This is a genomic window from Pseudomonas kitaguniensis (genome assembly GCF_049199985.1).
GTDB classification, from domain to species: Bacteria; Pseudomonadota; Gammaproteobacteria; order Pseudomonadales; family Pseudomonadaceae; genus Aquipseudomonas; species Aquipseudomonas kitaguniensis.
In genome coordinates, this window is record NZ_JBLZPT010000021.1 from 1 (window position 1) to 56,831 (window position 56,831).

A 56,831-nucleotide genomic window follows, 5' to 3' on the forward strand; every position below is an offset into this window, starting at 1 on the left:
CGATTATGGTGTGTCAGATACGTATTTTTCGACTGACACACTGCAATCGCGAGCAAGCCCGCTCCCACAAAAAGCGCGCATCTGATCCAACTACCCTGAAGCCACCTCAACGCCAGCTCCAGGACACCCAGATGTAGACCCCGCGCCCATCAGCAGGCGCTTCAAGTCACGTCTGCCAGCGAGCGCATCACATCGTCGGCCTCCGTGCCCTGCGCGAACCTGAACCCGGCCATCTCGTCGCAGGCCAAAACGGCGGCGAGGCTGTCGCATAACTGCGCCTGCGTCGGCTTGTTACTCAGTAATTTGTGCGCAGGCAGCAGCACCTCGGCAGGCGCACCTTGGGCACTCGCTACGTCGAGTAAGGCAAAGAGGATGAAGCGCAGACGAACCTCGCGGTCAGTCGGCCAATGCGTTTTTTGCTTACCCAAGGCAGGCACTCATCTTCAAGAAACGTCCGAGGCTATTGCCGACCGACGGGTGTTTCAAGCGACGACCTGCAAGATAGGCCACTTCCTACGTGAGATCAGGAAACGCCGCACTGCTTGAGCTGTGCAGCGTCATTGCACCGGCAAAAAGTTCATCAACAACAAGCTCTGCGCGTAGTTAAGACCGATACGTCGGTAGCGCTCGTCGAGCATCTGCGTGAGCAGGTCCAGGCGCGCGACGATCTTGCCGAACTCGACGGCAAAACTGAGGTTGCTGCCCTCCTCCGACAGCTCATTGGAAAACAACAGCAACACGCCGTTGGCATCCTGGCGCTGGCTGAGCAGCCAGGTGGCTTTCTCGATATTGCGCGCAGCGTTGCTGACAAATTGCGGGTTGATTGAGTCGGTCACATAAAACCGGGTACGCCCGCCGTGCGCGGTGACCAGCATGCTGCCGATGGCATAGATAAACGCGCCGACCCGATCGCCGCGAAAATCGGCGCTCAGCGAATAACTCAATGCCGCCAAGTCGCGCCGGTCTCCAAGCGCCGGCAGCGGTTGGCGGTTCTCGATGGCCTGGCGGATCTGCCGCGCTGCCGTCACCGCATCCGGGTAACCCGCCTGGCGCCATTGGTTGGGGTTGCGCAGGTAGAGCTTGTTCATCAGCAGATACAGGCTTTGCAGGTTGTCCCGCATGCTCAAGGTGGCCATGCGATCAACGCTGGTCTGGAAAAACTCGTCGGGCTTGCCTTGGCTGAATTGCGTGGCGATGTCGCGGCCTTGTTGTTGGCTGCAACCGCTGGCACAGAGTAGCCACAGCGCCGCAAGCACCAGCGGCCATCGGTTGATAACAGTTATTAACGTTCGATCCATCGGCACCGGGTCTGGCTGCTGTGCGCGCCCGAAACAGGCGCGGTCGTGACAGGGATAGATCAAGAGAATCAAAAAAAGTGCGGCGCGCAGGCGTGGATCAGCAAAGGCCTACGCGCTGGCAACCTGCGCAGTAGTGCATTCCTGTTGAATGCTTGCCTGATCCTCCGAATTATCGGTGCCCGCATAGATAGGCGCTGCCACGTAGTCTAGAGTTCTTTGATACGTGGCCAGTTGCAATCGCCCAGGCCCGCCAATGGCTATCAACGCCAACGTGCACCACCCCCATTCTAAAAAAAAGCCACACCAACCGATGATCAGCAGGTGAGTCATGGAGCTACGAATCAACCAACAGGCCTATCAGGTCGACGCCGACGCCGACACCCCGTTGTTATGGGTGATCCGCGATAACCTGGGGCTGACCGGCACCAAGTATGGCTGCGGCCTGGCCCAGTGTGGCGCCTGCTCGGTGCTGGTGGACGGTAACGTGGTGCGCTCCTGCGTGACGCCGGTGGCCGGCGTGGTGGGTCGCGAGATCATCACCATTGAAGCGGTCGAGGCCGATGAGGTGGGCAAGCGCGTGGTCGCGGCCTGGGTCGAGCACCAAGTGGCGCAATGCGGTTATTGCCAGTCCGGGCAAGTGATGGCGGCCACCGCGCTGCTTAAGCACACCCCGGCGCCGAGTGATGCGCAGATCGAAGCGGCGATGGTCAACCTGTGCCGCTGCGGCACCTATAACGCCATTCGCACGGCCGTGCATGACTTGGCGAAAGGAAGCGCCTGATGAATATTCGCAACGACTCCACCGACGCGTTGCCCTTCAGCGAGCCGGTGAATGTGTCCCGTCGACGCTTTTTGGCGAGTACCGCCGTGGGCGCGCTGGTGATCGGTTTCGGCTTGCCACTTGGCTCGGCGAGGGTGCAGGCGGCCACGGCTGGCGCCGCAGAACGCGGCACTCAGGTGCCGGCGTTTCTTGAGATTCGCCCGGACGGCAGCGTGCGCCTGCTCAGCCCGTTCATGGAAGGCGGCCAAGGCACGCACACGGCGATGGCGCAGATTGTCGGTGAAGAACTCGACGCCGACCCCGCCACCTTTGTGGTCGAGGCCGCGCCACCCGGCGAAGCTTACGTGGTGATGGAAAATGGTATGCGCATCACCGGCGGCAGCATGTCGGTACGCATGAGCTACCCGACCATGCGCCGCCTGGGCGCGCTGGCGCGGGCGATGCTGCTGCAGGCCGGCGCCGAGCAATTGGGCGTGCCGGTGGCGCAGTTGAGCACAACGCCGGGCCGCGTGGTGCACGCCGCTTCGGGCCGTTCGCTGGGCTACGGCGAATTGGCCGGTCGCGCCCTCGACATGCCCGTGCCGGACCCTTCGACCATCACGCTGCGTGACCCGAGCCAGTTCCGCTGGATCGGCAAGCCGGTCAAGCGTCTGGATGCTTACGATAAATCCACCGGCAAGGCGCAATACAGCATCGACCTGATCGTCGACGGCATGCTCCACGCCGCCGTCCAGCATGCGCCACGCCTGGGCATGACGGTCGGCAGTTTGCGCAACCAGGCGCAGGTTGAGGGCATGAAAGGCGTGCATTCGGTGCACGTATTACCGGGTGCCGTGGCGGTGGTTGCCGAGCGTTGGTGGCACGCCAAACGTGCGGTCGAAGCGATTCAGGTTGAATGGCTGGAAGCGGCTGGCGACTCAAGCGTGCGCGCCATGCCGGCAGATTTTTCCAGCGACCGGCACCGCGATTTTCTTGCCGCCCAGCAAGGCCCGGTGCGTGAGGACGAGCACGCAGGCGATGTGGAAGCCGCGTTGGCAGGCGCCAAAACCAAGGTCGAAGCCACCTACCACAACCAGTACCTCAACCATGCCCAACTGGAGCCGCCTTCTGCGCTGGCACGCTTCAACCCGGACGGCTCGCTGGAGATGTGGCTGCCCAACCAGGCGCCCGACATGTTCCGTGCCGACATCGCCAAACGCGCCGGGCTGAGCATCGAACAAGTCACTTTGCATTCGCCGTTGCTCGGCGGCTTTTTCGGCCGGCATTTTCTGTATGACTCGGCCAGCCCGTACCCGCAGGCCATCGCGTTGGCCAAGGCCGTGGGCCGCCCGATCAAGCTGATCTGGAGCCGTGAAGAAGAGTTCCTGCGCGACACGCTGCGCCCGGTCGCCGTGGTCAAGTTCCGCGCCGCGCTGGACGCACAAGGCCTGCCGGTCGCAATCGAAGCGGTCAGCGCCACCGAAGGCCCCACCGAAGGCATCGCCGGCAAACAGGGTGAAAAAATCGACCCTACGGCCCTTGAAGGGTTGACGGGCAAGGCTTACGCCATCGCCAACAAACGCATCGCACAGATCTACGTCAAAGGCCCGGCCATGCTCGGCTACTGGCGTTCGGTGGGCAACTCGCTGAACGACTTTTTCTACGAAGCGTTCCTTGATGAACTGGCCGACAAAGGCGGCCACGACCCGTACGAACTGCGCCTGCACCTGCTGCGCGATAACCCGCGCCTGACCACCTTGCTGAACGCCGTGGGCGAGCTGTCTGGTGGTTGGAAACGTGGCCCTTATACCGCCGAAGACGGCAGCCGACGCGCACGCGGTGTGGCGATGGCTTCGCCGTTTGGTTCGCACGCGGCAGTGATCGCCGAAGTCTCGATCGAGAGTGGGCAAGTCAAGGTGCATCACATATGGGAGGCCATCGACCCGGGCAGCATCGTCAACCCGGCGATTGTTGAAGCGCAGGTGAATGGCGCGGTGGCCTTGGGGTTATCGCAAACGTTGCTGGAGGAGGCGGTGTACGTGGACGGCAAACCACGCGCGCGCAACTACGACCTTTACCCGATCCTGCCGCTGTCGCGTATGGCGCAGGTGCACGTAAAGATTATCGAGAGTGGCGAAAAAATGGGCGGTGTCGGCGAGCCTCCGTTGCCCGCAGTGGCGCCAGCCGTGGCCAACGCGGTGGCGCAACTGACCGGCCAACGCATCCGCAGCTTGCCATTAAGCCGATACACCTTCAGCTAACCGACAGGGATTGCCCATGAACAACCGCCGATTCGCAAGAACCGCAGGCTGGCTGGCGCTGCCCTGCGTGGTCGCCGCAGGCCTGCTGGCCTGGTACGTCACCCGCGAGCCTGCCTCGCCATTCGAACAACAACCCGCCGCCAGTTTCGACCCGGCGCTGATAAGCCGCGGTGAGTACGTCGCCCGCCTCAGCGACTGCGTGGCCTGCCACAGCTTGCCAGGCAAAGCGCCGTTCGCCGGCGGCCTGGAAATGGCCACGCCGCTGGGCGCGATTCACGCCACCAACATCACGCCCGACCGCACCCACGGCATCGGCGCCTACAGCCTTGGCGACTTCGACCGCGCCGTGCGCCACGGCGTCGCACCGGGTGGGCGCAGGCTCTACCCGGCCATGCCCTACCCGTCATATGCCAAGCTCAGCGACGACGACATGCGCGCGCTTTACGCCTTCTTCATGAAGGGCGTGGAACCGGCTGAGCAAGCGAATATCCCCAGCGGTATTCCGTGGCCACTTAATCTGCGCTGGCCTATCGCATTGTGGAATGGCGTGTTCGCGCCCACCGCAGCTTACGTCGCCAAACCTGAGCAGGATGCACTGTGGAACCGTGGCGCGTATATCGTCCAGGGCCCCGGCCATTGCGGCAGTTGCCATACCCCGCGCGGCCTGGCCTTTAACGAAAAGGCGCTGGACGAGTCGGGTAAGCCGTACCTTGCCGGCGGTTTGCTCGACGGCTGGTACGCACCGAGCCTGCGCCAAGACCCCAACACTGGGTTGGGGCGCTGGAGCGAGGCGCAGATCGTGCAATTTCTCAAGACCGGGCGCAACCAGCATGCGGTGGTCTACGGCTCGATGACTGAGGCGTTCAACAACTCCACGCAGTTCATGGCCGACGACGACTTGGCCGCCATCGCCCGTTACCTGAAGTCACTGCCTGGCGACCCGCAGCGTGACGGCGCACCGTGGCAGTACCAGGCGGTGGCCGCAGACGCGCGCCCGGATGTGCCGGGTGCCCACACCTACGCCACCCGCTGCGCGTCGTGCCATGGCCTGGACGGCAAGGGCCAGCCTGAGTGGATGCCGCCACTGGCCGGTGCCACTTCGGCACTCGCCAAGGAAAGCGCTTCGGCAATCAACATCACCCTCAACGGCTCACAACGGGTGGTGGCGGCCGGCGTGCCGGATGCCTATCGCATGCCGGCGTTTCGTGAGCAGTTGTCCGATCAGGAGATTGCGCAGGTGCTGACTTACATGCGCAGCACGTGGGGCAACCATGGCGGCGCGGTGGATGCAAAAGCAGTGGGCAAGCTGCGTGAGGGGACTGACCCGGCCAGCAGCAGCCCGATTATTTTGCAAATGCGCTGAGGGGGCGTCGCGGAGCAAAAGCGCTTCTGTGGGAGCGGGCTTGCTCGCGATTGCGGTGTGTCAGATAAGTATTTTTCAACTGATACTGCGCAATCGCGAGCAAGCCCGCTCCCACCTGCGGCGTACGCGTGTTCCGGCGACGCGTTTCGGATCATTCAGTGCATCTAACTGAAACTTGGGCATTGTGTTTGAGCCGTTGCATAAAATATTAAAGACACAACTGCGCACGGCAACTACCGTCTTATTTTCGTCATAAAAAAGTTTTAACAAGCACTAAAAATAGTTAGGGCTTTTCCAGACTGAAAAGCTTAACAGGTCACTAAACCTAACTACAATTAGGTTTATAAAAACGCAATTAATCGCTAAAAAATATGCAGATAAAAGCAACATAAATTCAAAATTACGCGATTATCTGCCATAAAAATCTAACAAAACGCCTAAAACCCTTAGTTTCCCTTCACCAAAAAATCATATCAAGCACGCAAAACCACAGTGCCAGCATTTAATATCCCCGCGTTAAAGAATATTTTATTCCTGCCTGAACTTTTAACTGTCTTCCAGAGACTCATTGCTCGACCGATCGATAGTCTGCGCACTGTTGATCCTTTTTCCGTGCCCACCCCTTAGTCGAGATGCATCGATGAACAGACCCTTATTGTCTTTTTTAAGCGTCGCACTGCTGTGCGCGCCTGGTTGCTATGCCCTGGCGGCCGATTCAACAACGAGTGCCACCGCCGAACAACAGGTTCGGCAACAGGTGGAGGCCCAACGCGATCAACTGAGCGGCGCCGCCAACATTGGCCACGCCAAGCAAACGGGCGCGTCTGCTGTCATTGATGCACCGGTCGACACCGACGACGCACCTGCTCAGGGGCAACGACCATGAGCTTGCCATCCTTCAAGCACGCCGTAGGGCTTAGCCTGCTGGCCTTCGGCATTGCCCAGGCCAACCTTGCACTCGCTGCCGTCACCCCGGCCACGGGGAATGCCGTTGAAGCGCGGGTGAGTTCCATCCTCGACAACATGAACCCGTCGGAAAAGATCAATTTCACGCGGGTTAACGACGGCCACATGATTGCGCCGCTGCTCAAGTGGGGCATCAAGGGCACGGTGGCGTATGACTCGTCGATGGGCGTGCACGTCAACAACGCGACGTTTGGTGCGCAGTACCCTTCGCAGTCCGCGCTGGCCGCCACCTGGAGCATCAACCGGGCCAAAGAATTCGGCCTGGCCATCGCCTATGAGACGCGAATCTCGGGCGGGCAACAGATGCTCTCGCCTGGGGTTAACCTGTACCGTACGCCGTACAACGGCCGTTCGGCCGAGTACGTGAGTGGCGAAGACCCGTTCCTCGGCGCGGTGCTCGCACCGGCGATTGTCAACGGCATTCAGGCGCAGGGGATTCAGGCGAGCGGCAAGCATTACCTGGCCAACGAACAGGAAGCCAACCGCCAGGCGGTTAACGTTATCGTCGACGAACGCACCTTGCGCGAGCTGTACCTGCCGGGCTTTGAGTCGATGGTGAAAAACGCCAACGTGGCGTCGATCATGTGCGGTTTCAACAAGATCAATGGCGACTACGCCTGTGAAAACCACCACCTGATTACCGATGTGCTCAAGGGTGAATGGAACTACCAGGGCAATGTGATCAGCGACTTCAACGCGATTCACAACGCTTTCAAAGGCGCGTGGGCCGGCACCGATATCGACATGCCGTCGGGCCTGCAATTTACCGAAGCCAACCTGCTGCCCTACGTGTGGAGCGGGCAACTGACGCAGAACGTGATTGACGACAAGGTCAAACGCAACCTGCGCGCCATCGTCAGCTATGACTTCCAGGAACACCTCAACACTGCCAAAACGCTCGACCATCCGGAATATGGCCAGCGCGCGTCGTTGAATGCGGCCCGTGAAGGCATCGTGCTGCTGCGCAACGAAAACACCAGCGGCGGCAAGCCGCTGTTGCCGCTGGCGCGCACAGCCAAGATCGCGGTGATTGGTAACTGGGCACACGACGCACCGGCCTCGCCGTTCGGCACCGCCAACTCGCCGCCCAACAGCTACGTGACTGAGCTGAGCGGCTTGCAGCAATTGGCCGCGAACAGCGCCAATGTTACGTACCTGCCGGAGCTGAGCCTCAACCCACAAAGTTCGGCGTGGTTGCAGCCAGCCACCGGCAATAACGAGGTCAGCAACGCCGGGGTGAAAGCCGAGTACTACACCAACACAGATTTTTCCGGCTCGCCTGCGGTAACGCGCGTTGAACCTGGCGTGAACCTGGATTGGACCACCGGCACCAACATCACCCAAGCGGGCACGACGGCTGTTGCAGGCTTCAGCCCGAACCCAGGCGCGTTTTCTGCGCGGTTTACCGCCGTCGTGAAACCGACGCTCTCCGGCCCGCAAGTGTTCAAGGTGCGCGCAGACGGCCCGTACAAACTGTGGGTCAACGATGAACTGGTGCTGCAAAGCGACGGCGTGCCGTACTCCGCAGACGTGGTCAACGCCCTCACCACCTCTGGCAAGACGGCCTCACTCAAGGCTGGCAAGTCGTACAGCGTAAAACTTGAATACCAACGCGTGCAGGGCAACTTTATTCCGGCACTCGGCGGCGTAACCGGCGTGCAAATGAGCTGGGCCGGTCTGCGCCCTGCGCCGGACCTGTCGAAATACGATGCGGTGGTGGTGGCTGTCGGCACCAACTACGAGAATGAAGGCGAAGGTTCCGACCATGGCTACGCGCTGCCCGATCAACAAGCAGAGCTGATCCGGCAAGTCGCCAAGGCCAACCCCAACACGGTCGTAGTGATGCACGGCGGTGGTGTGGCGGATATGCAGCCGTGGGCGAAAAAAGTCGGCGCGACCTTGCAAGCCTGGTTCCCGGGCCAACAAGGCGGGCAGGCGTTGGCCGAGATTCTGTATGGCAAGGTCAACCCGTCGGGCAAGCTGCCGGTGACCATCGACAAGCAGATTGAAGACAACCCGAGCTATGCCTCGTACCCGGACCCGGCCGCCTACCGTGGCGCCAACCCGCTGACCGAAATGACCTACAGCGAAGGCCTGTACATGGGTTATCGCGGCTATGACAAGAAGCACGCGCAGCCGCTTTACCCGTTCGGCTTTGGCCTCTCCTACACCACGTTCGGCTACAGCGACTTGAAGTTGTCGAACAACGTGATGGCGCCGGGTTCGACGGTTGATGTGAGTTTCACCCTGACCAACACTGGCGATAAAGCCGGCTTTGAGGTGGCGCAGCTTTACGTGCAACCGGTGAAACCTGCGGTCGACCGCCCACAAAAAGAACTCAAGGGCTTTACCAAGGTGTACTTGCAGCCTGGCGAGAGCAAGACGGTGAGCATCCCGATCGACTCGCGCTCGCTGGCCTACTACGTCGACAAAACCGACAGCTGGGACGTGGATGCCGGCACGTTCAAGATTCTGGTGGGGGCTGACTCGCAGAACCTGACGCTGAATCGCACCTTGACCACCTTGTTCCCCGAACACCTGACCACCCGCGACAGCAACCCGCTGCCGTTGCCACTGCGCAAAGCGGTGCAGGTCAGCGCTTCACAGACCTACTAAGGTCGCGCATACAGGCTCAGGGATGAGCTTGCATGTCCCTTCCCAACCGCCGCACATAGCCATCAAAGACGGCCATCACATCGACGTCTTCCGGGCACCTCAGCCACTGAATCTGCAAGCCGTCCATCATCGAAAAGATCTCTTGTGCGACTGCCTTGACGTCTACATCCTGGCGAATCTCACCGGCTTCGATCAACGCGGTCAAATGCCCACGCGCGTGTTGATGCGTCAGGTGAAAACGCTCCTTGTACCAGGACCACGCCGGGTGCGCGTGCGACAAGCTCTCGGTGTTTATCACCAGTGACGCCTGACACTCGGCAGCATCCTGAATGCTGAAGCGCATGCTTTGGCGCAAAAACTTCAGAAAACCCTCCAGCGTCAACTCGATGGTCAATTCGTGAAAGCGTGAAACAACCCGCTCATCCCTGCGCTCCAACAACGCCTTGAGCAGCGCTTCCTTGTTGGCAAAGTGGTGCAGCAAACCCACCGTGGTAATCCCGGCAAGTGCCGCCACGTCACGCATCGAAGAACTCGAATAACCATCGCGCGCAAAAATCAGCGTTGCGGCATCGAGCAACGCGGTTCTGCGCATTTCGCCCTTGGGCGCGCGGCGGCGCTTGGGCTGTAGGTCTTCGTCTGATTCGATCCCTGACTCGTCAACTGACATAAATATCCGATAACTGCTGCATTCAACTTTCCCCAGCGCGTGTCGGCTGGGCCCGTCTTGCAAAAAACCTGCGCGCTGCGAGCGATGCGGTAAACGTCGACATCACTGCGACCAGTGCATTGCCGGTCAACATGCCCGGCATCGCCCCGCTGCTGCCGAACAGGTGCGTGGCGCCATACACGAACGGCAGCGTGCCGACGGTTGCGCGCAGCCAGGCGAAGGCGGCCACCAGCCAGGCGCGCCGCATGGTCACGAACACCGCAATCGCCACGAAGTCCAGGCCGATGATCACCCACAGGCCGGCGCCAATCCGGCAGAACGCAAGGAACAGTTCACGCCCCTCGCCTTGCAGGCCGTAGAAGTCGGCAATCATAGCGCATGACGCCAGCAGCACCGCCCAGATCACCACGCCGTAAGCCACCACCAGGCGCCGCGTAAAGGTAATCGCGGCGCTGACCCGCTGGTCCAGCCGGGCACCGATATTCTGGCCAAGCACCGGCGCCAACGCACTCGGCAGGGCAAAAAAAGCGCAAAAGCAAAACTGCATCACCCGGTCCAGCACGGCCATCGCCGCCAGCGCCGATGTGCCGTACACCGACACGCTCGACACCAGGTACGCCAAGCCCACCGGCGTGGCCAGATTCGCCACCATCGCGGGCAGCGCCACACGAAAGATCCGTCGCCCATGCACGCGCAGGCGTTTCAGGCTGACCGGTGCTGCCATGCCGATATGCCGTCGCACCCAGCACAGCCCCAGCCCCGCCGACACCAGCGCCGAGAACGCGTACGCGATACCGGCGCCGTCCAGCCCCAGGCCCAACCCGAAAATAAGCAACGGGTCTGCGACTGCCAGCGTGCCTGCGCCGGACAGCACCAGCCACAGCGCACGCTGGCTGTGGCCAGCGGCCCTGAGCATTTGCGCAGCCATCTGCATGGCCGACTGCAACACGCTGAACGGCAAGGTCAGCCAGATAAAGCGGCGTGCCGCGTCGTACACCTCGGCCTGTGCGCCCAGCCAATGGGTGATCGGCGCCAGCAGCGCCAGTTGCACGGCGGCGCACAGCGCACACACCAGCACCACCCACAGCATCAGGCTGGCGGTGAGTTGAGACTGGGCTTTGCTCGCGCGGTGCCCAATACGCTCGGACAGCACCGAGGCGGCCGCGATAATCAGCCCGTTGGCCAGCGCGCCATTCATAAAAATCAACACCTTGGCGATGCCGACGGCGGCCAGCAACTGCGGTGCGTGCAGCATCGAAACGTAGACCAGGGTGAGGATGTCGACCAGGAACACCGCGAACAGGCTCAAGGCGCTGGTACTCGCCATCACCATCACGTGGCGTGAAACACTGCCTTCGGTAAACCGCGCGCGACTGCTTGCCATTAATGTCCCCATAGACAGCCGTATGTTGCTCGGATAAAGGTGGCAAGGCATATCGGGCGGCAATTCTAACCAAGCGCAGCGCGTTGGTCAGCGTTTGATGTTCACGCTGACGGATTCCAAAACAATCAGCCATTGTCAGCCGGTTTGTTTAGGCCTATCTTGTACAAAACCTATACAAGACAACAAACCATGTACAAGAAAGAGCAATGGCCGCTGACGCTTTACTTTGACGGTGAATGCCCTCTCTGCGCGCGCGAAGTGCAGTTGCTGCGCCGGCGCGCCCTGGACACACGCCTGGTGTTGGTCGACATCAGCCACGACGCATTTGACGCGACGGCATTCGGCTTCACGCTTGAGCAGATGCAGGACTCACTGCACGCAAGGTTCGCCAATGGGCGCTGGGTAACCGGCCTGGACGCGACCTTGTGGAGCTGGCGCGCAGCCGGTTTGGGGCGGTGGGCCGCGCCCCTCGCCTGGCGACCGATCAGGCCGTTGCTGACCCTCGGTTATCGCCTGTTCTGCCGCGTACGCCCGCATTTGAACTGGCTGCCTCACCCGGATGGCAGCCGCCGTTGTCGCGATGATGCCTGCGCAGTGCCGCAGCCAAAAAGCGCGCCGGGGCAGCCGACCAACGTGAACACCAAATCACCGTAGAACGCCCGGCGCCGATACCCAATCAAACCAAACGTAACCGGCGCTCGCCCACTGACAAGGGTGGGGCGTCACATCAAGTGCAGCATGGTTTCGAGGAACCCACGTGAACCCATCATTAGCCGAGCATTACCGTGAAATTCTAGTCGGCGTCGGCGAGAACCCCGAGCGCGAAGGGCTGCTGGACACGCCCAAACGTGCAGCCAAAGCCATGCAGTACCTGTGCAACGGCTACACGATGAACCTTGAAGAGGTGATCAATGGGGCGCTGTTCGAATCGTCAAACGATGAAATGGTCATCGTGCGCGACATCGAACTGTATTCGTTGTGCGAACACCACCTGCTGCCCTTCATCGGCAAAGCGCACGTGGCGTATATTCCCACCGGCAAAGTAGTGGGCTTGTCGAAGGTTGCGCGCATCGTCGACATGTTCGCGCGGCGCTTGCAGATACAGGAAAACCTGACCCGGCAAATTGCCGATGCCCTGCAGCACATCACCGGCGCCGCCGGCGTGGCGGTGGTGATTGAAGCCAAGCACATGTGCATGATGATGCGCGGCGTGCAGAAGCAAAACTCAGCGATGATCACCTCGGTGATGCTGGGCGCGTTCCGCGATTCAGCGACCACGCGACACGAATTTTTGCAGCTGATTGAGCGGCGCCCTTAACCGGGCGGCACCTGCTGTTTTGCATCACTGACGCGCCGGAGAAACCCAATGAGCGAGACCTTCATGATGAACTCCCTTGGCGAGGGTTACCGTGCGTTGGTGATCGGCGCAAGCGGTGCACTCGGTTCGGCGTTTTGCGAGCTGCTGAAACACGACCCACAGTGCGCGGGTGTGCGTGAACTGGGGCGGCAAACGGTGCCTGAATTGGACCTTGCGAACCCCGAAAGCATCGCCAAGGCGGCTGCAGCACTCGCCGACGAGGCGCCGTACGGGTTGATCGTGCACGCCGCAGGCTTGCTGCACCGTGGCGCAATCAAGCCTGAAAAAACCTACGCTTCGATTGACGAAGAAGCGCTGAAGGCAGTGTTTCAGGTCAACACGTTCGGCCCGGCGCAGGTATTGCGTCAGTTTCTGCCGCTGCTCGCCCCCGCAGGCGCCATGGCGATGCTCTCGGCCAAGGTGGGCAGTATCGGCGATAACCGCTTGGGCGGCTGGTACGCCTACCGCGCCTCGAAAGCGGCGCTGAACATGCTGATTAAAACCGCCGCCATCGAACTCCAACGCACACGCCCACAGAGCCGCTTGCTGAGCCTGCACCCTGGCACGGTTATTTCGGACCTGTCCAAGCCCTTCAGTGGTGCGGCCGCTGCCAGGCCCGCGAGTGTGGCGGCGCGTGAACTGCTGAATTTGATTGACCGCCTGGGGCCCGCCGACAGTGGCAATTTTTTTGCCTATGACGGCGAGCGCCTGCCCTGGTAAGCCACACCTGCCAGCGCGGCAGCGCCGCGGGAAGCCCTACGCGCCTCTGAAAAAGGCCACCTTCTGCGCTAACCGATCAGCCAACTGAGCCAGCTCATTGCTCGCGGTTGCCACCTCTTTGGAGCCGGTTGCCGACTTCACGGTTGAGCCGTGAATGCGCGTTATGTTGTGCGCAACGTCTTCAGCCACCGCTTTTTGCTGGATCGCTGCACTGGCGATTTGCGCGTTCATGTGGTTGATCGCGCCGACCTCCTGGCTGATTTTGGACAACGCACCTTGCGCCTTGCGTGTTTGCGCCACGGTGCTACTGGCCAGCTCGCAACTGTCGCGCATGGTTTGCGCAGCCGTTTCGGTGCCGCTTTGCAACGTGCTGATCATGTCGCGAATTTCCTGCGTCGACTGCTGCGTGCGGTTGGCCAGCGAGCGCACTTCATCGGCCACCACCGCAAACCCTCTGCCGTGCTCACCGGCACGCGCGGCTTCAATGGCGGCGTTCAACGCCAGCAGGTTGGTTTGCGACGCGATCGAGTTGATCACCTCGATCACCGACTCAATCCGCTCACTGTGCGCAGACACCTGCTCCACCGTGCTGGTGGTGTCGACCAGGGTGTTGGCGAGTTGTTCGATAGCCTGCGTGGTCTCTTCGACCAGACGGTTACCGATCTCAACTTCAGCGTCAGCCAGGCGCGTCGCGTCCGCTGCTTGCGAGGCATAGCCTGCGACCTCAGTCACCGTCGCGGCCATTTGCGTGATGGCCGCTGCCACCTGCTCGGCCTCGCGGGTTTGCAGGCTGATGTGGTCATTGTTGGTCGATGACACGCCGAGCATCTTCGACGACGACTGGCTGACCTCATGGGCCGCAGCGCGCACCTCGGTGATGGTATCCGCCAAGCGGCTGAGCGCGGTTTTCAACACGCCCATCACACTGTTCGGGTAAGCGGTCACAATCGTCTGGTGCAGATCGCCCGCCGCCAGGCGCTGGATAGCCTGTGCGACTTCGGTCGGCTCGGCGCCCAAAGTTGATTTGACGAAGCGAATGATCGACACCGCCAAAATAATGCTCAACAGCAGCGCGATGCCGGTCGCCAGCAGCATCAACCCGCGAAACTGGCTGGCGGTGGTTTGTACCTCACCGAGCTGCGCCTTGATCGACGCCTCTTCATAGTCGATCAGTGCGTTGACGCGCTTCAACCACTCGCTGTAGTCGCCGGACGTTTGTCGCAGCAACATCGCCTGCGCACCCGCAATATCACCGGCGCGACGCAGCGCAATTACCGCCTGCGTAGACGCCAGCGTCTGCTTTTCAATGTCTTTGATGGCACGCAGCATCTGCTGTTCTTCAGGCGTCACGCCGGCGTTGGTGAACAACTGGTCCAAAGGCACTGCCGAATCGGCGTAGGCCCGTTCCAGGCTGGTGACTTCATTCAGGTGCACGTCCAATTGCGCGTCAGTGTTAACCAGCACCGCATCACGAATGGCGATGGCGCGGTTGTGCACACTGCCGCGAAAGTTGATCGCGTAGCGTTGCACCTTCGCCGCATTGTCGCTGACGTGTTCCAGGGTGTTGTCGATAAACCCCACCCGTTGAATACCCACAGCAGTAATCAGGATGAGTAACGAGACGATAGCGGCAAAGCCAAGGCCGATACGCGAGGCCAGGGAGACTGATTTTTTCATGAGGTGCGCTCGCAGATGAACCATTAAGGGCTGGGCCGTGAGATGTCACTAAGCCATCAGCCGATGTGCAATCTACGTCAAGGCAGCGCGCGCGACTAATTAAGATAGATGGCCGAGGCCATAGCTCACCACTATGAGCTCAGCACTGTGAGCTCAGCACTGTGAGCTCAGCACTATGAGCTGCCCCTGCGAAATCAACCCGCGCTGCCCGAACTTGAAACGTGTGCTTAGCCGACGCCACGCTGGGCACCCAGATTGGGGCTGGCCATCTCCAACGCCTTGACAACATTGCGCAGATTGATCAACGTCATCCAACGGTTCTGATCACCTTTGCCGATGCTGACCAGGCTGCGCACGCGGTCATTCACCGAGCCGCTGCCGTTGATGCTGCGCTCCCAACCGGGCGGGTGCTCAGAGGCCGGGTGAGTAAAGGTTTCTATCGAGTCGGTACGGTTGACCACCAGCCCAAAGCTGTTGAATTCGCCTTTGACCAGCAACACCCGCTCCAGGGCAATGTCGGCAGGCGTGGTGCCTTCGACCAAACTGCTCAGGCACACCAACGGAATCTGCTCGCCACGCAAATTGAAGCTGCCTAACAGGTGGGTTTCAACTTGCGCAAAACGCACAAAATGCTCAGGCATATCCAGAATTTCCAAAACCTGATCAAGCGGCACCACGAACTGCTGGGCCGCCTGGAATACCAGGCAGGTCTGGTTCATCTGCCCTGTGCGCGATACCGCGGCGCCCTGCCCCGGTGGGCTGGTTTGGTAGATCTTGGCGAAACTGAGCGTCTCGGGCCGTTCCAGTAACGCGCGATGTTCAAGCAACAACGCCTGCTCGCCGTTCTCCACGCCGACCACACCGGCAAACAACGCTGGTTCGCGTAAGCCGTAAGTGGGCAACGGCAGGATTTCGCTGGCGCGCTTGCGCACAATCGCAATCATCCGGTCATAGATAAGGCCGATGCGATAACCTTCGCGCGAGGTCAATACCAGCAGTTGGTCCTGAGGGCCGGCCGCCGACAAGCGATCAATGCCGAGTACCCGGTTTAGGCTTAACGCAGGTACATCAACACCACGCCGATTGGCGACGCCCAGGCAGTAATCGCCGCCCAATTTGCTGGGCAGCATGTCTGGCTGGTCGACCAGTTCGGTGATGGCTTTGGCATCGACGGCGAAGCGTTTTGCATCGCACTCAAACACCAGCAAGTGGTGCAACTCATGCGACTGATCCTGCACGCGTGCCACGCGGTCATTATCGGCAGCCCGCGCGGTCAGCACCTGCGGCAAGCAGGCCAGCGCTGCCAGGTCGAGCAGGTAAATCATCCGCTCATCGTCGAGCAACGCGAGTTCCGGCAGCAGCGCCACCGACGTGCCCTCCCCGCCAAGCCGGCAGCGGTCGCGCGCCTCTATCTTCATCACATCGCTGACCCCGCTGACGGCAATGCCCAGGCGTTGGCCTTGATGATTGACGATGGCGACCATGTGGGTTGGCTCGCACTGCTCGGGCGCACAATCACCCAGCAGTGAGCGCAGTTCGATCAGTGGCAGCGCCTTGCCGCGCAGGCTGAACATCCCAAGCAACGCAGCGTTTTGCAGCGGATGCGGCTGCAACCGGGTGGGCCAATTGATGACCTGCTCCAGTGCCTGCGCGTCCACCGCAATTTCCAACCCGGCGAGCTTGAGTACTCCAAACGCCCGGGAGTCACTCATGGCCTGTCAACCTGGCCCGCCGTGTTCAGGCCTTTGCCCAACCCGGAGGCTAACTTGATACGGTTGAGTTCGCCGATCAGTTCAGACACCTGCTCAGCCAGATGCTGTTGCTCGTGAGTTGCCGCACCGATGGTGGCCATAGCCCCATTGGTGCGCTCGACGCCGGCCACAATGCGCTCGAACGCACTGCCGGCACTGCGCGAAATCTCGCTGCCGGAGTTGATACGGCGCACTGTTTCCTGAATCAACTTGTTGATTTGCGTGGTGGCTTGCGAAGACTTTTCAGCGAGTTTGCGCACCTCATCGGCGACCACCGAGAAGCCCAGCCCATGCTCACCCGCGCGCGCCGCCTCGATGGCTGCGTTGAACGCAAGCATGTTGGTCTGACCGGCGATCGTGCTGATCACCGCGATGATCTCTTGAATGTCTTCTGCGGACTTACCGATGGTATCCATCGCCGATGACGCCTCGTTGAGCGTCTGTGAACCGCGCTGGGCTTCATCCTGGGTGATGCGCGCCTGATCATTGGCATCACCGGTGGTTTTGACCACCTCGGTAATCGCCGCCATCAGGCGCGTGACCGATTCGTCCATGGCCCGCGTCTTGGCTTCGATGGCTTCCTCAAGCTCAACCTGAGCGGTAATGTCGGTGGCAAACTTGACCACCTTGTACGGTTGCCCCGCCGCATCGAATACCGGGTTGTAGGTCGCCTGAATCCAAATATTCTGACCGTACTTACTGATGCGCTTGAAGCGCCCGTTGAAGAATTTGCCACTGCTCAGCGCGCTCCAGAATTCACGGTAAGCGGTGGTCTTGACGTATTCAGGCTCGCAAAAAAGTGCGTGGTGCTGGTTTTTCAACTCTTCCAGGCGGTAACCCAACAGCCCCAGAAAGTTTTCGTTGGCCGAGAGAATGTTGCCGCTCAGGTCAAACTCGATCACGCCTTGCGCACGGTTGATGGCGTTGACCTTGCCTTCGTGCTCCATGGTGCGCAGTTTGGTGTCGGTGACATCGGTGGCGAACTTCACAATCTTGTACGTATTACCCTGGGCATCAAGAATCGGGTTGTAGGACGCTTGAATCCACACATCGCGGCCGTCCTTGCTCAGACGCTTGTACTCGTTGGAGTCGTATTCGCCCTTGGCGAGCTTCTCCCAAAACTCGCGGTAAGCGTGCGAGCTTGCGTGTTCGGGGTCACAAAACATCCGGTGATGTTGGCCGACGACCTCTTCAAGGGTGTACCCCATCGCCGCCAAAAACTTGTTATTGGCGCTCAGCACATAGCCGTCAGGCGTGAACTCGATCAACGCCTGCGAACGCTCGATCGCGGCGATCTTGCTTTCCCACTCAGCGTTGCGGTTACGCACTTCGGTCACATCACTGGCGAATTTGACGATTTTGAACGGTTTGCCGTTGTTGTCCATGACCGGGTTGTACGTCGCTTGCAACCACACCTGCCGCCCGTCCTTGGCTTGGCGCTGGTACTGCCCGGCGTCAAATTTGCCGGTGCCCAGCTTCTCCCAGAACATCAGGTATTCTTTGCTGGTCGCGTAGTCCGGCATGCAAAAAAGGCGGTGATGACGGCCGCGAATTTCGTCGAGCTCGTAACCCATGCACTCAAGAAAATTTTGATTGGCATACAGGACGTTGCCCTGCAAATCGAATTCGATGACCGCTTGGGAACGGTCGATGGCGCTCAGCAGGGAGTTCAGGTCAGCGCCGGATTGGACCAGGTCGGCAGCAGGGTTAAGTCGGTCGTTCATGGGTAGATCCGCAATGTAGATTAAGTGGGCGGGACTCCTTCCCTGAAAGTGATGGCGTCGTCCAAGGCAATGTCTTGCGCGAGCTCAACGTCCCCGGCTAACCGAAGCGCGCAATCAGCGTTTCAGCTTAAGCATCGGCGGGTGATGCTATGAACTTTAGGAAAACCTGTACAATTTTTTATTTCTGTACAGGAAAGGAACTTTTTGACAATGATGGATGGCGCTTTGCCGCTATGCGAAAGGCTCAATACGCTCGTAGCCTGACGTCAAACGCTGGGCGGGCAGGCACTGGCGATTTACGCGCCTCAGGCTATCCGGGGAATAGAAAAAATAACATCATAGTAGTGGCCCTGTCTGATACCGTGTAATGAGAACCACACCACTGCGAGAACTATCATGGGCGAAGGCGCTCCCATTCCGGCGAATGAAGCTGAACGACTAAAACAGGTCGAAAAATACTGTCACGTTGACGCCGACGATGATGAAGTCTTCGACAAAATCGTCCAGATGACCTCTGCTTACTTCAGCGCTCCCATCGCCTTGATCTCTATCGTTGATCGACACCAGCAATGGTTCCGCGCGCGTGTGGGCATTAAAGAAACTCAGACGCCCAGAGCCGTTTCGTTTTGCGCCTACTCGACGTTGGATAACACGCAACTGGAGGTATTGGACGCGACACGTGACCCGCGCTTTAAAAACAACCCGCTGGTTACCGGCCCGCCGTATATCCGTTATTACGCCGGCGCGCCACTGATTACCGAAGAAGGTTTTACGCTGGGCAGCCTGTGCATCATTGACACGCTTGCGCGCCCGGCCATGACTGAGAGTGACATGGCGATGCTCAACAGCTTCGCCGAACTGGTGATGATGCGCATCCGTGGTGTGCGCTCCCGAAATTTCGTGGATCAACCCACTGGGCTGTTTAATCGGCTGCGGCTTGAGGAAGACATACGTCAAACCCTACAGATTAATGACGTATGCCAGATCTATGCCGTTGACGTTATAACCCCCAAGCTGCTCAACGACATCGTGAAAGCGCTGGGTTACAGTTTCGCGGAAGAGCTGATTTTGGCGATAAAATCTCGCCTGCAAACGCTCTTACCCAGCCAGTGCGTGTTGTATAAAATCAGCTCAACGCGGTTTGGTTTTATTCTTAAGGATAACCAGACCGCCCGGCATATCTGCGAAAGTATTCTGAGCAACTTCAAACAGCCAGTCGCATGCCACGGCATCCCTATTCCGCTGCAAGTGGGTATTGGTGTCCTACCGGTTCTGACCTCGCAGGCGCCGCAGCAAGATTGGGTACGCCTGGTGGTCAGCGCGGCAGATGAAGCCCGCGATCGTCAGTTGGGCTGGTCGCTGTATGAGCCGCAGTTCGATGCCGCGCAACAACGCGCCTTGATGTTATTGAGTTCATTGCCGGAGGCGGTCAGTTCGGACAAACAGTTCAGCCTCGTGTATCAGCCAAAAATCAACCTGCCCTCAGGCAGTTGTCAGTCGGTAGAGGCGTTAATACGCTGGACTCACCCATTACTTGGCAATATCAGCCCTGCTGAATTCATACCGTTGGCTGAAAAAACCGCCTTGATACCTTCCGTTGGCTTGTGGGTGCTCAATGCAACAGTCCAACAAGCGATCGCCTGGAAAGCCCGCGGCCTGCGCCTGCGCATCGCCATGAACATTGCCGTCAGCGACCTGGAAAGTACCGAATTCGTCGACACGCTGCTTAATCAAATCGACACACACGGCCTGGACCCGGCAAGCTTTGAACTTGAGTTCACTGAACGCATGCTCATGACCAACCCTGACGAGATCATCCGACAACTCAAGCGTGTCCGCGAGGTTGGCGTAGAAGTGGCCGTGGATGACTTCGGCACCGGCTACAGCAACTGGGCCTATTTGAAAGAGCTCCCCGCCAACACTGTCAAACTTGACCAATCGCTGATCAGCGGTCTGGGCACTAACACCAATGACAAGCAACTGGTTAAAACCCTGATTGGGCTGGCGAAGGGGCTGGGCTACCAAGTGGTTGCCGAGGGCGTGGAAAGTCAGAAAATTCTTAATCTGCTAACGCAGTGGGGCTGTTCAGAGGCGCAGGGTTACTTGATAGCCAAACCGATGAGTGCAACGGCGTTGGAAGCGTGGATAGAACAGGGAAGCTTTGGCGGGCAGGTCAAGTAGGGCCGGCCCGGCGTAACGTCTATGTTGATGCGCGTACTCGCGCAGTTGTTAACGTTTGGCTGAAGCTAGGTAAACGAATCAATATTCAGCGTGTAGGGCGCGCCAGGCACGAAGGCTCCGGTAATGGCGGCTATCGCCCGCTCATTGTCTTCGGCCGACGGAGGGGCCATTGCCAGTTGTTCTTCGGTGCTGTTCTGCGGGTGCGCGTTCCAGCGAGGCAAGTCGTTCTCTATCAGTTCGCGGGTGCCGGCGAACACACCATACACGTGGGCTTCGGTGACTCGCTCACGTCGTAAGGAACACAGGCGCGTGCGTGTTGCCAGTATGTTGTCTGCTTCCTTCTGAAGCGCATCGATAATTCCGGCGCTACCACTTCTATAGCGTTCAGGCCTTGCAGCATGCCGCATCTCAAGGTCGAGAATTTGCCGCTTGGCATTCTTCAATGACTCATCCACTTGGTAGAACTCATCGTCAGTCACCAACGAACGATTGGACAGGTGCGCTTGCTGCCAGCGACGCAGGCTGGCCCAGCAGTTTGGAATGTAGCTATGCACCATTTTGTGGTCGGCATTATCAATCACTTGCCGCAGGAATGAACCGCGATCCGGCAAGCCGTCTATAGCCTTTAACGCGACAGCGCAGCCGTGGTCGTTGATGGTGCTGCAACCCGGCTTCCAGAGCAGCGAGGACTTGAGGCGGGCGCTAAAGTAGACCGGCATGAAGTGGCGCAGCGTACCGTGGTGAGTGAAGGGTTCACCGGTCATGTTAATCATGCCCAGTGCAAACCACGACAAGCCCAGCGTAGGGTTTACTACCGTCACGACGCCTTGTCCGGCGTACTGTCGCTGGGTGGACGTGTTCATCCAGGTCGATGGCACGCTGGGCACCGGATCGTTTTGATTGACGATGCGGTGGTGGGTCAGGGGCTTGGCTGCTTCTACGAAGGTGCTGTCACCGGCGCGTGGGGCGCCGTAGGTGTAGAGCACAATGTCCGCTGCATAGCGTTTATCACGTCGCAGCATTTCAGACACTATCAGCGCAATTGCACCGCCCAGACTGTGCCCGGTAATGACCATTTTTTGTCCGCTGTAAAACTTGTCCAGATAGCGCGCTACAAAACGAAAGGCCACTTGGGCTGCACCGTAAAATCCGTTATGCACCTTGCCCTCCCCTTGCTCAAAAGGCACCTGATTGGCGTCCATGTCGCGCAGGGCATCATCCACACTGGCAGTGCCGCGTATCGAAATCAAAATCAGCGCGTCGTGATGAGTGATGAAGGCTTGAGTGTCAGTACCCTCCTCATCTTTGCTGTCATCAAGACAGTGGATGTTTGCCGGGTTTTCCTGTTTTTCACCCAAGTTAGGGTTATTCACTTCCGAGTACAGTTCGGGGTCAAAGGGTACGACCTCCAGCCGCTTGGAGTACGGCACTTCCTCGTACAAAGGGTAATAGGTTTTCCCGCCAGCCTGCGCCGCATCCACCTGCCAAAGCTCTTCAAATTTCGCGAGTGCGTCAGCAAACCAATTACCGATACTCGGCTGCAACGGAAAACTTACGGTGTCGGTTTCTACCGGATGAGCGCCGGGGTGTTGCGCAAAGTCGCTATAACTCAGCGTCGACATCAGCGCCAGTTGGTAGAGGTTAAGCGCGCAAAAGTCATTGCTCGGCGAAAGCATGGGCCGTAGCGCGCGCAGTGGGCGCACCTCCAGCACGGTGTGCTGGTCCGGCATCAGGGCAACGCCCCTTGGCGGGCGTGAAGACAGCGTAAACCCTGGCCCTGACATGGCCAAATCGTACTGCGTGACACCAGTGCTACTGCCGCCCTGTTTGAACTTAAAGTTTCTTACCTCAGATTCCTGCCTGAACAACGAAAATACATGGGGATTGGGTGGAAAATGACGCGCCACTATGGGCGGAAGGTGCGCCCAGTGGTCAACCAGCTCACGCACTTCAACCTGGTAGAAGGTATTTGCGTTGCTCTGGGCCGGATTGGTTTGTGTGCGGGCGCCAGATTTATTGAGAAAACGGGTTTTCTCGGCGCGTACTTGGAGTTCAGTGATGGGTAGCGGGTAGTGGGGTCTTTCTCGCAAAAACGTGTAGGTCTTTTCGCTTCCCAAGTACGGCTGACTAAGTTTCAGCACCACAGGACCACTGTAGTGGTTCTCCACTTTGCCGAAGCCGTTGACATCCAGTTTGCCGTTGTAAACCACATCCTCGTAGTCGATGACCACATACGCCAAACCGGCATAGGGTTTGCCGTCCCCCAGTTCATCCACTAACTGGAAACTGGTCGAGTGCCCGCGTACCGGGCAGGCATGAATACGGCCGCTGAAGAACGCTTTGTCACTGTCTTCCAGGGTTGGGAGGCTCATGGGGTTACCTCTTTGTTTTCGGTACAGCCGGGATAAATAGTGCAACTGCGGCCATCCGGCATTTTGAAACTGCTGAAGTCTCTGTAATTGCCGTAGCAAAACGCATATTGATCTTCAAAGTTGTCGCCCATGCAGCGCTTCCAACCTCCGGGCACCTTGACCCACGTATCGCCGACAGCTGGTTTTTCTAAATCAGCCAGCTTGATCTTCAGCTTCACGGTTTTACCCGGTAGCTGATCGAGGGTGTACGCAGCAAACGGACGACCTTTGGTGACATTGCCTTGGGCGTCGGTACTTTTGCAGTAGAGAATTTTAGTTATGTAACGCTTGGGACCAATCGTGCGGAAAAACCACTGACACTGTCCGGAAAACTGGCTTTCGCCAGCAGCGTTGAAGGAGCCTTTGTCGCGAGGATCAAGATGATTCCTTACGGCGATAAACCCGGAGTCACCGCCGGATTCTCCGATGTCTTTCCCGTAGGCAGCGTTGATCTCAAGCTCTATGCTGCTAATAACCAACTCACAGCCCTTGCGGGTGCGGCGTATTTCAATCTGCGAATCAGGCTTGTATTCACGCCACCATTCGCGGTTGAACTGCTTTCTCAAGTTGTCACGCCTACCGAGGTTGCAGGACTGGCCGGGGACGGGCACGTAGCTCACGGAGGCGACATAGGCAAACCCCGGAGGCAAGTCAGCGGTGAACGTGAAGGTGTTGGACTTTTCGCTGACAGAGCAGCCCACGCTCAGGGCCAGGCAACTGCCCAGGACTAAATGGCGCATGACGGGTTTCATACGGGGGCATCTCCCTGCCGATACAGTGTTTTCCTGATAAACCCGGTCAACGTGCACTTGCGGGTTGGGGCACAAACAAGGCCGTCAAATAACGCTTTGTTATTGTCTTTAAGGGCTGCGAGGCTCATGGGGTTACCTCTTTGTTTTCGGTACAGCCGGGATAAATAGTGCAACTGCGGCCATCCGGCATTTTGAAACTGCTGAAGTCTCTGTAATTGCCGTAGCAAAACGCATATTGATCTTCAAAGTTGTCGCCCATGCAGCGCTTCCAACCTCCGGGCACCTTGACCCACGTATCGCCGACAGCTGGTTTTTCTAAATCAGCCAGCTTGATGTTCAGCTTCACGGTTTTACCCGGTAGCTGATCGAGGGTGTATGCGGCAAACGGCCGACCTTTGGTGACATTGCCTTGGGCGTCGGTACTTTTGCAGTAGAGAATTTTGGTTATGTAACGCTTGGGACCAATCGTGCGGAAAAACCACTGACACTGGCCGGAAAACTGGCTTTCGCCAGCAGCACTGAAGGTGCGCTTGTCGTCAGCGTTAAGGTGATCGCGTACGGCGATAAACCCGGAGTCACCGCCGAAATCACCTCGGTCCTTCCCGTAGGCCGCTTTGATCTCTAGCTCTATCCCGTTAATAACCAACTCACAGCCTTTGCGGGTGCGGCGTATTTCAATCTGCGCATCAGGCTTGTATTCAGTCCGCCATTCGCGGTTGAACTGCTGTTTCAAATTGTCACGTCTGCCTAAGTCGCAGGACTGGCCGGGGACGGGCACGTAGCTCACGGAGGCGACATAGGCAAACCCCGGAGGCAAGTCGGCGGTAAACGTGAAGGTGTTGGACTTTTCGCTGGCAGAGCAGCCCACGCTAAGGGCCAGGCAACTGCCAAGGGCTAAATGGCGAATGACGCGCTTCATAAAGGCCCATCCCCCTGCCAATACAGCGCTTCCTGATAAACCCGGTCAACATGCGCTTGCGGTGTTTCGTTTGGCCGGGGAAGCCAGGACTTGGGCGCGGTGTAGTCCGGCGCGAGTACGCTTTGCGTCAGCAAAAAGTGAAGGGTGTGAGGTTCCTGCCAGCCCCACGTATGCGCCAAGTCGAGCTGGCCGCGCAGCCAGCTATCGATGTCTTGCTGCCGGGCCAGGTCGAGCAGGCGGCCGATGTGTTTGCGGGCCAGGTAACGCCGCGCATTGTCGAACTGCAGGCTTTTGACGGTAGATTCCGGCGTTGGGGTATGGCACCAGGCGGGGTCTGCCGGCAGGGGATGAATACCGGGGTTTGGGTTATCGGTGACCGCCCACTGCCCGGCCTGCCAGTAACACACGCTGGTGATGAGGCCCAGGTAGTCCGGGCGCTGCTCGGGGTGTAAACAGGCCAGTGCGCGCCCCAATACTCGGTTGTCGTGAAAGCGATAAAGCGCCTGGTTCGGCCGCTCCCCCTTCACCAGGCGGTTTTGCCAATGCGTGGTCAACGCATCAAGGTCAGCGCTTGCCGCACTGGCAAGCCAGCCCCAGTGACGCTCAGGTGTATCGAGGAGTGCCCGAAGGGCCGGATGGCCTGTATTGCCCAAGTGAAAGAGGTAAGGTGCGACGTTCGCCAATGACTCGGCAGGTGTGCCAATGTACAGATTGCGGTACTGGTCGACGCCACGCTCGCAAGCCAACGCAGTGCGTTCTTCAAGCTGGCCGTGGGTGTCGAGTACCAGGTAGAGGTGGCGCCCCTGCTGGCGCTGCTCTTGCAACCATTGCTCAAGCACACTCATGCGGACTCTCCAATGTTGCACAGGCCAGCAACACAGGCCTCGCAGAGCGGGCAGTGGTCCGCCGCTTGCTGTTTAACGGCAGCCAGAATGGACGGCGGGTTAGCGATAAACGCTTGTGGTGCGCTGGCAAACGCCTGTGCGGCTTGAAGCGCAGGAACCCCTGCCACCGGCGCGCCGCCCTGAACAATAGGCACGCTGCTGAAAATGCCGCCTGCGGTGATGAGCAGGTGTTGCCCGCCGGCGCTGAGCGTCAGGCTCACGCCTGCGTTTATCACCACGTTGGCGGCGGTGAGATGCGCTTGTGTGCCGGCCTGAATCACCAGCGTACCGCCTGCCATTGTGCTGCTGTTGCCGGTAATGCTGAGCCGTTCATTACCACCGATAGCGGTGTTACGCAGACCTTGGGTGGTGTGCAGTTCATCGCCCTGGATCACGCTGGAACTGTTGCTGCCCACCTGTTCAAAGCGGTCATTACCGACCTTGATGTCGCTGTCATTGAGGATCACTTGTTCGATGTCGCGTTGAGCATGCAGGTAGATCAGTTCCTGCCCTGCCCGGTCTTCAATCGACAGTTCGTTGTAGCCACCACTGCGCGGCGAGCTATGGCTGCGCAGCACGCTTTTGGTCTTGTTCGCCGGTAACGGGTACGCCACCGGCATGACCTTGTTGGGCACGCAACCGGTAACCAGCGGATGGTCGGGGTCGCCTTCCAAAAAAGTCACCACCACTTCCATACCCACGCGCGGAATGGTTACGGCGCCGAAGCTGTCGCCCGCCCAACTCGACGACACCCGTAGCCAGCAACTGCTCTTGTCGCTGCCCAACTCGGCGCGGTCCCAATGGAACTCGACCTTGACCCTGCCGTACTCATCGCAAAAAATTTCTTCCCCGGCGGGTCCGGTGACACGGGCGGTCTGGCTGACCATCGGCGATTTGCGCGTGACCAAGGGTGGCCGGTACACCGCATCCCACGGAATCGCAGTGAAGGTATTGCGGTAACCCTGTGTGAAACCGTCTTCGGGTTCAACCTCAGTGGTGGCTGCCTCCTCAAGTGATTGAGGCTGCTTGCCTGTGTGGGTCACGCTGAGCAACAGCCACAACGCGTTGCACGATTGGCGCGGGTGTTCCGTCAGGTCAAAGAAGTGGCCACTGCGCAAGGTGGGTTGATCGCTCTGGCCCTCGGCCAACTGGTAGTCGGCACGGTGACGCTCCAGCGCCTGTTGGGCGAGCTGCTTGCCGAGTTTTTCATGCTCGATCAGCGCCGGGTAACGGTAGTCTTCAAGTGCAGGGCTAAACTCGACGGCAGCTCGGCTTTGCCGCAGCAGGCTTGGGCGCCTTAAATCATAGCCACGACGCGTGACCTGGCTGGTTCGGCTACTGAAACGCGTGGAGAACTGGCTGACGACCGGGTAATCCGCCACCAGGCCAGCGTCCTGCTGATACGGGGTCGCCCCCAGCAAGGGGAAGCAGGCCTGATTGTCGGTGAACAGCAACTGATGGCCATGTTGGCTGTGCTGGTGGTGCCACGAAATCCCTTCCTCACTGCACAACCTGCTGATGAAGTCGAAGTCACTTTCAGCGTATTGCGTGCAGTACTCTCGCTCTACAGCGCTGCGGACATGGAAGGTGTACACATCGGCCTGGATGCCGTGGCCGTTGAGCACCTGGGCGACAATCTGCGGCACCGTCAGGTGTTGGAAGATGCGGTGATTGTGGCTGAACTGCAAATAGTGCAGCGCGGGCACTAACGTCAGTTGATACCGGCTCAGGCGTTTACCGGCCTCACCTGCCAACACATCTTCAATATGCCCATGAATACCTTCGCCATTAAGGCCGAACTGCAAGAAGGCGGGCTGGCTGAGCAGGCGCCCAAGATCGAAGTCCGGCGCCTCGCTGACGAGCTCAATCTTAATCGCGTACAAGGTGCTGATCGCTTCAGTGCCGTGAAAGGCCAGCACCTTGAAATCGTTACTAACGGACGGGATTAACAACGCGAAGTGCGCAGCATTGGCTGACGCGAACATACGCTTATCCTTAACCTGAAAAGTGCAAGAAAAACGCGACGCCCAAGCCAGTCACCGGACACGCTCAATTTTCAAGGCAAGCTAACAAAGCGATAAAAAAAATGATGTAGGACGGGTCCCAAACTTAGCGCGACTCCCGAGTTTTTTAAAAAAGGCGACTGCGCCACGCGTGCTGCACGCAAAAAAAACGCCTCTCAGAGAGAGGCGTTCAAGGGGGTGCTTAAGGGCTGACGAAAACCTCAGGCAAGGTCAAAACGATCCAGGTTCATCACTTTGGTCCAGGCCGCCACGAAGTCTTTCACAAAGGTCTCCTGTGCATCGGCGCTGCCATACACTTCAGCCAGTGCCCTCAACTGAGCGTGCGAGCCGAATACCAAGTCAACGCGCGAGCCCGTCCACTTGACCTCACCGGTTTTGCGGTCACGTGCCTCGAAGGTATCGTTGGCGCCCGAGACAGCTTTCCACTCGACGCCCATGTCCAACAGGTTCTTGAAGAAGTCATTGCTGAGGGTTTGCGCTCGATGCGTGAACACACCCAGCTTGCTCTGCCCGACATTGGTATCCAGAACCCGCAGGCCGCCCAACAGCACAGTCATCTCGGGTGCGGTCAGGGTCAGCAATTGCGCCTTGTCGACCAGCAATGATTCAGCCGACACCCGGTAATGGCCCTTTTGGTAGTTACGGAAGCCATCGGCAATCGGCTCAAGGAAGCCGAACGACTCAACATCCGTCTGCTCCTGGGACGCATCTGCGCGGCCCGCGGTAAACGGCACGGTGACCTGCTGACCGGCATTTTTAGCGGCCAGCTCTACACCCGCGTTACCCGCCAGCACGATCAGGTCGGCCAGTGAAATCTTTTTACCGCCAGACTGCGCTGCGTTGAATTCGCGCTGTATGCCTTCCAGCGTCTGCAGAACACTTGCCAGTTGCTGCGGCTGGTTGACTGCCCAGTCTTTCTGCGGGGCCAGACGCAGACGGCCGCCGTTGGCACCGCCGCGCTTATCCGAACCACGGAAGGTCGACGCTGCGGCCCACGCGGTTGAGACCAACTGCGAGACCGTAAGGCCTGAGGCGAGCACTTTGCCCTTCAGTGCGGCCACATCGTGTTCGTCGACCAACGGATGGTCAACCGCCGGAATCGGGTCCTGCCACAGCAGTTCTTCAGCCGGCAGTTCCGGGCCGAGGTAACGCGCAAGCGGGCCCATGTCGCGGTGAGTCAGCTTGAACCAGGCACGGGCGAACGCGTCGGCCAGTTGCTCGGGGTTGGCCAGAAAACGTCGGGAGATCTGTTCATACGCCGGGTCAAAGCGCAGTGCCAGGTCCGATGTGAGCATGCTTGGCGCGTGCCGCTTGGCCGCGTCGTGGGCATCTGGAATCTTACCGGCACCGGCACCGTTTTTCGGTATCCATTGATGTGCGCCGGCCGGGCTTTTGGTCAGCTCCCATTCGAAGCCAAACAGGTTTTCGAGGTACTCGTTGCTCCATTTCGTCGGCGTCGATGTCCAGGTCACTTCCAGGCCGCTGGTGATGGTGTCCCCGCCTTTGCCGCTGCCGAAGGCGTTTTTCCAGCCAAGCCCCTGCTCTTCAAGACCGGCTGCTTCAGGCTCCGGACCAACGTTGTCAGCCGGCCCTGCACCGTGAGTCTTGCCGAAGGCGTGACCGCCGGCGATCAGTGCCACGGTCTCTTCGTCATTCATGGCCATGCGGCCGAAGGTTTCACGAATGTCTTTCGCCGAGGCCACTGGGTCTGGAACACCCTCAGGGCCTTCAGGGTTTACGTAGATCAAGCCCATCTGCACGGCAGCCAGCGGGTTCTCCAGCGTGCGCTCGCCGTTCGCGGTGCGGCTGTGTTCTTCGCCGTGGTTGTCAGGCTCGGCGACCAACGTGCCCTCACCCGGCTGCTGCATTTTCTTTTGCGCGCCGTAGCGTTCTTCACCGCCCAGCCACGTGGTCTCGGAACCCCAGTAAACGTCTTCTTCCGGTTCCCAGACATCCGGGCGGCCACCGGAAAAGCCAAAGGTCTTGAAGCCCATGGATTCCAGCGCAACGTTGCCGGTGAGTACGATCAAATCGGCCCAGGAGATCTTGCGACCATACTTTTGCTTGACCGGCCAGATCAAGCGGCGAGCCTTGTCCAGGCTGACGTTATCCGGCCAGCTATTGAGGGGCGCAAAGCGCTGCTGACCGGCACCCGCACCGCCACGACCGTCGGCGGTACGGTAAGTACCCGCGCTGTGCCACGCCATCCGAATGAACAGCGGGCCGTAGTGACCAAAATCCGCTGGCCACCAGTCTTGAGACTGGGTCATGACATCGCGCAGGTCCTGTTTGACGGCTTCAAAATCAAGGGTCTTGAATTCCTTGGCGTAGTCGAAGCCTTCGCCCATTGGGTCACTGAGCGAGGAATGCTGATGCAGGATTTTCAGGTTCAGTTGCTTGGGCCACCAATCGCGATTGGTAGTGCCGCCGCCGGCAGCATGGTTGAAGGGGCACTTCGATTCAGTTGACATGCTCGATACACCTTTTCGTCATATTCATCAGGCCATCCAATCCGCAACAGCACTCGCTACATTGATAGGTAACCTTAAAAACACCACGCTCGATGTCGGCGCACTGCCCCTCAATGTTCGCCACGCACAAGGCTGATCAATTAACTGTTATGCGCGCGCGCAGAGTGCTGAGAAAACCGGGTAAATTCTTATGTCCCAATCAACGTTGAACGCAGCGCTCTACGTTGACAGTTACCAAGAATAGCCTGCTTCGCAAAAATTCCTAATAGTAAAAATATGGTTGCCTGATAGGCAGATTCTGTCTGCGCGGCGGCTGAGCGCCAGGGATCAAAGGCGAGTGCACACAGGGTATTTGGGTGACGGGAGGCTTGCCAGATCAAATCAACAGCGGGCGGCCTGAAAGCCGACCCATCTGCCAAGCCGAACGCGGTGAAAGGTGGGAGCTGGGTTGCCTGCGATCGCATCACCTCGGTATGTCTGATGCACCGAGGTGCCTGCATCGCGAGCCAGCCCGCTCCCACAGGCGTGCGCGTTTGATCAAACTACAGCGCTTGTTCTACTTACGCAGCAGGCTTGAGTACAACCTTGGTCCAGCCGTCGTCACGTGCGTCGAAGTGCTTGTACGCATCAGGCCCCTCGGAGAGTTTAAGGCGGTGCGAAATGATCTGCGCAGGGTTGGCGCGCCCGTGATGGATAAGCTCAGCCAAGCGGCGGTTGTAGACTTTTACGTTCGCTTGCCCGGTTCGAATCTGCTGCCCCTTGAACCAGAACGCGCCGAAGTCGAAGGCCATTTTGCCTTCCTTCGCCAGCTCATTTTTTGCGCCTGGGTCTTGCGGTACGAACACGCCAACGACACCGATCCCGCCGGTGGCTTTGGTGGAAGCGACCAGGTTGTTCATGGTCAGGTGATTGGCTTCGTGGCCATGCCGATCACAGCATTGATAACCCACACATTCACAGCCGCGATCAGTGCCCTTGCCGTGCGTCAGATTCAATATCTGGTCCACCGCTTCTTTCTCAAGCGAGTTGATCGGCGTGGCGCCCATTTGAGCAGCCAACTTCAACCGGTCGGGATGATTGTCGACCACAAATACCTGCGAGGCACCTTTGATCATCGCCGCGTGGGCGGCCATCAAACCAACCGGGCCGGCGCCGTAAATGGCGATACTTTCACCCGGCAGCAGGCCCGCCAACTCGGTGGCGTGCCAACCCGTCGGGAAGATGTCCGACAGCATGACATAGTCGTCTTCACGCTCTTGCGCATCCTCGGGCAATACCAGGCAGTTGAAGTCGGCATAGGGCACGCGCAGCAGTTCTGCCTGCCCGCCCTGATACGACCCCATGTCGGCAAAGCCATACGCCGCACCGGCACTGCCCGGGTTTGCGGTCAGGCAAAAGCCGGTAAGGCCCTTCTCGCAGTTTTCGCAGAAGCCGCAACCGATGTTGAACGGCAGGCACACACGGTCACCGACTTTAACCCGGTCGACGCCTGCGCCGACTTCAATCACCTCCCCCAGGTTCTCGTGCCCGAACACGCGGCCGGTCTCGAACGAAGTACGCCCTTCATACATGTGCAGGTCAGAGCCGCAGATATTAGTCGCGGTGACTCGCACCAGAACGTCGGTAGGTTTTTCGATTTTGGCGTCGGGAACATTTTGCACACTGACGTCACGAGGGCCGTTGTAAACGATGGCTTTCATTAAGTTCTCCCAGAACCAGGACGAAAAGGACATTTTTGTCAGTACCTGTTTTATCTGTCCGGGAGAGCACGGCGTATGTTCAACAAATCCACTTCAAGCCTGACGAGCGGTTGGGATTTTACTCACCTGAAAAAGTTTGAATTATTCGCCCCTTTATCCCTAGCGATTTTAAATCGCCGGGAGATCAAGTGCGTTAAATCGAACTGTCTGAACTGACGCGGGGCTCGCTGTCAAGGTGGCCAGGGCCAGGCATAAGCGCCGCCAAATACTCGCCAAAACCGCCTCGGCATTTATAGTCGCGGCGCGCACTGGTGATCACCGGGTTGGTGGCGGTCCAGACAATGCGCGCACCAATTCTTTCCAGGTCAGCCACCAGGCGCACGTCCTCGTGTGCAACCAAATGCTGAAAGCCCCCGGCGTTACGGTAGGCCGCAGCGCTCAGGCCGAGGTTGGCGCCATGGATGTGGCGATGGTTCTCGGTAAACTGGTACAACGCCATATAGGTTGAGCGCACGGCGTCACCATGCTCGCTCCAACTGTCTACCTCGACGGTTCCACAGACCGCATCCGCGCCAAACTCGATCTGGCGCACCAGCCAATCCGGCGGCACCTGCGTGTCCGCATCGGTGAACGCCAGCCACTCGGCGCCCGCTTCGAGTAACTGCTCTGCGCCAACCGCCCTGGCCTTGCCGACATTGCGAAAACACACGTCGAGCATCGCCACGGTCTTTGCCGAGACCAGCGCCGCCGTCGTGTCGGTGCAGTCATCCAATACCACCAGTACTTCAACGTGCCGGCCTTGCAGGGCCGGATGTTGAACGGCCCGCAGTACCGAAGCGAGACACTCACTGATGTGTTTTTCTTCGTTATGGGCAGGTATCACGATTCCTATCATTGCCGTTCCTTCTACGTGGCGACGTGTCTTGAGCTATCGACATTGCGCTTATGTAGAAGGTTTAAAGTATCTGGAGACGCGCATCCGAACGGTTGGACAGACAGCCGTGTAATGCTCGATTGCGTTGTATTACACGCGCACAACACGGCTTTAAACGTTACTTACAGCCCAGCCGGCTGGGTAACTGCCCCTGTTTTGACTTCAGCGCAGCCTGCACCGCTTGCGGCAAGTTGCTCCAGAACGTGAGCCCCGAGCGCTCTTCGATTTGACTCACGGTCACCTGATAATTACAGAAGTTCGCGTTCTTCGCCGTCTCCTGCTCCATCACAAACGATGCATACAGACCTTGCTCCGGCGAGCTTCCGGCAACGATGATTTTCCAGTAACCACTGGGGATCGTGTGAACCTTGTTGGTACCCGGCAGCGTACCCACAAAATGCTCGTACAACGGCCCGGTGACGACATACACCTGGTCAATGCCTGCCGCCTTGCTGAGCGTGCGTTCCTGATCTTCAAGATGCGCCCAAGGCCCTTGGTTAAGGTCGGACTTTTGCGGGGTGATGTTCGACAGGTAGTTGAGGGTTTGCCAGTCCGCAACCCCCGCCATCGACGCGAGGTTGGCCTGATGGCCACGATCAACTTTGAGCGCGACGTTGGCGCCGTTGTAATCCACCGGGTCCAGCGTTTCACCGGCGGGTATGTCCGGGTCGGTCGCCCAGTCGCGCGAGCGACCGCTGGCCGGCGTGGTTTTGGTAATTTTGTACGCCACCCAGTTCGCAAACTTGGTGGAGCCGTTGTTGTTCAGCGTGTACGCCTGGCGGTTCAACGTCAGCGGGCTGCCGCCGGTAGGGCAGCCCACCGAACAGTTATCCAACTGCAACGCCGCGTGTGGCGTGGCCTGAGTCGCAACGGCGGCTTCGCGTGTTCTATCCGGTGTGGTACAGGCGGCAACCAGCGGGATCAACAGATACGCCAGATGTTTAAACTTCATACGTCCTTGCATGGTGTAGCTCCTTGGTGTGAATCAATGACAGCCATCAATGGCATGTCGGCTGCGGCGATTGCAGCGTGGGCCGACATAAACATTTAAACACGCAATTGTTACACGCGCTAAGTCGCGCGTAACGTTTGCGTGTCGATTGAACGGCGTCAGTAGCGAGCGATGACTGAGCTCAGTGGCGAGCCATGAACATTGGCTGACGCAAGACACATCCGCGCCACCCCGATCAGCAGACGGCGCCGACCCCAGCAGTGTTTGATTGCGCTCTCGCGCCTCCATCACTGGCATGATCGCCTTGATCGTCAATGTGCTGGAGGCGCCGCTGGAAACAAGAAACAACAGGAGCAGCGCACTACTTTTTTCATGCAATGGACAGCTTGTAGGGTTAGCCGATTAATTAGCCAGCGGTCGACGGGCGTCGGAAGACTATGAGCGGTAGAAATAGACACGCTCTATTACGCCCATAATTAAAGCATCCCAGCGGTGGGTCGATAATATGTTCAAGGATGAATACCCGCCCACCCCACGCTCTGGTACTTGATATGCTCCTACGAAAGCTCAACCTTGCGCCCCGTTCAGCTCTGTGCTTTGGCTTTTTCTGCCTGATAATCGTTGCAATGGGGTTACTTGCCTTGCGGCAAGCCGGGCTACTAAAAACAGCCGAAAAATACGTTGAAACTAACGTAGTGCCGAGCGTCAAGTTGTTGGGGCAACTGGACCGGGAATTCGTGAGTATCCGGGGCAACAACGCACGCGTGCGTAACCCGATAGAGCCTCAAGAGCGTAAAACCAAGGCACTCAGCGACATCCAGCAATCCCGGCAAATGATTGATCAATACCTGCAGTCATTGAAGGCGCTGATTGTCACTGCGCGCGGTCAAGAAGCATTTGAGCGTCTGCGTGAGGCTCAAAGCGAGTACACCAAGGCTCAGGAGCTGTACCTTGCCTCGGTGGCAGCGCAGCAATTGGAAACCGCAGTTTCCATTTCAAATGGCCAAATGAAAAATGCGGCCGATCAGGTTGAAGTTGCACTTAAAAACCTCATCGGCATAAACGAAGACAAGGCCAAAAAAGCCGGACAGGACGCTGACGATATTTATCAACAAACACTGATGATAGTTGGCGTTTTTATGCTGGTTTCGGTGACCGCCTCGTTAATATTGGCGTGGCTCTATACCCGCAGCCTGACAGTGCCCATTAACGAATCATTAGCGATCGCACAACGTATCGCCGCGAATGACTTGAGCAACGACGTTAAAGTTGAAGGCACCGACGAGGCGGCCCAACTGGTTAAAGCAATCGCAACGATGCAGTCAAACTTGCGTGATGCGCTGGCGCTGATTGGTGATTCATCGACCCAACTGGCCGCCACCTCCGAAGAAATGCATGCGGTGACTGAGGGGGCTTCGCGCACTATTCAGCGTCAAAACCATGAAATTGAAATGGCGGCCACCGCCGTCAATGAAATGAGTGCAGCCGTGGAAGAAGTCGCAGGCAATGCCGCGTCCACCTCCGACCTCACCTCGCTGTCCAGCACCGCTGCTATCGCGGGGCGTAATCAGGTGAACGAAACGGTTGCGGCGATCAACGTCATGGTCGCCAACGTTCAGTCAACCTCCGTGGAAGTGCAAGCCTTGGCGAGCATGGCGACCGACATCAGCAAGGTGCTGGATGTGATCCGCGGTATCGCCGAGCAGACCAATTTGCTCGCGTTGAACGCGGCGATTGAAGCGGCACGCGCAGGCGAAGCCGGCCGTGGTTTTGCGGTGGTCGCCGATGAGGTCAGAGCCCTCGCCCATCGCACGCAAAAATCCACGCAAGAAATTGAGCAAATGGTCGATTCGATTCAGGCCGGCACCGGCAATGCCGTGTCATCGATGAGTCAGACCAGTATCCAAGCCGCGCAAACGCTTGAAATGGCCAACGGCGCGGGTAAGGTCCTGTCCGAAATTACCGATTCCCTGAGCCAGATCAACGAACGAAATTTGATGATCGCAACCGCCGCAGAGGAACAGGCGCAGGTGGCGCGGGAGGTCGACCGCAACCTCGTGAGTATTCGCGACTTGTCCAGCGAGGCATCAGAAGGCTCGAACCAAACGGCGATAGCCACCGCTGAGCTGACGAAGCTGGCAACCGACCTTAGCCAATTGACCCAGCAGTTCAAACTCTAAGCCATCATTGCATGGGTGCTGCTAACGGCCACACCGGTTGGGGGGGGGTGAGCTGGCTGGCATTTTCGGCCACCAGCAAGCGCTCTTGCAGGCTCTGGCTGCCTGGCAAGTCTTCGGTGAACAGCGCGGGTGCCGACACCTTCCCGGCAGGGTTGTGCACCCCGCCGGCAGCCACACGGCCTAGCGTGTAATCAGGGTCTGGCTTGGCGAAGCACAAGTTCCGAAAGACGGGTCTTGACCCGGAAGCAGAATTCACGAATTTGAAATTGATAAGCCGGCAGCACCATATAGTTTATATCGGCACTTATTGAGTCTTTAATTTGCATGTATTTAGCAGTCTTGCTGGCAATGGCCTGGTACTGCGCTTCGTATTTGTCGTAAGACGCTCTGTTGTAAACCTTTAAAACATCCAGTTCTTTACGGCATTGCTCAGCGCTGTATTGGTTCGACTTTGTCTCTGATTCCGGCTCGGCGGTCTCAGGCGAGACAGCGGCTGGGCCTTCAGCACTGGCGTTGGCAGAGGCAGCCTCATAGCGCACAGGCGGCTTTGCGGGTGTTGGCTGTGCGGGTTGAGGGGGTGCTTGCTGAGCGACGGCAGGAGCGGGAGTGACTTTAGGCTTTTCTGGCGTTTTAGTAGCGCATCCAGAGACGGCAAGACCTACCAATACAACGATGCCACAAATTTTATTCATCGGTTTCACCAAAGCTAATTATGGTTGGCTGAGTCGGTACGTTCTGGGCAAAGGTAATAACTCGTTGATTGATCGAGTGTAAATTTTCTACCCGCCTCAAGGCGCTCAGCCTCTCTTCCCTGAGTGCGCAGATAAACGATAATAGTAAAAAAACAACGACATGACGAGTAAAAGCTCGTCAGCAACGCCACAAATTTAATCGGCCAATTATTGTGCGACCCCGCTGCGCACGCCCCCTGATCGGTGTAGTGCCAACTGCTCCGGTGTGGCCGGTCTTGACGGGATGCTGTTGCCGGCGCGGCAGGCCGGGCGCTGCGCATATTTGAGCGGGATGATCACAGGGTTATAGCCGTCGTAACCCAGCCGCTTCAACTGCGTCATGACCGCAAAATTGTCCACTTCGGCTTACCCAACACCCACAGCAAATGCCTTGACACTAACTGTAGTGATCACTATAAAATGCACGTAATATGTAGCGATCGCTAATTAAATGGCTTTCGGGTGATGTGCTGGGCGGGAAGCATTCCGACCGAATGAATGAGAAACGCTGCTCATCTCGCCCGCTGGCTTGCTGTCTGCAGCGCTCGCGTTCGCCTTGGGCAGATCGCTGCTGCGGCCCTGGGTCAAAGGATGTATGGCGAAAAGCCCGACATCAGAGGCGGTCGACCACGCTATCGAGTCTGGAGGTTTTCGGATGATTTTTCTCTTGCGCCTGGCGTCCATCGTGCCATTCGCTCCGATGAGCTACGGACTCGGAGCCTGCCGAATCGCACGTCGGGATTTCCCGCTGACGACCTGGATCGGCCTGCTTCCTGGAACATTTCTGTATGCGTACCTGGGCTCTCTGGCAGCTGATGCCGCACAGATAATCAGTGGCGAGGTAACGACCAATCGCTCGACTCAGTTGATGACTTGGGCGGGTCTGGTCGTTGCACTGATCGCCTTACTGACCGTCGCTCGATATGCACGCAAAGCAATCAACCAAGCCCTTCTTCAACCCTCTTCAAACCAGGAGTAACACCATGAGCAACCCAACTTACGTCGAAGACTACAACGCCATCGTCATGGTGCTGAACCACTACAACGAAGGTGGCAAGCAAGCCAAGAGCAGCCTCATGAAGCCTGCCTTCAGCGAGCAGGCCACCCTCTTTGGTGTAGATGGCGAAGGCAAGCTGACCGGAGGCCCGATCCAGGGTCTGTTCGACATCATCGACAGCGCCTTCCGCCCGTCACCGGAAGCCAAAGCTGCCATCGTCAATGTCGATATCGTCGGCACCGCTGCCAGCGCACGTATCGATACCAATGACATCTCCGGCTTCTGCTTCACCGACTTCTTCAACCTGCTGAAGGTTGATGGAAAGTGGACCGTCATCAGCAAGATCTACCACACCCACGTTGCGCCTTAACCCACCCGCTTGAACCGCGCCCCATTGGCGCCAAAACCCTGCAAAGGAGTTTGACCATGAGCAAAAACATCAAAGCAGTACCCACCCAGGACTACAACGCCGTTGTCGCCGTGGCCCAGCAATACGCAGACGGCCTGCGTGCAGGCAGCCCGCAATTGCTGGAGCAGGCCTTCCACAAGGAAGCGGTGATGTACGGCTTCACCAACGGCAAACTGTTGGGCGGCCCGATCAGCAACCTGTTCGACTTCGTCCGCACTCATGGCAAGGCACCGGATATCAGCACACGCCTGGACGTGCTGGCGATCACCCCAACCACCGCCGTGGTACGTGTGGACATGGAAAAGGACGCGATTGGCGCCGACTACAACGATTACCTGACACTGATCAAAATCGACGGCACCTGGAAGGTGATCGCCAAGGTTTATCACCAGTTCGAAGGCTGATCCGAGCGGCCTGAACGCAATGCTGTTTCTTAAGGTGATGAATCATGGCAAAAGTTGAATACAGCGCCGTTGTAGACGGCGGCGCCGAGCGCGTTTGGGATGTACTCAAGCGCTTCGGGGAAATCAGCCAGTGGCACCCGGCGATCCCACAGAGCGTCATCGAGGACGGTCAGCCGGACGGTCTGGTCGGCTGTATCCGTCGGCTGACGTTGCAGGACGGCGCCATTCTGCGCGAGCAGTTGTTATCGGTAGACGCGGTGAATCTGCAGTTCTCCTACCGCTTCGTTGAAGCACCACTGCCGGTCGACAACTATGTGTTGAGCGTGCGATTGACCCCGCTGACCGGCGAGCAAAAAACCGTGATTCTGTGGTCTGCGACCTTCGACACGCGTGAACCTGATCCCCAGGGGCAATGGACCTCGACCATCGAGTCGCTCATTGTCGGCGGGCATGAAAGCCTCCAGGTTTACCTGAACCAAACCGCCACCGCGTGAAGGTGCCCTGCCCCGCTCCAGCAATGGACGCGGGGTTTAATTTTTCTGGAGTTACGATGCACGACCACATTGCCGAAGTGCCGCTTGAAAAAGCCTATCGGCTGATCAACCACGGCCCCACCGTGCTGGTATCTGCTCAACACGAGGAGACTCGAAATGTGCTGGCCGCGGCATGGGCCTGTGCATTGGATTTCTCACCGCCCAAAGTCACTGTGGTGCTGGACAAGATCGCAAAAGCCGCGAACTGGTAAAGCGTAGCGGCCTGGCAAAACCCCGCGCTGACACACCAAGAGCGCAGCACACAAGGCGCTGCGCCGGTGCCTGCGCTGGGTGATTTCAACGCTTATGACTTACCAATCCTGGCGGGTCGGCGAAATGATCAGGTCGTTGACGGTGACGTTTTCAGGCTGATTCAGTGCATACACCACTGCGCGACCAATATCGTCCGGCGAGATAGCAATTTTATTCAGCTCTTGAGCCGCTTTACGGCCTGCCGGGTCGGTGACTTTATCGGCCCAACCGGTGTTGATCACACCCGGGCTGACCGTGTTGACACGGATGCCGTGCTGCACGCCCAGCTCTTTGCGCATCGACTCAGTCATAGCCTGCACGAAGAACTTGGTGGAGCTGTAGATACCCGCAGCAGGCCCAACCTGGTGACCGGCGACCGAATCCATATTAAGGATCTGGCCCGACTTCTGTTTCAGCATGAACGGCAACACCGCGGCGATACCATGCAGGTAGCCTTTGATGTTCACGTTGATCATCTTTTCCCAATCATCGGTGGCCAGGTCGACCCAGTTGGAAAACAGCATCAAGCCTGCGTTGTTGATCAGGATATCCACCGAGCCGAAAGAGTCCTGGGCGAATTGCGCGAGCGCTTTCATATCCTCAGGGTTGGTAACGTCGCTGACGCGACCTACCGCTTCACCGCCCTTGCCTTTCAACTCGCTGACGATGGCGTCCAGGCCTTGCTGGTCCAGGGCTGCTGCGACAATTCGAACGCCTTTCTCGGACAAGGCACGTGCCGATGCAGCACCCAGGCCGGACGATGCGCCAGTGATGATCGCGGTTTTATTCTGCAGATAGTTCATGGGCGTTCCTCTGGTTGGTGACTGCCCGTCTGTGCGGGCAGTTTTTGGGTTATCGCGGGTACAAGGGGATCAGTAATTGCCGACCGGCCAGTCGGTGTAGCCTTTGGCGCCGCCGCCGTAATACGACTCGCGCGGGGCGATGGTCAGTTCGGCCCCACGACGCAAGCGCTCAACCAGGTCCGGGTTGGAGATAAACAGGCGGCCAAACGCTACGGCGTCGATCTTGCCTTGCGCGCGGCGCTCAATAGCCATGTCCAGGTCGTAGTTGTTGTTGCCTATGAAGGGCCCGTTGAACTGCGCGCTCAATGCGTCCATGTCCACGCCTGCCGGCACTTCACGCGAGGTGGCGGTCGCGCCTTCAACGAAATGCAGGTACGCCAGGTCGAAGGCATTCAACTGCTGGATCAGGTAGCCGTACATCGCCATCACGTTGCTGTCGGGCGGCGTGTTGCCGGCGTCAGGCGTGACCGGCGACAGGCGGATGCCAACCCGGTCGTTGCCCCAGATCTTGACGATTGCTTCGGTCACTTCCAGGGTCAGGCGCGCACGGTTCTCGATGGAGCCGCCGTACTGGTCGGTGCGATGGTTGGTCGAGTCCCGCAGGAACTGGTCCAGCAGGTAGCTGTTGGCCGAGTGAACCTCTACACCATCAAAACCAGCCCGCTTGGCATTCTCGGCAGCACGTTTGTACTGCTCGATGATCCCCGGGATCTCATCGGTTTCAAGCGCCCGTGGCATCGACACCGGGACGAAGCCGTTGGTGGTGTAGGTGTCGCCGTCGGCCTTGATCGCGGAAGGCGCGACCGGTGCGGCACCGTCAGGTTGCAGCTCGACACTGGAGAAGCGTCCCACATGCCACAGCTGGCTGACGATCTTGCCGCCGGCGGCATGCACGGCGTCCGTGACTTTCTTCCAGCCCGCAACCTGCTCCTCGCTCCAGATGCCGGGGGTGGCCGCGTAACCGCGGCCTTGCGCGGAAATATTGGTGGCCTCGGCGACGATCAAGCCCGCCGTGGCGCGTTGAGCGTAATACTCGGCGTGCAGCGCGTTGGGGATGCCATCTTCGGCATAGCGGCTACGGGTTACAGGCGCCATCAAAATACGGTTGGCGAGTTTCATCGCGCCCAGGTTGATGGGGGTGAATAAGTCGGTACGAGTGGCGTTGTCTGTCATGATAGACCTCAGTTAAATAGACCGGTCGTCTAGTAAGTTGGTAAAAAATAGCTACGACAAAAGTCGCTTTGCCAAAGTCAGGGATGTTTCAAAGGCGTCGTCGCGCTTGCCGATCTTCATCATCAACGAAGCGCCGAGCCAAACCTGATAGAGCGATTGCGCAAGCGTCGCGCTTGGCGCTGTGGACGTGATCGAGCCATCGACAAGCCCTTGCTCAATACAGCGCTCAAGCTTTGCGTGGATAGCCTGCGTGCCTCGGTCGAGCACCAGGCGCATGCCCCCCGAGAGGTCACAGACCTCGGCGCCCAATTTGACCACCAGGCACTTGTCGGTAGGCAAGTCAGAGCACTAGGTTTGCGCCCAATACTGGAAGTAACTCAGCAACCTTTGCGCGGCGGGTGCAGAGCCCATCAACAGCGTGTCGACTGTTGCGAGGTAGTCGGAAAAATACTGTTCAAGCAGTGCCTGACCAAATTCTTCCTTGGATTTGAAGTAGTGGTAGAACGAACCTTTCGGCACGCTCGCAGCCGCTACTACCTCAGCCAAGCCTACGCCGGTGTAGCCTTTGTGAGTCATCAACGTCCTGGCGACATCCAGGATGTGTTGGCGTGTTTCAGAATGATGCTTTTTCATAATGCAGCTACTCTAATTAAAACTAGACCGGTCGTCTAGTAAATTTTAGAATGGCCTCACGTTCTACGACCAACGGCGAACGAAGACAATGACAGGGTCACGCCCATGAACACCCCTCTGCCCACGTCAACGTTCAATACCGAGTGCCTTGCGCAATTCAACCTCAATTGCCTGGTGATTTTCGCTGCGCTGTATCAGGAAAAAAGTGTCACCAGGGCGTCCGAGCGCTTGAACATTGGACAGCCCGCTGTCAGCAACAGCCTGTCCAAGCTCAGGCTGATTTTTCAAGACCCACTGTTTTTTCGCCGAAACGCAGAGATGGTACCCACCGCAGTCGCCGGTGATATTGCGCAGCATGTGATACCGCTATTGAGCGGTATTGGCCACGTGCTTGAGCGATACAATGTACCGCCCCCTGGGCACGCGTCACCGTCGACCTGAAATCTCAAAATTACGCTACGCATCCGAAAAGTCCATTTTGTGTATCATTAAGGCAGAAATCTCTTCCAGGCATGCTGTCTGGCGATACGCCCCAAGGTGCTGCACTCAATGACTGAAACCACCCCAATCTCTGTTCCTCGCGCAAAAGGACGCCCGCGCGCATTCGATCGCGACCAGGCTCTGCTGCACGCGCTGGCAGTGTTTTGGAAGCGTGGCTACGAGCCGGCCTCTGTGGCGGAATTGTGTTCAGCCATGAGCATCAGCCCTCCCAGCCTGTATGCGGCTTTTGGCAACAAAGCCAAGTTGTTTCTGGAAGCGGTTGCCTACTACGAAGCGACCTTCTGGGATGCCACGTGGGAGCGCATGGACACCGAGCCGGACATCGTGCGCGCCATCAGCGACTTCTTCCACACCTCAGCGTCGATCCTGACCGAACCTGAAGCGCCTTGTGGCTGCATGGTCGTGCTCGCGGCAGTCAATGTCTCCGACGATGCCGAAGAGGTCACCGCGACCCTCAAGGCCTTGCGCCAGGAAGGCCGTGACTACTTACAGCAGCGCCTGGATCGCGCGGTGGAACAAGGTCAACTCAAACCAGGAACCAACACCCGCTTGCTCGCCGCCGCCCTGAATACATTGCTCGAAGGTATGTCGCTGCAGGCACATGACGCTGCCAGCCGGGAAGATCTGCAAGGCATCGGTGCAACAGCCGTCGCGATGCTGAGCCCGTCCCTCTCTGCTTGACTGGATATTGCGCAAAAGTGCCTCCAGGCATTAGCGGCCCGATGCTTGACAGCTTCTGTAGTGATCAATATAGAATAAAGCTCAACAGGCATTCGTTAACACCGTCTGCAGGTTCGCTTGAGCGGGCTATTTTTGAAACATCGCCTGATCTGGAGGCGCTATGCACTCAGTTTTTATCGTCGGTGGTTCGGGTAAAGTGGCCCGAAGCCTTGCTCAACAACTGGCAGAACGAGGCCATCAACCACGTTCGTTATACCGTCATGCGGAACAAGCCGAAGGGCTCGAAGCGCTCGGCGCGATTCCTGTTGCCGGTAACTTGCTGGACCTCGACACAGCGGCTCTGGCCAAGCTGATGGCGGGCAGTGACACCGTGGTCTTCGCGGCCGGTGCCGGCGGCAAAGGCGGCGCGCAGATGACGGATGCTATCGACGGTCACGGCCTGGAGCTGTCTGTGGCCGCGGCTCGGTTGGCGGGCATTCAGCGCTTCATTCTGGTCTCGGCGTTTCCAGAGGCATCGCGTGGCAAATCGGTTTCCGAGACGTTCGAAAATTATATGGCCGTGAAGAAACGCGCGGACATGCACCTCGCTGCAAGCGATCTTGACTGGGTCATTCTGCGCCCCGGCACGTTGCTGGACTCGCCTGGCACTGGCAAAGTCCACGCCGGCCTTGCCATCCCCTACGGCGACGTGCCGCGCGAGGATGTCGCGTCAGCCTTGTTGCAGATCATCGAACAGCCCGGCGTGAATCGCGTCATCATCGAACTGACCCAAGGCACTACGCCGGTCGATGAAGCTATTCAGGCGTGTCATGGGAGGCCAGCGTGAAGAGGTGCGCCCTGCCGAGCGCGTCATGACCCTCTTGTTGAAACTCACGGCGCCGCTGTTGCCAGCGCGCTGTCGACTCAACCCCCCGGCGCTGATTGCGCGGGCACTGCTGCGGCGATTAATCAGGCCACAGGCGTGCATATTGTTACGTCGAGCGGCATGACAAGGCGAGGTTAGGCCAGTAAGCGCCGGCTCATTTCAAGCGCCGCGTCAAAGGGCTCGCGAGTGCGGTTGACCTTGACCAGCAACGAGGCGCCCAACCACATCTGGTAGAGCGCTTCAGCCAACATCGCGGCGTCAACGGACGCGGCGATGGAGCCATCGGCTTTGCCCTGCTCAACGCAACGAGTCATCCGCTCGATGATCAGGGCAGTCCCCTTCTCAAGCACACCGCGCATGTTTTCGGACAGGTCACACACTTCCGCACCCAATTTGACCACCAGGCATTTTTGATCGGTGTGATCGAACGCCTGTGTCTCGGCCCAATAGCGTAGATAGCTCAGCAGGCGTTCGGCGCCGGAGCCCTCACTGGCCAATTGCACATCGACCCTGGTGAGGTACTCCTCAAAGTACTCTTCGAGCAGCGCTTGGCCAAACTCATCCTTGGAGCGGAAGTAGTGGTAGAACGACCCTTTCGGTACACCCGCGGCCGCGAGCAACTCGGTTAGGCCGACGGCGGTGTAACCTTTTTGGGTCATCAGCGACTTGGCGACATCAATAATGTGCTGGCGCATGTCATGGGCGGGTTTCTTCATAATGCGGCGCATGCTATCAAAAAAAACGCTCAAGCGGCAGGCGCCCGGTGCAACGGCTGCCGTTTGTACACCGGTGTCGCAAGTCGATTTAAGCAGCGCTTCAGCGACAAAAAATATAAATGTATTTGCCAGCAAAACATAATTATTATTTGGGAATGATCAAAGAACTGAAAACACTTATCGCCGTGGCTAGAGAAGGTACATTTGCCGCTGCCGGCAGCAAAATCGGCCTCACCCAAGCCGCCGTCAGCGCCCAGATGCAACGCCTTGAGGCAGAGCTCGGGGTGGCGTTGTTCGACCGTAAAGGACGCTCCGCCCAGCTCAACCAAATGGGTCACCAGGTTTTGTTGCAGGGCCAGGAACTGGTGCGCCAGTTCAAGGATCTGGGCACGACATCAGTGGGTCTTCCCGCGAATGTTTTGGTGACCATTGGCGCGATAGCCTCGGTGCAGCGCTCCTTTTTACCGGATGCCCTGGCAGAGTTTCACCAGCGATCCCCACAGTGCAGGACGCGAGTCCTGCCCGGGCTGTCGATGGAATTGGTAAACCAGGTCGATTCAGGTGAAATCGACATGGCGGCGATCATCCGTCCACCCTTCTCGCTTCACAGCGATCTACGCTGGACAACCCTGGCGCGCGAACCGTATCGGCTGATTGTTCCGATTGATATGCCAGGCGAGGATTGGGCCGAGCTGGTATCGACCCAACCCTTTATCCGCTATGACCGTTCATCCTTCGGCGGACGCCAAGTTGATCGGTTTCTGCGACAAACTCATTTTTCATTGCATGAAGTCTGCGAACTCGATGAACTGGATGCAATCGTCAAACTGGTTGCAAACGGTGTTGGCGTCGCCTTGGTGCCAGAAACAACCACACGTAAAGAATGGCCTGCTGCTGTACGTGCAATTGACCTGAAACAACGTACATTCCATCGCGACATTGGTTTGGTGCACCGTGCACGCCGCAGTTTGGCTGAGCCAGTGAAATTACTCGCTCAACTGATTACCGAGCATGCAGTGAAGAAGAACTAGATGAGTGCTGACGCGTACGGCGTAAAGTTCATCGTTGATTTCGAACTTAAATTCAGCGCTGCCCTTACTCGTTAGGCGCGTCATGGGTTTGGAAAATCTTGCTAACGACCGTCCACTTGCCTTCTACTTTCAGCAGCTGGAAGAAGTCGGTGAAAGAGAGGCCTGACATGCCGTTGGCGTCGATGCGGGCACTCGCGGCATTACCGACGATTTCAATACGGGTAATAGCAGCCTGCGCGTCAGGAGATGGGCGAAAACCCTTGTCAATTCCCTCGAACAGGATTGGAATCGCGCCGCCTTCCAGCTTGCCATCGGCACCGACACTGTACATCGTCGCCTGTTTATTGAAAGCGGGTTTCATAATACTGCTCTTGGCCTGCTTGCAACCCTCAATATACGTATTAAGCACCTTGGTGATAGCTTGATAGTCTTCTACATAGGTAGCTTTGCTGACTGTTTTACCAGTGACTACTTGCGCATTGCTCGGTGAGTTGTCTGCGTGAGCCAGCGCGCCAACGCTCGAAATCAAGACGACAAAAAAAAACAACTGCTTAATAGATATAATTTTCATTTAATCGCTCTTCACAAGGCGTGTAATTGTTGAAATATGCTCAACCGAAAAAACCCGGCAGACGCTTATGGAATCTGCTGTGCGCAGGCAGCCGCGCAGTGAGATAAGGATTTGTTTTCAGTAACGACGCCCGCAGTTTCCAAGTGGTTTGCGGGCGCTTTGTTTTTGCAGTTACTTGCTCAGGTGGGTCTTTAGTTCCTGAGATGCCTGCGCAACTGCGCTGCGCGGCGTCGGCAGATGGCTGAACGCGTTCGACAGCCCGAAGTCGTGAATCATGCCGTTGTAGCGAACCGTCTTCACCGGTACACCCGCGGCGTCAAGCTTGCGGCCGTAAGCTTCAGCTTCATCGCGCAGGACATCGAATTCGGCAGTCTGGATCAGCGTCGGCGGCAAGCCCTTCAACTGCTCGGTCTTCGCCTGCAGCGGCGAAGCGTAAACCTGCTTGCGTGCCTCGGCGTCGGGTGCGTAATTGTCCCAGAACCACACCATCAAGTTCTTCGTCAGGTAATAGCCGTTGGCAAACTCCTTGTACGACGGCGTGTCGAAGTTGGCATCTGTCACCGGGCACAGCAACACTTGCGAACGCAGTGCGGGTCCACCCTTCTCGTTGGCCATCAAGGCAACCACGGCGGCAATGTTCCCGCCTGCGCTATTGCCCGCGACGGCGAGGCGCGTGCCGTCTACCTTGATCTCTTCGCCATGTTCGGCAACCCATTTTGTCGCGGCATAGGCTTGTTCGGTGGCCACGCCATATGCCGCCTCTGGCGAGAGGCTGTAGTTGACGAAGACCGCCACCGCACCCGAGCCTGCCACGAGGTCACGCACCAGTCGTTCGTGCGTCGGGAAGTCGCCCAACACCCAGCCGCCGCCGTGGAAATACATGAACGCGGGCAGCGTCTTCTGTTGGCTACCGACCGGGCGCACGATGGTCAACTTAAGATCGCTACCGTTGACGCGTATCGTCTTTTCGCTGACATCAGCTGCTGGCAAGGCCACTTGGGCAGCAGCCTGGGCACCCACCAGTGCAGCACGGGCATCGACCGGCGTCATGGAGTCCAGCGTCGGGACACCTTCAAGCGATTGCAAGAGTTTCGCCGTGTTGTGCTCAACTCCCGGGTACGTGGCGGCGGAGGCAGTACCGGGCGCAAGTGTGACGACGGTGAGAGCGAGAGCAGAGGTAAGGGTTTTCATGACGTTTCCATTTGTATGGCTGAGTGCCGGGAAGCAATCAGCTACAGCAGACTCAAGGACGATAGAGGTTCAAGGCGCGACATGGGTGTGAAAGATCTTGCTGACGACTGTCCACTTGCCATCGACTTTCAACAGGTGGAAAAAGTCGGTGAAGGAAATGCCTGACATGTCATTGGCGTCGATGCGCGCGCTCGCTGCCGTACCGACAATCTCAATGCGCACAATGGCTGCCGGTGCGTCGGGAGATGGGCGAAAACCCTCATCAATCCCCTTGAACAGGATTGGAATTGCGCCGCCGGCCAGCTCACCGTCGCCATCGACGCTGAACATGGTCGCTTGCTCATTGAACGCAGGCTTCATAATGCTGCTTTTTGCTTGCTTGCAGCCCTCGATGTACTGGTTCAGCACCTCGGCGATGGCTTGGTATTCGTGCACGTAAGTAGGTTTGCTCATGGTTTTGCTCCTGCATCACTGGACTGGATTGAGGACTGGCACAATCGCGCCGCCCGCTCGGGGCGCGGACTCATTCAGGCTTTGGTATCAAGCCATACAGAACCGTAACGCGTGTAGGCAGCAGGAATCTCAATGACTTCTTTCAAATCATCTGCTGCAGTACGCACCCAGAATGGATCACGCAGCATTTGCCGCCCGACAAACACCAGGTCAGCGCGGCCGTTTTGCAGGATTTCTTCGGCCTGACGACCACTCTGGATAACACCCACCGCACCCGTCGCAATATGCAGCTCCTTGCGCAGCAACTCAGCGGCCGGTACTTGGTAGCCTGGGTAGGTCTGAACCTTGATCATCTTGATGCCGCCGGAGCTGCAGTCGATCAGATCCACGCCCTGCTCTTTCATCCAGCGACCGTATTCAAGGAATGACTCGGGGGTGTTTCCGCCTTCGGCGTAATCAGAGCTGGAGATACGAACGAACAGAGGACGATCGCCCCAATGGGTTTTGACTTCTTCCAGCACTTCGCGCAGGAAACGATAGCGACGCTCGGCATCACCGCCATATTCGTCATCGCGGGTATTGGCGAGTGGGGAGAGGAACTCATTCAGCAAATAACCATGAGCGGCATGGATCTCGAGCACATCAAAGCCCGCTTCACTGGCGCGTCGTGCGGCATCGCCATAGAGCTTCACCAAACCTGAAATTTCGTCAGTCTCAAGTGCGCGAGGCACAGGGCTGGTTTCCGTGAACGGAATAGCCGATGGCGCAATGTGAATCAGATTGGGCAGGTCAGCATTGCGTCCTGCATGACCGATCTGAGCACCGGCTTTGGCACCAAAGCCGTGAAGCAGTTCGGTGAGCGCTTTCAAGCCGACGACGTGCGCGTCGCTCCAGATACCGAGGTCACCGGCTCCGATACGACCATCGGCGTGCACTGCCAGCGTCTCGGGAAAAATCAGTGCCGCCTGACCCAAAGCGCGAGCGCCGTAATGCACTCGGTGCCACTCAGTAACGAAGCCGTCATCGGCAGCCATGTGCATGCACATAGGCGACATAACGACGCGATTTTTCAGTTTCAAGCCTTTTATTTCATGGGGGGAAAGCAACAAACTCATTTTCAGAATTTCCGTAGTGATCGATACGGAATGATGTTAGCGTAAGCACAACACATGCGTAAGTACGCACATTTTTGTGCAGTAGGCACATTTTTTATACCAATGAGATTTCCTGTGAAAAAATGCATCCCCCAGAATGAAGTTGAAGCATTCGCTTGCCCTGTCTCCTTTACAGTCGATGTCATTGGCGGGAAATGGAAATCGCTGATCCTGTTCCATCTGATGTCAGGAACAAAGCGCTTCAACGCGTTGCGCCGGCTGATCCCCGATGTGACACAGCGGATGCTGACCTTGCAACTCAGAGAGCTGGAGACTGACCGGGTTATCCATCGCGAAATCTATCGTGAGGTGCCGCCCAAGGTTGAATATTCGCTCACTGAATTAGGCAACACGCTTGCTCCATTGATCAGTGCGATGCGTGAATGGGGAGCGGTGCATGAGGATGCAATCCTGGCGTTCAGGCGCGCCGAGGCCGATGCCAATCCACTTGAACCGCTCGCCTAGCTTTAGACTTTTTTGACACAGACGAACGCGCCAGCGCTGAACAACGAACCAGACCTGGAGCGTGGGTTTTGGTGGGGCTCAAGCCACCTTGATGACCACCTTACCGAATGAACCTCTGCCAAATGCGCGTAAGCGTTCAATGCGCCGTGCGGACTTTGGCATTGTTCAAGCGCCCGGGATTTCCGTCCGGCTGGATCAGCTGCGCCCATTTGAGCTTGCCAAAGCGTTTGTGCGCCTCCCACATACCGGCGACCGTGCCGGGCACGCCCACGGACCGCTGGCCGATCAATTAAGCGTTCTGCTCGACCCCTACAGCGCTTTTTCGCTCCAGGGGCGTCTTCTCCCACTTGGCGATGACCAGCGGGGCTATCGCATTACCCAGCACGTTCAAGGTGGTGGTGCCGCTGTCGATGATCCGGAAGATCCCGGCAATCAGCGCAACCCCGTCCAGCGGCAGCCCGGCAGATGCCAGGGTGGCCGACAGAATGATGATGGCAAACCCAGGTACACCCGCAGCGCCCTTCGAGGTCAGCACCATCGTCACCACCAGCAGAATTTGCTGAGTCAGCGACAGATCGATGCCATAGAGCTGCGCGATGAAGATCGTCGCCACACCGAGAAAGATCGACGCACCGTCCAGGTTGAACGCATACCCCACCGGCACCACGAAACTAACGATGCGCCGAGGCACGCCATAGGCCTCCAGTTTGGTCATCAACTGCGGCATGACGGCCGCCGAGGCTGCACTGGAGAAAGCCAGAATCAGCTCATCGCGGAAGTACTTGATCAACTTGAAGACGTTTTCGCCGATCAGGTAGCACATGCCGCCGAGCATCACCAAGGCAAAGGTAATCAGCGCCAGGTACACCACACCAATCAACTTGAGCAACGGCAGCAACGAGGCAAATCCGAAGGTCGCCACGGTGGCGCCGATCATGCCGAACACTCCAATCGGTGCGTAAGCCATGACAAACGATACGACTTTGAACATGGCGTCGGAGAAGCCTTGCACCACCGCAATAACCGGTGCGCTCTTGGCGTTGGGCAACGTGTTCAACGCCATGCCCAGCAGCACGGCAAAGAACAGCACCGACAGCAACTTCCCTTCCGACATCGCAACAATCACGTTATCGGGCACGATGTTTTGCAGGATGATCAAGGCGCCTTTCGACGGCTCCATGTGCACGGCAGCCGCGTTATGAGCGATACCCGCGATTTCGGTGCCTTTACCCGGCTCGAACAGGTTGGCGAAGCACAAGCCAAGCACGATGGCGAGGCTGGTGATTGCAAAGAAGTAGATCAACGACTTTGCGCCCATGCGCCCAAACGATTTGTTATCACCGCCACCGGCAATGCCGAGGATCATGCAGCAGAAAACAATCGGCACGACGACCATCTTCATCATCTTGATGAAAATATCACCGAGCGGTTTAAGGATTTCGGTACTGACCCATACTTGATTTTCCGGGTGGGTATTGAAATACCAACCCACAAGCACGCCAAGCAACAGCCCGGCAACGATTTGCCAAACTAAGGGAATACGTTTCATGTCTAGCCTTTTTGTTGGAATGAAAGGGCTGCTTTAAGCAGTAGCTAGATTCATGAGCTTCCAGCTCATTTATGTTTTCCTCACGCACGTTTCAGCGTGCGGCAGGTTTTTATTATTTAGCGAAGAGCTGGCTCATATCCTTGAACGCCTTGAACTCCAGCGCATTGCCGCACGGGTCGAACAGGAACATGGTGGCCTGCTCGCCGACCTGGCCCTGGAAGCGAATGTAAGGTTCGATCACAAACTTGGTCGCACGCGCTTTCAAACGCTCGGCCAGGGCTTCCCATTGCGCCCACTCCAGAATGATGCCGAAGTGCGGAACCGGTACGTCATGGCCGTCTACCGGGTTGCTGTGCACGCTTTCCTGCGAAGCAGTCTTGGGGTGCTCATGGATGACCAACTGATGGCCGTAAAAATCGAAGTCTACCCACTGGTTGCTGGAGCGACCTTCGGAAAGACCGAACACCTCACCGTAGAAGTGACGTGTGGCGGCCAGGTCATACACAGGGATTGCGAGGTGGAAAGGAGAAAGACTCATCAGGACTCCGAAAACAATTTTTATGGGTTTGTGATGCCGGACACCGGGCTCGCTGCACGACGGTTTTTGACGGTGGATTTATGCTAAGCCCGCCAAAACTTTAAAAAAATCAATATGAATTTTTCAAAAGCACAATTTTATTTTGTTAATCGGCAATCTCTCTACTGCAAAAACGCCACAGTTCTGCTGACAGGTGGTTGGCCGCCAGATGTTAAATAATGTTAAACATAAAAAATAACTTCACATGATCCGATCATTGGTAGATTATCCATTCAACCGGCATGACACCCTGACAAAAAAACAAAACAGGATGGCAACGATGATCGACTCCTCCGCAAATACGCTTCACTCCCCCTCCCTGTATCTGCACGATGGCCTGCGCCTCAGCGGCGCCCACGTACCCGCAGTCTTTGTACGGAGCAGCCTCCATGAATAACAAAAATGTTGGTGTTATCGGCTTAGGCGCGATGGGGCTGGGTATTGCCCGCTCGCTGTTGCGCAGCGGCTTCAACGTGCATGCCTGCGATGTGCGCGAAACCGTCACGCAGCAGTTCACAGCCGAAGGTGGCGTGGCGTGCAGCTCGGCCGCCCAGATGGCTGCTGCGTGCGATGTGATCATCACCGTCGTGGTCAATGCCGAACAAACCGAGACCGTACTGTTTGGTGAACATGGCGCCGTCGCCGCCTTGCGCCCTGGCAGCCTGGTGATTGGTTGCGCCACGGTGGCCCCTACCTACGCGGTAGACCTGGGCCAGCGCTTGATCAACGCAGGGTTGCTGTACCTGGATGCACCGATCTCCGGTGGTGCTGCCAAAGCGGCTGCCGGCGAGATGACCATGATGACTTCCGGCCCAGCCGAGGCGTACGCAAAAGCCGATGACGTGCTGACGGGCATGGCCGGCAAGGTCTATCGCCTGGGCGATGCCCATGGCCTTGGCTCAAAGGTGAAGATCATCAACCAACTGCTGGCCGGCGTGCATATCGCCGCTGCCGCAGAAGCCATGGCACTGGGTCTGCGTGAAGGCGTTGAGGCCGATGCGTTGTATGAAGTGATCACCCACAGCGCGGGTAATTCATGGATGTTCGAAAACCGCGTACCGCACATTCTCAAGGCTGATTACACGCCGCTGTCGGCGGTCGATATTTTCGTCAAGGACCTGGGCCTGGTGCTGGATACCGCACGGGTCAGCAAGTTTCCACTGCCGTTGTCTGCCACCGCTCACCAGATGTTTATGCAGGCTTCCAGTGCAGGCTTCGGGCGTGAGGACGATTCGGCGGTGATCAAGATTTTCCCTGGCATCAAGCTCCCGACGGCCAAGACCGAAACCGAATAAGGATTGCCCATGAACCAACCTAGCGCACGCCCCTTGCTGGGCTGCATTGCCGACGATTTCACCGGGGCCACCGACCTGGCCAATATGCTGGTACGCGGCGGCATGCGTACTGTGCAAAGCATCGGTATTCCCAGCGATGAAGTCGCTGCGACGCTGGATGCCGATGCGATCGTGATCGCGCTGAAGTCGCGTACTGTACCGGCGGCACAGGCGGTGGCCGACTCGCTGGCGGCGCTTGAGTGGCTGCGCGCACAAGGGTGCGAACAGATTTTCTTCAAGTACTGCTCCACCTTCGACTCGACGGCCGCCGGCAATATCGGCCAGGTCAGCGAGGCTCTGCTGAACGCGCTGAACAGTGACTTCACCTTGGCCTGCCCGGCGTTTCCGGAAAATGGCCGGACCATTTTTCGCGGGCATTTGTTTGTGCAGGACCAACTGCTCAATGAGTCAGGCATGCAGCACCACCCGCTGACCGCGATGACCGACGCCAACCTGGTCCGTGTGCTGCAATCACAAACCTCACAAAAGGTGGGTTTGCTGCGCTACGACACCATCGCCAAAGGTGTGCCAAACGTACGCTAGCGGATTGCTGAGCTGCGTTCCCAAGGCGTCGGCATGGCTATCGCGGATGCACTCAGCGATCAAGACCTGCACACCCTCGGCAGTGCCTGCTCTGATATGTCGCTGTTAACCGGCGGTTCTGGCCTGGCCCTGGGCCTACCCGACAACTTTCGCCGCGCCGGCAAACTTCGCGACTTCGACCCAGCCTCGTTGCCGATCGTACCCGGCGGCGAAGTGGTGCTGGCAGGCAGTGCCTCGATTGCCACCAACGGGCAGGTCGCTGCCTGGATAGAAGCCGGGCGACCGGCGCTGCGCATCGACCCTGTGGCCCTGGCGGCGGGTAAGCCGGTGGTGGCGGATGCCGTGGCTTTTGCGCTGAGCAACCCCCACACCGTGCTGATCTATGCCACCAGCCCGCCGGATGAACTCAAGGCGGTGCAACAGCAACTGGGCGCCGAGCGCGCCGGCGAGTTGGTAGAGAACGCCCTGGGTGAAATCGCCCAAGCCCTGCGCCAGGGCGGCGTAAGACGCTTCGTGGTCGCTGGTGGTGAAACCTCCGGCGCTGTAGTCACCGCCCTTGGCGTGAGCCTGCTGCAGATTGGCGCGCAGATTGATCCCGGCGTTCCCGCAACCCTCAGCAACACTGCCGAACCGCTGGCGCTGGCCCTCAAGTCGGGCAATTTCGGCGGCAGGGACTTTTTCGACAAGGCCCTTAAGCAACTGGCAGGAGGCGCGCAATGAGCAGCGAAAACGCCCTGCGCGAAGAGATCTGCACCGTCGGCCACAGCCTTTATCAGCGTGGGTACACCGTAGGCAGCGCCGGTAACATCAGCGCGCGTCTGGGTGACGGTTGGTTGATTACGCCAACGGATGCGTGCCTGGGCCGCCTTGACCCTGCGCTGATCGCCAAGGTCGACCTGACGGGTAAGTGGGTCTCTGGCGATAAACCGTCAAAAACCCTGGCCCTGCATCGCCAGGTCTACGATCGCAACCCTGGTGTGGGTGGCGTAGTGCATACCCATTCCACGCATTTGGTGGCCCTGACGCTTGCCGGTGTTTGGCGCCAGGACGACATCCTGCCGCCGCTGACGCCGTACCAGGTGATGAAGGTCGGGCACATCCCCCTCATCAATTATCAACGCCCCGGCGCACCCGATGTGGCGGACCAAGTCGCGCGCCTCGCCAACACCGTCCGCGGCGTGATGCTTGAACGCTTGGGCCCGGTGGTCTGGGAAAGCTCGGTCTCCAAAGCCAGTTACGCCCTCGAAGAACTTGAGGAAACCGCACGCTTGTGGCTGATGAGCAACCCACGTCCGGCGCCGCTGGATGCCGCAGCCCTGGCCGAGCTTAAAAGCGTTTTCGGCGCCCACTGGTAGGCGCCCGTTTACCCCTGCAACACCCTTAACAATAAAAACAACAGGACCTTCCAGCATGACCACTATCGAGTTTCGTGTTGACGTTTGCAGCCACAAAGAACCGTCCTGCGTTCGCCATGAAGGGCCGCGCTCATGAGCCCGCTTATCCTGATGGCGACCGCAGGCCTGGGCATAGCCTTGCTGCTGTTCCTGGTGCTCAAATACAAATTCCAGCCGTTTGTGGCGCTGATGTTGGTCAGCATCATGGTGGCCTTGGTTGCGGGAGTTAAACCTGCCGATCTGGTCGCCACCATTGAAGGCGGCATGGGCAAGACCCTCGGCCACATTGCGATCATCATTGCGCTGGGCGCGATGATCGGCCGCATCATTGAGTTGTCGGGCGGTGCCGAGGCGCTGGCCAAGACTTTGATTGAACGCTTCGGCAATCGACGCACGCCCCTGGCCTTGACGATTGCCGGTTTCATTATCGGCGTGCCGGTGTTCTTCGAAGTGGGGGTGATTATCCTCATGCCGCTGGCCTACGGCGTGGCGCGCCGCGCACGCAAACCACTGCTGATGTTCGCGTTGCCGATGTGCGCAGCGCTGCTCACCGTGCATGCATTTCTGCCACCGCACCCAGGCGCTGTCGCCGCCGCCAGTCAAATGGGCGCCGACCTGGGCCGGGTGCTGATGTTCGGGCTGCCGCTCACGGCGTTCCTGTGCTACGTCGGTTATCGCGTGGCGGGGCGCATGACGCGCCGCTTCTACCCGATGGCCGATGACATCCGCGCCGAAGTCTACGGCCCGCACGTCACCAATGACGACCTGCGCGCCTGGCAGGATGGCAACACCCAGAATGTGCAACAGGATGCGCAAGCCATCTCGCACATGGGCCTGGAAGAATCCACCAGCAGCATCGTGGCCAAGCTGCCGCCCGCCCCTGCGCCGGGTTTCGGCTTGATCATCAGCTTGATCCTGTTGCCCATCGTATTGATCCTGTTGGGTACGCTGGCGACCTCATTACTGCCCGTCGAATCGACCCTGCGCGGCATCATGACCGTGCTCGGTGCGCCCTTGGTGGCGCTACTGCTTGACACCTTACTGTGTGCCTGGCTGCTCGGTTCCCGTCGCGGCTGGAGCCGTACCCAAGTCTCCGATGTGATCGGCTCGGCACTGCCGGGTGTGGCCATGGTGATTTTGATTGCGGGTGCCGGCGGCGTGTTCGGCAAGGTGCTGGTGGACACCGGGATCGGCGCGGTGGTCTCCGACCTGCTGCGTACCACCGGGCTGCCAGTGCTGGCCCTGGGCTTTTTGCTGACCATGTTGCTGCGCGCCGTGCAAGGCTCCACCACCGTGGCCCTGGTGACCACCGCAGGCATCATCAGCCCTCTGATCGCCACGCTGAACCTGACGCCCAACCACATGGCGCTGCTGTGCCTGGCCATGGGCGGTGGCGGGCTGGCGATGTCGCACATCAACGACGCCGGTTACTGGATTTTCACCAAGTTGGCTGGCCTCAACGTGGCAGACGGCCTGCGGACCTGGACGGTGATCACCACCCTCCTCGGCACGCTTGGTTTCCTTATCACCCTGTTGATCTGGCCTTTTGTCTGATCGTTTTCGACCAGGAGTTCACATGCCTCGCTTCGCTGCCAACCTGAGCATGCTTTACCCCGAACACGCTTTTCTGGAGCGCTTCGCAGCGGCCGCGGCCGATGGTTTTGATGCTGTGGAATATCTGTTTCCCTACGAGTACAGCGCTCAGGTGCTCAAACAGTACCTGAGCGACAACGGCCTGGTACAAGCCCTGTTTAATGCACCGCCCGGCGACTGGGCGGAGGGCGAACGTGGCATCGCTACTTTGCCGGGCCGCGAACGCGAATTTCGCGCAGGCTTCGAGCGTGCCCTGGAATACGCCGCCGTGCTGGGCAATACCCGCATCCACGTGATGGCCGGCCTGCTGCCCTCAGAGCAGCACC

Annotated in this window: 50 protein-coding genes and 5 pseudogenes (1 of these 55 running past the window's edge); 25 read left to right on the forward strand and 30 right to left on the reverse strand. The window is 58.3% G+C overall.

Annotated features, from left to right (window positions below; genetic code table 11):
• Positions 1-161: 161 nt before the first annotated feature.
• Entirely contained in the window at positions 162-428 is a 267-nt protein-coding gene (locus ACOZK9_RS21390) for a hypothetical protein (protein ID WP_152748754.1), read from the reverse strand.
• A gap of 129 nt (positions 429-557) precedes the next feature.
• A complete protein-coding gene (locus tag ACOZK9_RS21395) occupies positions 558-1,298 on the reverse strand; it encodes a hypothetical protein (RefSeq protein WP_152748753.1) in 741 nt (246 codons plus the stop codon).
• A 328-nt stretch (positions 1,299-1,626) separates the two neighbouring features.
• Here ACOZK9_RS21395 and ACOZK9_RS21400 point away from each other — a divergent pair, with 328 nt between their 5' ends.
• The 5 genes from ACOZK9_RS21400 (at position 1,627) to ACOZK9_RS21420 (ending at position 9,264) form a co-directional block, all read left to right on the forward strand.
• A complete protein-coding gene (locus tag ACOZK9_RS21400) occupies positions 1,627-2,079 on the forward strand; it encodes a (2Fe-2S)-binding protein (protein WP_152748752.1) in 453 nt (150 codons plus the stop codon).
• Positions 2,079-4,319: a xanthine dehydrogenase family protein molybdopterin-binding subunit gene (locus ACOZK9_RS21405; RefSeq protein WP_152748751.1), complete on the forward strand. Its 2,241-nt coding sequence runs from the start codon at positions 2,079-2,081 to the stop codon at positions 4,317-4,319. The genes ACOZK9_RS21400 and ACOZK9_RS21405 overlap by 1 nt, the downstream gene beginning before the upstream one ends.
• Positions 4,320-4,335: 16 nt before the next feature.
• A complete protein-coding gene (locus ACOZK9_RS21410; protein ID WP_122250385.1) occupies positions 4,336-5,682 on the forward strand; it encodes a c-type cytochrome in 1,347 nt (448 codons plus the stop codon).
• A 640-nt stretch (positions 5,683-6,322) separates the two neighbouring features.
• On the forward strand, positions 6,323-6,568 hold the full coding sequence (locus ACOZK9_RS21415; protein ID WP_082649046.1) for a hypothetical protein: 246 nt from the start codon (positions 6,323-6,325) through the stop codon (positions 6,566-6,568).
• A complete protein-coding gene (locus ACOZK9_RS21420) occupies positions 6,565-9,264 on the forward strand; it encodes a glycoside hydrolase family 3 protein (RefSeq protein ID WP_172979607.1) in 2,700 nt (899 codons plus the stop codon). The genes ACOZK9_RS21415 and ACOZK9_RS21420 overlap by 4 nt, the downstream gene beginning before the upstream one ends.
• 16 nt (positions 9,265-9,280) lie before the next feature.
• Here the strand turns inward: ACOZK9_RS21420 and ACOZK9_RS21425 are convergent, their stop codons facing one another.
• Together ACOZK9_RS21425 and ACOZK9_RS21430 are read right to left on the reverse strand one after the other, a co-directional pair.
• Entirely contained in the window at positions 9,281-9,931 is a 651-nt protein-coding gene (locus tag ACOZK9_RS21425; protein WP_152745345.1) for a TetR/AcrR family transcriptional regulator, read from the reverse strand.
• Positions 9,932-9,953: 22 nt separating this feature from the next.
• Complete coding sequence (locus ACOZK9_RS21430; RefSeq protein WP_152748748.1) at positions 9,954-11,315, reverse strand: MATE family efflux transporter; 1,362 nt, start codon at positions 11,313-11,315, stop codon at positions 9,954-9,956.
• A gap of 189 nt (positions 11,316-11,504) precedes the next feature.
• On the opposite strand from ACOZK9_RS21430, the gene ACOZK9_RS21435 reads away from it, so the two are divergent.
• The 3 genes from ACOZK9_RS21435 (at position 11,505) to ACOZK9_RS21445 (ending at position 13,392) form a co-directional block, all read left to right on the forward strand.
• Positions 11,505-11,969: a thiol-disulfide oxidoreductase DCC family protein gene (locus ACOZK9_RS21435; protein ID WP_152748747.1), complete on the forward strand. Its 465-nt coding sequence runs from the start codon at positions 11,505-11,507 to the stop codon at positions 11,967-11,969.
• Between the two features lie 103 nt (positions 11,970-12,072).
• Positions 12,073-12,633, forward strand: a complete 561-nt coding sequence (folE, locus tag ACOZK9_RS21440) for a GTP cyclohydrolase I FolE (protein ID WP_058413464.1) — start codon at positions 12,073-12,075, stop codon at positions 12,631-12,633.
• Positions 12,634-12,681: 48 nt separating this feature from the next.
• A complete protein-coding gene (locus ACOZK9_RS21445; RefSeq protein WP_421556517.1) occupies positions 12,682-13,392 on the forward strand; it encodes an SDR family NAD(P)-dependent oxidoreductase in 711 nt (236 codons plus the stop codon).
• 36 nt (positions 13,393-13,428) lie between these two features.
• Here ACOZK9_RS21445 and ACOZK9_RS21450 read toward each other — a convergent pair whose 3' ends face one another.
• The 4 genes and pseudogenes from ACOZK9_RS21450 to ACOZK9_RS21465 all read right to left on the reverse strand — a co-directional run bounded on the left by ACOZK9_RS21450 (position 13,429) and on the right by ACOZK9_RS21465 (position 18,544).
• Positions 13,429-14,487: a methyl-accepting chemotaxis protein gene (locus tag ACOZK9_RS21450; protein WP_421556560.1), complete on the reverse strand. Its 1,059-nt coding sequence runs from the start codon at positions 14,485-14,487 to the stop codon at positions 13,429-13,431.
• A gap of 72 nt (positions 14,488-14,559) precedes the next feature.
• A pseudogene (locus tag ACOZK9_RS21455) lies at positions 14,560-15,093 on the reverse strand (MCP four helix bundle domain-containing protein); the annotation flags it as partial.
• A 203-nt stretch (positions 15,094-15,296) separates the two neighbouring features.
• A complete protein-coding gene (locus ACOZK9_RS21460) occupies positions 15,297-16,781 on the reverse strand; it encodes a chemotaxis protein CheW (RefSeq protein WP_421556518.1) in 1,485 nt (494 codons plus the stop codon).
• Entirely contained in the window at positions 16,778-18,544 is a 1,767-nt protein-coding gene (locus ACOZK9_RS21465) for a PAS domain-containing protein (RefSeq protein ID WP_421556519.1), read from the reverse strand. Before ACOZK9_RS21465 ends, ACOZK9_RS21460 begins: the two co-directional genes overlap by 4 nt.
• A 396-nt stretch (positions 18,545-18,940) precedes the next feature.
• On the opposite strand from ACOZK9_RS21465, the gene ACOZK9_RS21470 reads away from it, so the two are divergent.
• Positions 18,941-20,725 (forward strand): sensor domain-containing phosphodiesterase, encoded by a 1,785-nt coding sequence (locus tag ACOZK9_RS21470; protein ID WP_421556520.1) that lies wholly within the window; start codon positions 18,941-18,943, stop codon positions 20,723-20,725.
• Positions 20,726-20,790: 65 nt separating this feature from the next.
• Here the strand turns inward: ACOZK9_RS21470 and ACOZK9_RS21475 are convergent, their stop codons facing one another.
• The 9 genes from ACOZK9_RS21475 to ACOZK9_RS21515 form a co-directional block, all read right to left on the reverse strand.
• Positions 20,791-23,097, reverse strand: coding sequence for a lipase family protein (locus tag ACOZK9_RS21475; RefSeq protein ID WP_421556521.1), 2,307 nt, complete (start codon positions 23,095-23,097; stop codon positions 20,791-20,793).
• On the reverse strand, positions 23,094-23,888 hold the full coding sequence (locus ACOZK9_RS21480; protein ID WP_421556522.1) for a hypothetical protein: 795 nt from the start codon (positions 23,886-23,888) through the stop codon (positions 23,094-23,096). Before ACOZK9_RS21480 ends, ACOZK9_RS21475 begins: the two co-directional genes overlap by 4 nt.
• 124 nt (positions 23,889-24,012) lie before the next feature.
• Positions 24,013-24,807 carry a hypothetical protein gene (locus ACOZK9_RS21485; protein WP_421556523.1) on the reverse strand — a complete coding sequence of 265 codons (795 nt, stop codon included), beginning with the start codon at positions 24,805-24,807 and terminating at the stop codon, positions 24,013-24,015.
• Positions 24,804-25,652: a DUF4123 domain-containing protein gene (locus ACOZK9_RS21490; RefSeq protein WP_421556524.1), complete on the reverse strand. Its 849-nt coding sequence runs from the start codon at positions 25,650-25,652 to the stop codon at positions 24,804-24,806. Before ACOZK9_RS21490 ends, ACOZK9_RS21485 begins: the two co-directional genes overlap by 4 nt.
• Complete coding sequence (gene tssI / locus ACOZK9_RS21495) at positions 25,649-27,676, reverse strand: type VI secretion system tip protein TssI/VgrG (protein ID WP_421556525.1); 2,028 nt, start codon at positions 27,674-27,676, stop codon at positions 25,649-25,651. The genes ACOZK9_RS21490 and tssI overlap by 4 nt, the downstream gene beginning before the upstream one ends.
• A gap of 239 nt (positions 27,677-27,915) precedes the next feature.
• Positions 27,916-30,186: a catalase/peroxidase HPI gene (gene katG / locus ACOZK9_RS21500; protein ID WP_421556526.1), complete on the reverse strand. Its 2,271-nt coding sequence runs from the start codon at positions 30,184-30,186 to the stop codon at positions 27,916-27,918.
• 560 nt (positions 30,187-30,746) lie between these two features.
• Positions 30,747-31,886 carry a glutathione-independent formaldehyde dehydrogenase gene (locus tag ACOZK9_RS21505; RefSeq protein WP_122249365.1) on the reverse strand — a complete coding sequence of 380 codons (1,140 nt, stop codon included), beginning with the start codon at positions 31,884-31,886 and terminating at the stop codon, positions 30,747-30,749.
• 193 nt (positions 31,887-32,079) lie between these two features.
• Positions 32,080-32,781, reverse strand: coding sequence for a glycosyltransferase family 2 protein (locus ACOZK9_RS21510; protein ID WP_421556527.1), 702 nt, complete (start codon positions 32,779-32,781; stop codon positions 32,080-32,082).
• 157 nt (positions 32,782-32,938) lie between these two features.
• Positions 32,939-33,784, reverse strand: a complete 846-nt coding sequence (locus tag ACOZK9_RS21515; RefSeq protein ID WP_421556528.1) for a DNA/RNA non-specific endonuclease — start codon at positions 33,782-33,784, stop codon at positions 32,939-32,941.
• Positions 33,785-34,323: 539 nt separating this feature from the next.
• Between ACOZK9_RS21515 and ACOZK9_RS21520 the strand changes: the two genes are divergently transcribed.
• Positions 34,324-35,952, forward strand: a complete 1,629-nt coding sequence (locus tag ACOZK9_RS21520; protein WP_152748760.1) for a methyl-accepting chemotaxis protein — start codon at positions 34,324-34,326, stop codon at positions 35,950-35,952.
• 4 nt (positions 35,953-35,956) lie between these two features.
• Here ACOZK9_RS21520 and ACOZK9_RS21525 read toward each other — a convergent pair whose 3' ends face one another.
• Both ACOZK9_RS21525 and ACOZK9_RS21530 read right to left on the reverse strand, forming a co-directional pair.
• Positions 35,957-36,112 carry a hypothetical protein gene (locus ACOZK9_RS21525; RefSeq protein ID WP_421556529.1) on the reverse strand — a complete coding sequence of 52 codons (156 nt, stop codon included), beginning with the start codon at positions 36,110-36,112 and terminating at the stop codon, positions 35,957-35,959.
• Positions 36,113-36,143: 31 nt separating this feature from the next.
• On the reverse strand, positions 36,144-36,644 hold the full coding sequence (locus ACOZK9_RS21530) for a hypothetical protein (protein WP_235592457.1): 501 nt from the start codon (positions 36,642-36,644) through the stop codon (positions 36,144-36,146).
• Positions 36,645-37,212: 568 nt separating this feature from the next.
• Here ACOZK9_RS21530 and ACOZK9_RS21535 point away from each other — a divergent pair.
• The 5 genes and pseudogenes from ACOZK9_RS21535 to ACOZK9_RS21555 all read left to right on the forward strand — a co-directional run.
• Positions 37,213-37,662, forward strand: coding sequence for a TVP38/TMEM64 family protein (locus ACOZK9_RS21535; protein ID WP_421556530.1), 450 nt, complete (start codon positions 37,213-37,215; stop codon positions 37,660-37,662).
• A gap of 4 nt (positions 37,663-37,666) precedes the next feature.
• Positions 37,667-38,050 (forward strand): nuclear transport factor 2 family protein, encoded by a 384-nt coding sequence (locus tag ACOZK9_RS21540; RefSeq protein ID WP_421556531.1) that lies wholly within the window; start codon positions 37,667-37,669, stop codon positions 38,048-38,050.
• Positions 38,051-38,106: 56 nt separating this feature from the next.
• Positions 38,107-38,493 carry a nuclear transport factor 2 family protein gene (locus ACOZK9_RS21545; protein WP_122249361.1) on the forward strand — a complete coding sequence of 129 codons (387 nt, stop codon included), beginning with the start codon at positions 38,107-38,109 and terminating at the stop codon, positions 38,491-38,493.
• Between the two features lie 44 nt (positions 38,494-38,537).
• Positions 38,538-38,987 carry an SRPBCC family protein gene (locus ACOZK9_RS21550; protein ID WP_122249360.1) on the forward strand — a complete coding sequence of 150 codons (450 nt, stop codon included), beginning with the start codon at positions 38,538-38,540 and terminating at the stop codon, positions 38,985-38,987.
• Between the two features lie 56 nt (positions 38,988-39,043).
• Positions 39,044-39,249, forward strand: a pseudogene (locus ACOZK9_RS21555) (flavin reductase); the annotation flags it as partial.
• 88 nt (positions 39,250-39,337) lie between these two features.
• Here the strand turns inward: ACOZK9_RS21555 and ACOZK9_RS21560 are convergent.
• From ACOZK9_RS21560 to ACOZK9_RS21570, 3 genes and pseudogenes are all read right to left on the reverse strand, one after another.
• Positions 39,338-40,081, reverse strand: a complete 744-nt coding sequence (locus ACOZK9_RS21560) for an SDR family oxidoreductase (protein ID WP_034105454.1) — start codon at positions 40,079-40,081, stop codon at positions 39,338-39,340.
• A gap of 69 nt (positions 40,082-40,150) precedes the next feature.
• Positions 40,151-41,254 (reverse strand): alkene reductase, encoded by a 1,104-nt coding sequence (locus ACOZK9_RS21565; protein ID WP_421556532.1) that lies wholly within the window; start codon positions 41,252-41,254, stop codon positions 40,151-40,153.
• A gap of 51 nt (positions 41,255-41,305) precedes the next feature.
• Positions 41,306-41,887: pseudogene (locus tag ACOZK9_RS21570) on the reverse strand (TetR/AcrR family transcriptional regulator).
• Positions 41,888-41,992: 105 nt separating this feature from the next.
• Here ACOZK9_RS21570 and ACOZK9_RS21575 point away from each other — a divergent pair.
• The 3 genes from ACOZK9_RS21575 to ACOZK9_RS21585 all read left to right on the forward strand — a co-directional run bounded on the left by ACOZK9_RS21575 (position 41,993) and on the right by ACOZK9_RS21585 (position 43,895).
• Positions 41,993-42,328, forward strand: a complete 336-nt coding sequence (locus ACOZK9_RS21575; protein WP_421556533.1) for a LysR family transcriptional regulator — start codon at positions 41,993-41,995, stop codon at positions 42,326-42,328.
• A gap of 108 nt (positions 42,329-42,436) precedes the next feature.
• A complete protein-coding gene (locus tag ACOZK9_RS21580; protein WP_122249356.1) occupies positions 42,437-43,069 on the forward strand; it encodes a TetR/AcrR family transcriptional regulator in 633 nt (210 codons plus the stop codon).
• 160 nt (positions 43,070-43,229) lie between these two features.
• Complete coding sequence (locus ACOZK9_RS21585) at positions 43,230-43,895, forward strand: SDR family oxidoreductase (RefSeq protein WP_421556534.1); 666 nt, start codon at positions 43,230-43,232, stop codon at positions 43,893-43,895.
• A gap of 173 nt (positions 43,896-44,068) precedes the next feature.
• Here ACOZK9_RS21585 and ACOZK9_RS21590 read toward each other — a convergent pair whose 3' ends face one another.
• Positions 44,069-44,650: a TetR/AcrR family transcriptional regulator gene (locus tag ACOZK9_RS21590; protein WP_421556535.1), complete on the reverse strand. Its 582-nt coding sequence runs from the start codon at positions 44,648-44,650 to the stop codon at positions 44,069-44,071.
• A gap of 155 nt (positions 44,651-44,805) precedes the next feature.
• Between ACOZK9_RS21590 and ACOZK9_RS21595 the strand changes: the two genes are divergently transcribed.
• Complete coding sequence (locus ACOZK9_RS21595) at positions 44,806-45,681, forward strand: LysR family transcriptional regulator (protein WP_122249354.1); 876 nt, start codon at positions 44,806-44,808, stop codon at positions 45,679-45,681.
• 64 nt (positions 45,682-45,745) lie between these two features.
• On the opposite strand, the gene ACOZK9_RS21600 is transcribed toward ACOZK9_RS21595, so the two are convergent.
• From ACOZK9_RS21600 to namA, 4 genes are all read right to left on the reverse strand, one after another.
• The gene (locus tag ACOZK9_RS21600; RefSeq protein WP_421556561.1) at positions 45,746-46,210 is read right to left on the reverse strand and encodes a nuclear transport factor 2 family protein; all 465 of its coding nucleotides are present in this window, start codon (positions 46,208-46,210) and stop codon (positions 45,746-45,748) included.
• A gap of 213 nt (positions 46,211-46,423) precedes the next feature.
• Positions 46,424-47,443, reverse strand: a complete 1,020-nt coding sequence (locus tag ACOZK9_RS21605; protein ID WP_152748728.1) for an alpha/beta hydrolase — start codon at positions 47,441-47,443, stop codon at positions 46,424-46,426.
• 69 nt (positions 47,444-47,512) lie between these two features.
• Positions 47,513-47,896 (reverse strand): nuclear transport factor 2 family protein, encoded by a 384-nt coding sequence (locus tag ACOZK9_RS21610; protein WP_122249352.1) that lies wholly within the window; start codon positions 47,894-47,896, stop codon positions 47,513-47,515.
• A 74-nt stretch (positions 47,897-47,970) separates the two neighbouring features.
• Positions 47,971-49,011: an NADPH dehydrogenase NamA gene (gene namA, locus ACOZK9_RS21615; protein ID WP_122249351.1), complete on the reverse strand. Its 1,041-nt coding sequence runs from the start codon at positions 49,009-49,011 to the stop codon at positions 47,971-47,973.
• A 114-nt stretch (positions 49,012-49,125) separates the two neighbouring features.
• Here namA and ACOZK9_RS21620 point away from each other — a divergent pair, with 114 nt between their 5' ends.
• Complete coding sequence (locus ACOZK9_RS21620) at positions 49,126-49,515, forward strand: winged helix-turn-helix transcriptional regulator (protein ID WP_172979602.1); 390 nt, start codon at positions 49,126-49,128, stop codon at positions 49,513-49,515.
• Positions 49,516-49,702: 187 nt separating this feature from the next.
• On the opposite strand, the pseudogene ACOZK9_RS21625 reads toward ACOZK9_RS21620, so the two are convergent.
• The 3 genes and pseudogenes from ACOZK9_RS21625 to ACOZK9_RS21635 form a co-directional block, all read right to left on the reverse strand.
• Positions 49,703-49,804 (reverse strand): annotated as a pseudogene (locus ACOZK9_RS21625) (gamma-glutamyltransferase); the annotation flags it as partial.
• Positions 49,805-51,064: a cation:dicarboxylate symporter family transporter gene (locus ACOZK9_RS21630; RefSeq protein ID WP_421556536.1), complete on the reverse strand. Its 1,260-nt coding sequence runs from the start codon at positions 51,062-51,064 to the stop codon at positions 49,805-49,807.
• Between the two features lie 112 nt (positions 51,065-51,176).
• Positions 51,177-51,602, reverse strand: coding sequence for a VOC family protein (locus ACOZK9_RS21635; protein WP_099237726.1), 426 nt, complete (start codon positions 51,600-51,602; stop codon positions 51,177-51,179).
• A 428-nt stretch (positions 51,603-52,030) separates the two neighbouring features.
• On the opposite strand from ACOZK9_RS21635, the gene ltnD reads away from it, so the two are divergent.
• From ltnD to otnI, 5 genes and pseudogenes are all read left to right on the forward strand, one after another.
• Positions 52,031-52,936 carry an L-threonate dehydrogenase gene (gene ltnD, locus ACOZK9_RS21640; RefSeq protein ID WP_421556537.1) on the forward strand — a complete coding sequence of 302 codons (906 nt, stop codon included), beginning with the start codon at positions 52,031-52,033 and terminating at the stop codon, positions 52,934-52,936.
• Between the two features lie 9 nt (positions 52,937-52,945).
• Positions 52,946-54,238: pseudogene (gene otnK / locus ACOZK9_RS21645) on the forward strand (3-oxo-tetronate kinase).
• A complete protein-coding gene (otnC, locus tag ACOZK9_RS21650; protein ID WP_421556538.1) occupies positions 54,235-54,873 on the forward strand; it encodes a 3-oxo-tetronate 4-phosphate decarboxylase in 639 nt (212 codons plus the stop codon). Before otnK ends, otnC begins: the two are co-directional and overlap by 4 nt.
• A gap of 132 nt (positions 54,874-55,005) precedes the next feature.
• Positions 55,006-56,466, forward strand: coding sequence for a GntT/GntP/DsdX family permease (locus ACOZK9_RS21655; protein WP_122249533.1), 1,461 nt, complete (start codon positions 55,006-55,008; stop codon positions 56,464-56,466).
• Between the two features lie 22 nt (positions 56,467-56,488).
• Positions 56,489-56,831: the start of a 2-oxo-tetronate isomerase gene (gene otnI / locus ACOZK9_RS21660; protein WP_421556539.1), read on the forward strand. The gene runs 440 nt beyond the window's last position; 343 of the gene's 783 nt are visible here — the first part of the coding sequence; the start codon lies at positions 56,489-56,491; its stop codon lies beyond the right edge, outside the window.

What these genes read in the sequence shown, in the direction of transcription:
- ACOZK9_RS21420 (WP_172979607.1), top strand. Translation starts at nt 6,565, where the DNA reads ATGAGCTTGCCATCCTTCAAGCACGCCGTAGGGCTTAGCCTGCTGGCC.
- ACOZK9_RS21610 (WP_122249352.1), bottom strand. Translation starts at nt 47,896, where the DNA reads ATGAGCAAACCTACTTACGTGCACGAATACCAAGCCATCGCCGAGGTG.
- tssI (WP_421556525.1), bottom strand. Translation starts at nt 27,676, where the DNA reads ATGTTCGCGTCAGCCAATGCTGCGCACTTCGCGTTGTTAATCCCGTCC.
- ACOZK9_RS21475 (WP_421556521.1), bottom strand. Translation starts at nt 23,097, where the DNA reads ATGAGCCTCCCAACCCTGGAAGACAGTGACAAAGCGTTCTTCAGCGGC.
- ACOZK9_RS21630 (WP_421556536.1), bottom strand. Translation starts at nt 51,064, where the DNA reads ATGAAACGTATTCCCTTAGTTTGGCAAATCGTTGCCGGGCTGTTGCTT.
- ACOZK9_RS21545 (WP_122249361.1), top strand. Translation starts at nt 38,107, where the DNA reads ATGAGCAAAAACATCAAAGCAGTACCCACCCAGGACTACAACGCCGTT.
- ACOZK9_RS21510 (WP_421556527.1), bottom strand. Translation starts at nt 32,781, where the DNA reads ATGATAGGAATCGTGATACCTGCCCATAACGAAGAAAAACACATCAGT.
- ACOZK9_RS21490 (WP_421556524.1), bottom strand. Translation starts at nt 25,652, where the DNA reads ATGAGTGTGCTTGAGCAATGGTTGCAAGAGCAGCGCCAGCAGGGGCGC.
- ACOZK9_RS21580 (WP_122249356.1), top strand. Translation starts at nt 42,437, where the DNA reads ATGACTGAAACCACCCCAATCTCTGTTCCTCGCGCAAAAGGACGCCCG.
- ACOZK9_RS21480 (WP_421556522.1), bottom strand. Translation starts at nt 23,888, where the DNA reads ATGAAACCCGTCATGCGCCATTTAGTCCTGGGCAGTTGCCTGGCCCTG.
- ACOZK9_RS21585 (WP_421556534.1), top strand. Translation starts at nt 43,230, where the DNA reads ATGCACTCAGTTTTTATCGTCGGTGGTTCGGGTAAAGTGGCCCGAAGC.
- ACOZK9_RS21635 (WP_099237726.1), bottom strand. Translation starts at nt 51,602, where the DNA reads ATGAGTCTTTCTCCTTTCCACCTCGCAATCCCTGTGTATGACCTGGCC.
- ACOZK9_RS21560 (WP_034105454.1), bottom strand. Translation starts at nt 40,081, where the DNA reads ATGAACTATCTGCAGAATAAAACCGCGATCATCACTGGCGCATCGTCC.
- ACOZK9_RS21530 (WP_235592457.1), bottom strand. Translation starts at nt 36,644, where the DNA reads ATGAATAAAATTTGTGGCATCGTTGTATTGGTAGGTCTTGCCGTCTCT.
- ACOZK9_RS21575 (WP_421556533.1), top strand. Translation starts at nt 41,993, where the DNA reads ATGAACACCCCTCTGCCCACGTCAACGTTCAATACCGAGTGCCTTGCG.
- namA (WP_122249351.1), bottom strand. Translation starts at nt 49,011, where the DNA reads ATGAGTTTGTTGCTTTCCCCCCATGAAATAAAAGGCTTGAAACTGAAA.
- ACOZK9_RS21550 (WP_122249360.1), top strand. Translation starts at nt 38,538, where the DNA reads ATGGCAAAAGTTGAATACAGCGCCGTTGTAGACGGCGGCGCCGAGCGC.
- ACOZK9_RS21445 (WP_421556517.1), top strand. Translation starts at nt 12,682, where the DNA reads ATGAGCGAGACCTTCATGATGAACTCCCTTGGCGAGGGTTACCGTGCG.
- ltnD (WP_421556537.1), top strand. Translation starts at nt 52,031, where the DNA reads ATGAATAACAAAAATGTTGGTGTTATCGGCTTAGGCGCGATGGGGCTG.
- ACOZK9_RS21565 (WP_421556532.1), bottom strand. Translation starts at nt 41,254, where the DNA reads ATGACAGACAACGCCACTCGTACCGACTTATTCACCCCCATCAACCTG.
- ACOZK9_RS21655 (WP_122249533.1), top strand. Translation starts at nt 55,006, where the DNA reads ATGAGCCCGCTTATCCTGATGGCGACCGCAGGCCTGGGCATAGCCTTG.
- ACOZK9_RS21515 (WP_421556528.1), bottom strand. Translation starts at nt 33,784, where the DNA reads ATGCAAGGACGTATGAAGTTTAAACATCTGGCGTATCTGTTGATCCCG.
- ACOZK9_RS21595 (WP_122249354.1), top strand. Translation starts at nt 44,806, where the DNA reads ATGATCAAAGAACTGAAAACACTTATCGCCGTGGCTAGAGAAGGTACA.
- ACOZK9_RS21590 (WP_421556535.1), bottom strand. Translation starts at nt 44,650, where the DNA reads ATGAAGAAACCCGCCCATGACATGCGCCAGCACATTATTGATGTCGCC.
- ACOZK9_RS21470 (WP_421556520.1), top strand. Translation starts at nt 18,941, where the DNA reads ATGGGCGAAGGCGCTCCCATTCCGGCGAATGAAGCTGAACGACTAAAA.
- ACOZK9_RS21540 (WP_421556531.1), top strand. Translation starts at nt 37,667, where the DNA reads ATGAGCAACCCAACTTACGTCGAAGACTACAACGCCATCGTCATGGTG.
- ACOZK9_RS21460 (WP_421556518.1), bottom strand. Translation starts at nt 16,781, where the DNA reads ATGAGTGACTCCCGGGCGTTTGGAGTACTCAAGCTCGCCGGGTTGGAA.
- ACOZK9_RS21605 (WP_152748728.1), bottom strand. Translation starts at nt 47,443, where the DNA reads ATGAAAACCCTTACCTCTGCTCTCGCTCTCACCGTCGTCACACTTGCG.
- otnC (WP_421556538.1), top strand. Translation starts at nt 54,235, where the DNA reads ATGAGCAGCGAAAACGCCCTGCGCGAAGAGATCTGCACCGTCGGCCAC.
- ACOZK9_RS21425 (WP_152745345.1), bottom strand. Translation starts at nt 9,931, where the DNA reads ATGTCAGTTGACGAGTCAGGGATCGAATCAGACGAAGACCTACAGCCC.
- katG (WP_421556526.1), bottom strand. Translation starts at nt 30,186, where the DNA reads ATGTCAACTGAATCGAAGTGCCCCTTCAACCATGCTGCCGGCGGCGGC.
- ACOZK9_RS21465 (WP_421556519.1), bottom strand. Translation starts at nt 18,544, where the DNA reads ATGAACGACCGACTTAACCCTGCTGCCGACCTGGTCCAATCCGGCGCT.
- ACOZK9_RS21410 (WP_122250385.1), top strand. Translation starts at nt 4,336, where the DNA reads ATGAACAACCGCCGATTCGCAAGAACCGCAGGCTGGCTGGCGCTGCCC.
- ACOZK9_RS21520 (WP_152748760.1), top strand. Translation starts at nt 34,324, where the DNA reads ATGCTCCTACGAAAGCTCAACCTTGCGCCCCGTTCAGCTCTGTGCTTT.
- ACOZK9_RS21405 (WP_152748751.1), top strand. Translation starts at nt 2,079, where the DNA reads ATGAATATTCGCAACGACTCCACCGACGCGTTGCCCTTCAGCGAGCCG.
- ACOZK9_RS21505 (WP_122249365.1), bottom strand. Translation starts at nt 31,886, where the DNA reads ATGAAAGCCATCGTTTACAACGGCCCTCGTGACGTCAGTGTGCAAAAT.
- ACOZK9_RS21395 (WP_152748753.1), bottom strand. Translation starts at nt 1,298, where the DNA reads ATGGATCGAACGTTAATAACTGTTATCAACCGATGGCCGCTGGTGCTT.
- ACOZK9_RS21450 (WP_421556560.1), bottom strand. Translation starts at nt 14,487, where the DNA reads ATGCTGCTGGCGACCGGCATCGCGCTGCTGTTGAGCATTATTTTGGCG.
- ACOZK9_RS21435 (WP_152748747.1), top strand. Translation starts at nt 11,505, where the DNA reads ATGTACAAGAAAGAGCAATGGCCGCTGACGCTTTACTTTGACGGTGAA.
- ACOZK9_RS21485 (WP_421556523.1), bottom strand. Translation starts at nt 24,807, where the DNA reads ATGAAGCGCGTCATTCGCCATTTAGCCCTTGGCAGTTGCCTGGCCCTT.
- ACOZK9_RS21430 (WP_152748748.1), bottom strand. Translation starts at nt 11,315, where the DNA reads ATGGCAAGCAGTCGCGCGCGGTTTACCGAAGGCAGTGTTTCACGCCAC.
- ACOZK9_RS21415 (WP_082649046.1), top strand. Translation starts at nt 6,323, where the DNA reads ATGAACAGACCCTTATTGTCTTTTTTAAGCGTCGCACTGCTGTGCGCG.
- ACOZK9_RS21400 (WP_152748752.1), top strand. Translation starts at nt 1,627, where the DNA reads ATGGAGCTACGAATCAACCAACAGGCCTATCAGGTCGACGCCGACGCC.